The following is a 57,671-nucleotide window of genomic DNA, read 5'->3' as shown; positions in this document are numbered from 1 at the left end:
TAACGACGGCTCGTCGACTATCGGGCGTTCGGCAAGAAGCGACTCGGTCAGCGCCCGGGCGATGTAGTTACCGTCCCCATTGAGGCGGGCGATCGCATCCTCCAACGCGCGCATCGCGTCTTCCGAGGGGCGAGGCATCAGGTGCGCAGTAGCTTTCGATCGGAATTCGTCTCTGGTCATGCGGCCAGCGTAGAAGCGGCCGGGGACGTTGAGGAGACGCAGCCCAATCTGGCGGCGCCTCCTCTAAGCAAGCTCTAGAGTTCGAGCGCGTCTCGAGGCTTTTCGACGTGCGTCGAAGCTGGTCCGAGCTTCGCTTTGATCTCACTACGCATCTTGATCCGATCTGCTTCGAACCGCGTGCGAATCGGCTTCCCTGCAACTGTTGTCCTGTCAAGCCAGCGCTCAAAGAACGGCGGGAGGCTGTCGAGACGCTGATTGTTCAATGCCAAACGATCGCGCTCGGCCGCAGCTTCTTCGCGAGCGCGTTCTGCCTTCAGGTGCGCCTCGCGTGCGCGCAATGATGAGGTTCTCGCCGCCGCAGCTTCATCCACCGCTCTCGCTCGCGCGGCAGCAGCTTCCCGATGGCGCTCGGCGACCTGCGTCTCGCGTTCCGCGAGCTCTATCTCTCGCTGATCCAGCGCGGTGGAGCGCTTGGCGAGGCTCTTGTTTCGCTGCAGGCTCACATCGAGCTCGAACTCGAGCGCTCTCGTTGCATCACGTAGCCGGTCCGCCTTGGCCTGGAACTCGCTGCTGCTGAGGTGCTCTCGTGATCGTTCGGTAACTCGATACTCGACGTCGTAGCCTGCAGCGGCCACGGCGTCCCGTACTTCCCGGTGTTGCCGTTTGAGGTCCGCCGGCCCCTTGAAGAATTCCTTCTGGGCAAGCCTGCCGTCAGGCGTGATGGGGGTGATCATGAGCTGGAGCCCGGGATTCACCTCATCTAGGTGCATCGACATGCCAATGATGTTCTCCTCTCCGAACTCGCCACGCGCCCAGCGGATCGCAGCATGCGTGTACTCGGCTGCTCGACGATTCAACCCCTCCTCGCGCCAGTCGGGGTTGTACTGCTCGAACCACTTCGGATCAAGCTGGAGCACGACGCCTCTAACGAGGATCGCGTCCTTGCGGAGAGGCCTCGTGACCGTACTCAGGCGCCGCTGCAGGTAGTCGTGGAACTCATCGCTCGGCGGCCGACCGTCGATCGACTGAGGACGCCGGTAGCCGCCTTCACCATCGTTCAGAAACGTACTGTTGAGCTTGGTCCGTTCCGGAACGATGTTCCGGTTCGCGTGACGGAACGAGAACCCGGCCGCCTGATCTACGTCCCTCGCGATGTGCCTGAAAAAGGCCCTGGCGTGTCCTCCGCGCCCAACCTTGTGGGACACGTCATAGGTCATCGTAAAACTCATACTTCGCTGCTTTCGACCTCGTTCGTGACCCGCTCTGTCGTCGACGCAACAAGCCACAAAGCCTCTTCTGGCTCTCCCGCGGAGATCTCCTGGCGCTCATACGGACACCAGCCGCGAAGTTGCTGCGGGGTGCATCTTTCTTCTTCGCGCCGGTCAAAAATGTAGGCCCCATACACTTCTGTGTCTGCGTCGCTCGTCAGAAGCTCCTGGCGCCCTGCGGGGCAGTGCGAGAACGCAAACCGTGCGAGCGGCTGCGGACGAGTTGAACGGGGCGCCCGACCGGCTGGTGTTGCGCGGCCAACCTGCTGTGCAGTTCTCGAGTTCATGATCGACCTGCGGTTCACTTGTCATCATCCTTCCCGCCGGCTGCGAGCACTTGGGTCTGGCGAAGGAGCCCTTTGTAGTTCGCCTTCAAAGCGGGTATCGATCGCTTGGCCGGATCGGCTCCTGTGTATGCGGGGTTCATCCAGGCCGTCAGGTTGTACTGGTCGATCAGCAGCTCGGGAGTGGACATGCGGGTCCCGGGGCGTACGGATGTATTCGTGACGCCCCATTCCGATGAGCTGTGCAAGTGATCCTTGAGAGATTCGGTGAACTGACTGAGGCCTTCGACGGTTCCGCTCGGCTCGACGTTGGCATACCACGCCTTGTACGCGTCGTAGAGAAACGCCCACGGCAGGAGGTCCCACACGAAGTCATCCTTGTGTTCCTGCCACCACCCGACGACCTTATTGTTTGCGGCGAACCATCGGTCGAGTGCCTGCTGGGACACGAGTGGAACGTCGAATGACTCGTGAGTCATCTGCAGCGCTCGCTTGAGTACGTATCTGAGTACGGCCGGGTCAGTGAGGTACTTGTCCTTGATGTCCTTGTTCTCGATGCCCTTGAAGTTCTTCACCATCGGCACGAGAAGCATGCGGCGAGCCATAGCCGCAGACTTGTCCTTGACCCTCGGGGTCATCTCGTTGTAGCACTGGACCTCGAACCCAAACCACCGCATCCGGACCGCTTTGACATACTTCTCTTCGATCTTGATGGGGTCTCCTGTGACGCACGCCTTCCAGAGTGCGAGCCGCGTGGCGAATGCACCCACTTCGTTCTCATCGACGAGGTTGACGTTCTTGGTGATGAGATCGGCAAGCCCAAAGGTGTCACCGAACGATGTCAGCGGAATCGACGTGAACGCTGTTGGGCCTAGGAGACTAGCGAGCAACTTTAGGAACGTTCCCTTACCGCCATTGCCCTTTGGCCCGATGAGGAAGGCGGACATGTCCCACCTCACGAACGGTCGGATAGCCGCGCTTACGATTTGCCAGAGGAGTTCGGGCACCCCTTCGTCGTCTGACAAACTTTGGAACCAAGCCTCAATCTCCCATTCGGTGCCATCGGGCTGCGTGATGCGTGGGCTTTGCGCGCTGGCGTCGTACTCAGACTGGATCTTCGAGAGGAACACCCAGTCTTCGCTGAACGGCCGCAGTTCCTGCCTGGCATGGTCGAACACACCGTTTTCCACCGGAATGAGATGAGGCTCCAGCGTGCGTCTCCTCACGGGTGCGTGCGTGTGCATGCGCTTCAGTGTGGATTCGACACCGGCATTGCTGGCGGATGGCTTGAGTTCACTGATCAGTGCCTTCAGCCGCGCTTCGCTGCTGTTGTACACGCCTTCGAGCGCTCCGTCAGTTTCGTAGATCGCCAGGACGCCGTTGTTCTCGCCGCCGTGACCGTTTGTCAGGTCGATCTTGATGATGGGGTACCGTGCCAAGAGGATCTTCACCACGGTGTACTCGTCGAGTGTCTGCCGCTTGGGGATAGGCGGTGCCGCAGTACCCTTGCGAGCCAAGTTCTCAAGGCCGATCTCTGCATTCGCCCGGCTGAGCACGCTGTCGCGTACTTCCTGCAGACTCACGTCTACTCGACTGCGGATCGAATCGAGATAGGCCGCGACCACTCGCTGCAGAAGGGTCTCTACAGACGCCCGAGGTCCCGGCTGTGATTGACCCATGCTCGCGCTGGTCGTCTGTGCCTGATCGTCGATAGAATCGAAAGCGACGCCGCCAAGTGTCTCTTCCGCCTCAGTGTTTTCCGCGCTGGGGCGGATCTCGTTGTTAGTCACTTGCTGCGACCTCCAGAGAACAGGCCCCGTAGACGCAGCGATTGTTGTTGCGACAGCGGGGGAGCGGCAGCTGCTCGATCCCGGGCCCAAACGCGGATGCTGTCCGCATCGTGCATGATCGACGGCCCTTGGATGCGCTCCATCACGCCCGCGCTCATCGGGCGCTCCGTGACGGCGTTACGAGCTTCGAACGGTATGCCTCAAGGTCCGCAGGCAGGATCCGCCAGAGCCCGCCGAACTTGTATGCAGCCAGCTTGCCTGCTCGGATGTCCGCGCGGAGGACGAAGCCGGATCGGCCAGTGATGTCCTCGGCCTGAGCTACGGTAAACGCGCTCAGCAGAGTTTCGTGCGTTGGTGTCGTTGAATCGGTGGATCCCACGGAACACTCCTTGTCATTGTGTGTCCCGAAGAGGCCGCCGCGACGGGACTGAGTGTTCCGGCCACGATGGAAGTTAAATGATGGCTCCGCCGGTTCGTTCTTCTGTTGTGTTCGTTACATTACATCCATTTCCTACCTCCGTCAAGCAGGGGAACCACTACAGTGGTCGTCATGCCGATTACACCGGAGACAGACATCGAGGAACGAGGGTGGAGTATCGACCTCGGCTCAGATAGCTATGTCGTCCACCCGGGGGTGTCCGCCCCCGCGACTGTTCGTGCCTGGGGGCAGTTGACGAACCTGCCCGGCGTACAGGGGAGCGAGAGCGATGGTTGGGACGGTTCGGTCCTCGAGGTAGAAGCGCACCTTGAGGATGCTCGAGGAAGTTACCGCCTGCGCAGGGTGACGGTTACGGCGGCGCACGGGGCTGAGGTCAGCGGAACCCTGTTACGCGCGGTGGCTCCGCTGAGCGTCATGCGCTGGGTGCTTCCGCGAACGTTTCAACTTGATGGCGATGCGCTTTCGGACGCCGTCGTTGCCTTTGTTGCCCCAGAGTTTCGGCAGTACCGGCCACCGCTCGGGGGCGGGAAAGGGAGCAGCGTTGATGTGGCCGATGTGGGAACGGTTTACCGACTTGCGAGCGTTGTCAGGTATCCGCCGGCGAAGGCGGTAGCTGAAACCTTTGGTCTGCATGCGCGGACCGCGACGAACTGGATCGTCCGGGCTCGCGAAGCCAACTTGCTATGAGGGTTGAGGTCGCAGGCGCGCCTATTCATCAGCGCCAGTCGAACGTCACTCGCTCCGGATTCAAACCGCGCCTGCCTACAGCCTCCGCCGGCACTCGGTGCACCCGAGGCACGATCAGTTCGCGGATGACGTGACGTTGACGAACGATGTCGCCCTTATCTGTCCATTCTGCCCACGTATCTCGGACCTGCCGGGATCGGACGAGTTCCACGATGAGAGGGTCAGCGCCTGCAAGTGATTCGAGCCGCTTCTGCGCCGCCTCAATCTTCGGTTCGACGAGGTCCCGCTGTTCAGTGAGCATACGCAGATCCCGACGCTGCTCGGCCTCCACCGCGACTTGTTCGAGCCATTGCTCGTGACCCCGGATCTCGTCGACGATCGACTTCCGCTCGGCGTCCACTTCCTCGTCTTGCCCACCAAGGGTGGCGAGGAAGTCAGGGCGTTCGAGGCGAGCAAGGACTAGCTCGGTAACCAGCAGGTCGAGATGCTCTTCGCGCATCGAGACGTGGAATCCGGGTCGTCCCGGCGTGCCGATGCAGTTGTAGGCGTAGTAGCGAGGCCGGGGGATGACCTTGCCGTCTTCGTCGATCTTCGATGTGCCAGCATTCTGCTTTCCCGCCCGCATCCGGGCGCCGCAGATTCCACAGAGAGCGATCCCGGACAGCAGATGGGTAGCGGGCCAGTTGTTCGACTTGGATCCGCGTGATGTCATCGCAGACTGGAGGCGCTGCCAGTCGTCCGGTTCGATCAGCGCCGGCCAGATGCCGTCGTACGTTGCAGCCTCTCCTTCGCGGGGATTGTGAACTCGCTGCCCCATGTATACAGGCATAGTCAACATTTGCTTCACAGCCGTAGCGGTCCACCCCAGAGACTGTCGGTGCTCCGAGCGCGCGGGGCGTCGCGGCGGGATCTGACGTTCGTTGAACGTCGCAGCGATGTCATAGTAGGAGCGTCCGGCAAGAACCATCGCCGCCGCTTCCTTGACGACCCAGGCTTGGTCCGGATGCTCGATGATCTTGTCCAGCACTTTGGTTCCGTTGGCGGTCACCGAATAGACCCGTTGATACCCATAGACGTTTTTGCCGTGGGGTCGACCTCGCTTTGCCGCTGCACGCATATCGCGACGCAGTCGTTCGCTGGTCTTGTCTGACTCGTACTCGGCGTCGGAAGCATCTTCACGGAGGCTACGGCGGTCTCGAGCGTTAGCCGGGTCATAGACGCGATTGTGTGTCAGGACCCAGATGCTGACGCCGCGTTCGCGGCAAAGGTCTACAAGGTCGATCCACTCGCCGGTGCGGCGAGAGCCACGGCTCGATTCCCAGATAGCGAGTAGGTCGGCGTCGAACGCATAGTCTTCGAGATCTGAGATCAGCTGAGCGAAGCCCTCACGTTGCCGTCGAGCGTAACGGCTGGCGCTTCGGTTGTCATCGCGATAAGGGGAGGGATGAACGGTCCAGCCACGGCCCTGCGCTTCGGCGATTATCTCATCGTGTTGCTGGTCAGGACTCTTACCCGTGCCTGAACGGTCGAGCGACACGCGGAGGTACTCACGAACACGGGCGGTCTCAAGTTGGGGCATCAGCACGACTCTATTGCGTTGTGGGCAGCCGGCGATCCCTCCTGCCGAGAGACAGGGCTTGCTTCTTCGGCAGTATTGGATCGGGCGAGTGCCTCGAGTCGGGACTGACTGCGGCGACTGGACCGCCTAGGCGTTGAGGCATCAGCACGGTGGGTGCCGCAGCGAGGTGCCTTCGCTGCCCGGGAATGTCGTCCACCTTCGATAGCATGTCACCAAGAAGCGCCCCGCCTCCCGGTGGTGCACCGGGTCCCTGGGGGAGTACATGTCGACCGTCGCCAATCGCACCTCGAGCCTCACCGCGGCGAAGGCGGCGAAGAACGACGAGTTCTACACGCAGTGGGCCGACATTGAGCGGGAGATGAACGCGTACCTCGAGTTCGACCCCGACGTCTTCAGGGACCAGGTTGTGCTCCTGCCGTGCGACGACCCGGAGTGGAGCAACTTCGCGAAATTCTTCGCTCTCCACTTCGCCGACTTCGGCTTGAAGAAGCTCATCTCCACCTCCTATGCGCCGGACAGCAATCCAGCCCTTTTCTCCTATGAGCCCACGCTCTTCGAGCTCGACGACCCGAAGTTCGACGCCACCAAGACCCACGCCAACGGGAAGAAGTTCGTCCTCGAGCGCACGGACCTCAACGACGACGGCGTTATCAACATAGACGATCTGCAGTGGGAGTATCTCGAGGGGGACGGCGACTTCCGCAGCGCCGAGGTGACCGCGCTGCGCGACGAGGCCGACATCGTCATCACCAACCCGCCGTTCAGCCTGTTCCGGGAATTCATCGCCTGGCTGATGGAAGGCGACAAGAGGTTCTCCATCATCGGAAACCAAAATGCCGTTACATACAGCCAGGTCTTCCCGCTGATCAAGGCGAACCAAGTGTGGAAGGGCGCGACGGCTAACGCGACCGACATGGTGTTCGGGGTCCCGAAGGGCGCTGTCGTGAAGGAAGCGGACCGGGCCAAGGCCGAGCGGATGGGCTACCCGTCCGACGAGAAGAACGACTACACACGGCTCGGCAACTCGTGCTGGTTCACGAACATAGAGCACGGCCGCCGCCATGAGCCGATGCAACTGATGACCATGGCCGACAACCTCAAGTTCAACAGGAAGCTCATCAAGAGCCTCGGCGGCAGCGTGAGCTATCAGAAGTACGACAACTTCGATGCGATCGAGGTCCCCCACACCGATGCCATCCCGAGCGACTTCGACGGCGTCATGGGCGTCCCGATCACTTTCCTCGACAAGTTCAACCCGGATCAGTTCGAGATCGTGGATCTCAGCAGGTACGCGAAGACTCGAGGCATGTCGAAGGAGTTCGTGGACGACTACTACGCGTCCGGGCAGACAGGGCAGATCAGCGTGGGCCACCCGGACCTCTGCTATTACGACAACGCCGGGCGTCCGGTCGTCCCGTACATGAGAGTGCTGATCCGGAAGAAGGGCGCGTCGCCGTGAAGACCCAGCTGAAGCACTACACGGTCGAGGAGATCCTCGAAGGCTTCGTGTACAACGAGCTCGAGGGCAAGGGGCTGTTCGGGCTCGGCGGCAGGCTCGTCATCCAGCCCGAGTACCAGCGCAACTACATCTACAACGACGGTAAGCGTGACGTCGCGGTCATCGACTCGCTACTCAAGGAGTACCCACTCGGCCTGATCTACTTCAACGACGAAGGCTCCATGCTGGAGGTCCTCGACGGACAGCAGCGCATCACGAGCGTGGGGCGCTTCGTGACCGGCAAGTTCGCCATCAAGCTCAACGGCAAGGAGCAGACGTTCTCGTCGCTGCCCAAGGACCTGCAGGCCAGGATCCTCGAGACCCGGCTCGACATCTACGAGTGCGACGGCAGCGAGGACGAGATCAAGGCCTGGTTCCAGACGATCAACATCGTCGGCGTCCCGTTGAACAAGCAGGAGCTTCTCAACGCGGTCTACTCCGGCCCCTTCATCACCAAGGCCAAGGCAGAGTACAGCAACTCGAACAACACCAACATGCAGAAGTGGCAGTCCTACGTGAACGGCGACCCCAAGCGCCAGGAGGTCCTCGCGGTCGCCCTTGACTGGGTGGCCTCGTCGCAGGGGAAAAGCGTCGACTCGTACCTCGCCCAGTACCGGCACGACGCCGACATCAACGAACTCAAGAATTACTTCACGTCGGTCATCGACTGGGTCAGCAGCGTGTTCACCCGTCCTCCGGACAGGGAGATGCGCGGGCTCGAGTGGGGCCGCTTGTACGAGGAGCACCACGGCACGTCTTACAGTCCCGCAAAGATCGAGGGCCACGTCAATGAGCTGCGCGGCGACACCGCCGTGCGCAACGCCAAGGGCATCTACGAGTACCTGCTCGGCGGCGAGAAGCGGCCTCAGCTGCTGGCGATCCGCCTGTTCGACGACAAGGACAAGCGCGTCGCCTATGAGCAGCAGACCCAGAAGGCTAAGGCCGACGGCGTGTCCAACTGCCCGCTGTGCGCCATCGGCAGCGACAGCAACAAGTCTCGGATCTACAAGCAGAACGAGATGGACGCCGACCACGTGACGGCCTGGTCGAAGGGCGGGGCAACGGACATCTCCAACCTGACGATGCTCTGCCAGACGCACAACCGCGCCAAGGGCAACAAGTAGCTCCCGTCATCGGGTGAGGAGGCGACGATGCCCACGGGAACGGACGCAGGGCTGCTGGACAGCCCGAAGCCCCAGTCGGTTTACAAGCATGGGATCCTCGAGCAGTACGTCATCAGGTTCGCCACGATGACCGCCAGCAGGCTGAGCCCAAAGCGCTGCGTGCTGTTCGACGGTTTTGCCGGCCGTGGACGGTTCGACACCGGTGAGGCCGGCTCTGCCGAGCACATGATGATCGCCGCGCAGAAGGTCAAGTCGACCACGCAGATCGACCTTCTCCTCGTCGAACGAGCCGCGAAGGACTACGAATCCCTTGAATCGGTGGCGGCCGAGTACCGCGCCCGCGGCATTCGCATCGACAGCCACAACGACGACTGCGGAAACCATCTCTCAGGGATGCTTCAACACTCTGCTGGGGCCAGCTTGTTCGTCTTCCTCGATCCCTGCGGGGCAGTACTGCCCATGGATTCGATCAAGGACGTTCTCCGCAAGCGTGGCACGTGGCCGCGCACCGAGATCCTGCTCAACTTCAGCGCAGACCTCATACGCCGTGCCGGAGGGCAGTTGAAGAAGGGCCAGTTCGACCTCGGCGGCGTGGCTCAGGCCGACAGGGTGTGCGGTGGTAACTGGTGGCGGGACGTCGCTTTGCAAGCTCACAAAGAGTCAGGTGAGCAGAACTGGGAGTCCGCGGCGGAGGCTGTTGCCTACGAGTACGCCCGGCGTCTTGCCGCAGGGACCAACTACGGATTCGTCGTCGCCCCGGTCCGGCGCAAGACCCATCACCAGCCTGTCTACTATCTGATCTTCCTCACCCAGGACCCGCATGGCTTCTGGGTATTCGGCGTGGCCGCCGCGAAGGCACGCGAGAAGTGGCTCGAGTTCCTCGGATCGGACTACGCGGCGACCGACGACATGCTGCCGATGGACTGGGACGATCCAGTCGCCGAGCAGATTGAGCAAGAGCACGCCGCGGCAATCGAGCGGATCACCGGCAATCTCCGCGCTCTACTCGCCGACGGCCAGCCAAAACCGGTGGTCAAGAACGTCATCGGCGTCTACGGCGACCTCTATGGCGAGGCCAAGGAGACGGCGTTCACAGCAGCCTTGCGCGCACTCGTGAAGTCGGGCGATGTCGAGTTCGTGGCCAAAGGCAACAAGCCGCACCAACACGTCATCCGCAAAGCTGGCGGCTAAGCCAGGGCGGTGGCCAGCAGAGGCATGTCGTCCCAGGTGCGGCCGCCGAGCTGCCGGCCGTTCGCCTTCGGTGTCCGTCCGCCCCACTGTTTGAAGAAGAAGGACACCCCGGCATCAACGCACTGGTCGCGGATGTCCTCGACCCAGGCCGGGTCCATGGGGCGCGCGCGAGGGCCTGACTCGCCGCCGGCGATCACCCAGTCGATCCCGTCGAGATCGAGCTCGGGCAGCGCGGTGATGAGCGGCTCGCAGGACAGGAACCTAGTGGCCGCCGGGACGGCGCGAAGGTGGTCGATCCGGTCGACGACATCGAAGGACTCGACCGACACGCCCATCCAGAGGTTATCGGGCCATTCCAGCTTCTCCGCGATCCGGCCCATGCGGTGAGCGCGCTTGGTGAGCACTTGGTACGTGTGCTGCGGAGTATCGCGGATGACGTCGAAGATGTCCCGGATGAAGCCGAGCGGGACCTTGGCGTGGAACAGGTCGCTCATCGAGTTGACGAAGACGACCTTCGGCGTGCGCCACCGGTATGGCTGCGCCAGCGACCGGGGATGGGTGGTCACTCCGAATCCCGGGCCCGAGGTCCGAGGGTCGCCATCGCTCTGGTACTTCTCCGCGCCCATGGCCTTGAGGCGCTTTGCGAGCGCGAGGGCGTAGCAGTTGTCGCAACCTGCTGCGACACGATCGCACCCGGTGACGGGGTTCCAGGTGACCTCGGTCCACTCGATCCCGCTGTTCGTGGCCATGGTCAACTCACCCTTTCGTCTCACTGAGCGTAGCCCGATTGACCGAGCTGTGAGGGTGCACCGCCGTAAGGCTCATCCGTCACATCCGTCACGCTAGGTCTGATCGTCTCATCATGCACCGACACAGTCGTCCCGCGTGGACTCAGGCCAGGCTCGTGCGTGCTAGGCGTACTCCTCAATGAACCCGCAGTGCGGCCGTATGGCGAGTCTGCCGGCTGCTCTACACGAGCCAGCAGCCCGCGAACCCCCGAATCCCAGTACCGGTAGCCGACGCCATCGCGCAGGAGTTCGGCGTGAAGGAGATACAACTAAGCCGAGTGCATGGGAACCACGAATCCCTCGAATGAACGGGAGTCCGCGGAGTCGTTTTACAGCCGCATCGCGAGGCACGCCTCCTCGACACTTGCATCGAGTGTCGACTGCCATCGCGGGGGACGCTCCGTGTCCCGATGATAGAGACAACCGATCCTTGCAATGCTGAGGCACGGCCATAACCACCCACCTCCAACCTCAACGTTGTCCGGCGCCAACTGCGCGATCGTCGTCGGGGCTGTGTTCTGGTTGGCATCGCTGTGCGGCGCGGGGCGTGGGCTCCGCATCCTGCTCGCAGCGCTTGCACTGGCGGGGTTCGTGATCCTCGTCACGCCGGAGCCGAGTGTGATCCGAGCCGGTGTGATGGCGGGGGTCGCCATGATCTCTCTCCTTATCGGGCGGCCCAGCGCCGGAGCGGGGATGCTGGCGCTCAGTGCGGCCGGCATCCTCATCGTCGATCCCTGGCTCGCGTCGACGCCGGGCTTCGCGCTCTCCGTGGTCGCGTCCGGTGCGCTGATCTTGCTCGCCCCCATTCTGTCGCGAGGACTCGCCCGGTGGATGCCGGTGCCCCTCGCTCTTGCGATCGCCGTCCCCCTAGCAGCTCAGCTCGCCTGCGGTCCGATCATCGCGTTGTTCGCCGAGAAACAGTCCCTCGTAGGACTCGCGGCGAATCTGCTCGCCGCGCCGGCGGCGCCCGTCGCCACGGTGATCGGTCTGCTCGCCTGCCTTTTCGCTCCGGTGCCGGTGCTCGCGGACATCCTCGCTGCGTCGGCTTGGCTCCCGGCGTCGTGGATCGCTGCGACCGCGGATGCGACGGCGCGACTGCCGTTCGCCGAGCTGGCGGTCCCGCCCGGTGTGATCAGCGCCCTCGTCGTGGCAGGGATGAGCGGTGCGGTCGCAGTCGTCGTCGGCGGGCATGGACACCGTCTCCGAGTGCCTCGCGCCATCGCCGTCTCGGTGCTGTCCGCGGCGTTGGGCCTCGGCGCCTCGCATGTCGTGCTCTCCGGTCCGCTGGCTGTCATGACCACTCCCACAGGGTGGACGATCGCGATGTGCGACGTCGGGCAGGGCGACGCCGTGGTGGTGCGATCGGCGCACGAGGTCGCCCTCATCGATACCGGTCCGGACCCGGCGCTGTTGGACCAGTGCCTTCGCGCGCTGGGCGTCGGCCGTCTCGATCTGCTGGTGCTGACGCACTTCGACCTCGACCATGTCGGCGGTGTCGATGCTGTTCAGGGCCGGGTGGGTTCGGTGGTGCATGGCCCTCCGAGCGAGATCACCGACGAGAAGACGCTCAAGCGGTTGGCCGCAGGCGGCGCGATGGTCGAAGAGGTGCACGCGGGAGTGGGCGGTGATCTGGGTGGTGCTCAGTGGCGTGTGCTGTGGCCTGCGCGAGACGAGAAGGCGTTCCCCCCGGGAAACGATCTCAGCGTTGTGCTCGAGATCGAAGGTGGAGAAGTGCCACGATCGCTCTACCTCGGTGACCTCTCCGCGGAGTCGCAGAGCATGCTGCTGAGGTCTCGTCGGGTGCGTGGCGTCTACCCGGTCGTCAAGGTGTCGCACCATGGGAGCGGTGACCAGGCGCCGGCGTTGTACGAAGAGATCACGGCGACGATTGGGCTGATCGGCGTGGGCGCGGACAACGACTACGGACATCCCCGAGACGAGGCGCTCGCGATGCTCGAGGCAGCGGGCACAACCGTGCTGCGCACAGATCTGGACGGTCGGGTGCTGGTAGGCACCGGAGCGGGAGGATTCGAGATCTGGAGGGAAAGAGGGTCTTCGTGATCGGACATCCGCTTGTTCAGTATCGGCATATCAAGTTCGATTCGAACATAGTTACTAAACTGGGGACATGACCAGTCCCCACCTCGCGCCGCTCTTCGAGGCCGTTCAGTGCCTTGATGAGGCGTGGGCGGATGCGGAGAGCGGTTCGGAGTTATCTCGGGCGCAGCTGGTGGCTGCGCATCGGGCGATCGGTGTGGTGCAGCGCCGGTTGGACGGGTTGCATGCGGAGGTGGCGGCGGGGATCGCGCGGGAGTCGCGGCCGGAGCTGGGTGCGGAGGGTTTGGCGAAGCAGCGGGGGTTCCGCACGCCTGCGACGATGATCGCCGCGACGACGGGAGGGTCGACCGGTGACGCGTCGCGGTTGGTGAAGGTCGGTGAGGCGACCGCGCCGCGGGCGAATCTGTTGGGGGAGGCGTTGCCGCCGCGGTACCCGTTCGTGCAGGCGGCGCTCGGCGCGGGGGAGGTGAGTGCGGCGGGTGCGGCGGTGATCGTTTCGATGCTGGACCGTGCCCGGCTGAAGGTGGATGCCGGGCGAATCGGCGAGGCGGAGCGGTTGCTGGTGGAGCGGGCGGGTGGGCTGTCGCTCGACGAGGTGCGAAAGCTCGTCGCGCGGGCGGAGGCGTGGCTGGATCCGGACGGGGTCGCCCCGCGGGAGGAGCAGGCACGGTCGCAGCGGTCGCTGACGATGTTCGAGCGTGACGGGTCGCTGCACCTGACCCTGCAGACCGATATCGCGTCGGGGGCGCCGATCACGGCGGCGATCCACGCGTTCGTGGGAGCGACGTTCCAGGCGCGCACCCAGGCGCCCGATGCGGAGGCGGGGGATGCGGATCACCGCACCGTCGCGATGATCCAGGCCGATGCGCTCACCGCGATCTGCGAGCACGCGATCGCCTGCGACAACGGGGGGATGCCGGTCACCGGCGCGACCGTCATCGTGCGGGTGGGGCTGGAGGACCTGACCGCCGGCACCGGGGTCGCGACGATCGACGGCACCGACCGGCCCGTGAGCATCAGCACCTGCCGGCGCATCGCCGCCAGCGGGGGAGTGATCCCCGTGGTCCTCGGATCCGACAGCGAGATCCTCGACTGGGGCCGGGAGAAACGACTGTTCACCCGGGCGCAGCGCCTCGCGCTGGTCGAACGCGACGGCGGATGCGTCATGTGCGCACTCCCACCACAGATGACCAAAGCCCACCACCTCCGATGGTGGCAGCGCGATACCGGTCCGACCGACCTGGCCAACGGGGTGCTGCTGTGCGAGTCGTGTCACCATCGCATCCACGACAACGGGTGGGACATCCGCATCGACGGCACCGGCACCACCGGACGGGTCTGGCTCATCCCACCCGCCACCGTCGACCCCACCCGCACACCACGCCTCGGCGGCCGCGCCCGCTACGACATCGCCGCCTGAAACGTCCGACGGCCGTGCCCGTGCGAGGTCCGAGCGCGCGGCACGATCACGCCCGCGTCGGTCGAGCGCGGCGCTCTCTCAGGCCTCATGCGCTGTGCGACCGCACCGCTGTCGCTGTACCGCTCTGCCACCGCACCGTTGTGCCACCGGGCTGTGATGCGAGGGTGGCTGTGCAACCGCCCCCCGGCGCCGGGTCTCATGTCGGTGGCCCCCGGTAGGCTGAATCCATGGCTGCTGCGCGTACTCCTTCCCGAGGGGCGGCGTCGTCGGCCAAGATCCCGCAGGTCTCCTGGCGCGATCCGCGACCCGCTCCGATCGTGCTTGTCTCCGGCCCCGAAGAGGTCTGCGCGGAGCGCGCGATCGCGGGTGTGCGCGACTACCTGCGGGCCGAAGATCCCGCCCTCGAAGTCACCGACGTCCGCGCCGACGACTATGCGCCGGGAACTCTCCTCTCGCTCACCTCCCCGTCGCTGTTCGGCGAACCCCGGGTGGTGCGCATCGCCGGTGTGGAGAAGTGCACCGACGCCTTCATCCAGGAGGCGGTGTCGTACCTCGAGCACCCGCAGGAGGGCGCGACGGTCATCCTGCGCCACACCGGCGCGAGTGTGCGTGGCAAGAAGCTGCTCGACGCCGTCAGAGCGGGCACCGGGGAGGGCATCGAGATAGCCTGCCCCGCGATCAAGCGCGACGGTGACCGGGTTGACTTCGCGGCCGGCGAGTTCAAGGCCGCGAAGAAGCGCATCGCCCCGCCAGCGCTCCGGGCACTCGTCTCGGCGTTCGCCGACGATCTCACCGAGCTCGCCGCCGCCTGCCAGCAGCTGATCGGCGACGTCGAGGGCGACATCACAGAAGAGGTCGTCACGAAGTACTACGGCGGCCGAGTCGAGGTCTCGGCCTTCGTCGTCGCCGACACCGCGATCGCCGGACGATATGGCGAGGCTCTCGTCGCGCTGCGGCACGCACTGGCGTCGGGCGCCGACCCGGTGCCCATGGTCGCCGCATTCGCCATGAAGCTGCGCACCATGGCGCGCGTCGCAGGCAACCGCGAGCCGAGCCGTCAGCTCGCCCAGCGACTCGGCATGAAGGACTGGCAGGTCGACCGCGCCCGTCGCGACCTCGCGGGGTGGAACGAGTACTCGCTCGGGCTCGCCATCCAGGCGACGGCGCGGGCGGATGCCGATGTCAAGGGTGCTGCGCGCGACCCGATCTTCGCCCTGGAACGAATGCTGACCGTCATCGCCACGCGACGTCCCTTCGGAGAGGAATCATGAGACTGCTGCTCATCCGCCACGGACAGACGCCGAGCAACGTGATCGGCGCGCTCGACACCGGGCGTCCGGGGCCCGGCCTCACCCCGCTCGGTCATGCTCAGGCATCGGCGATCCCGGCGGCTCTGGCCGGCGAGCGCGTCGACGCGATCTACGCCTCGCCGCTCGTCCGCACACAGCTCACCGCCACTCCGCTCGCCGAAGATCGCAGGCTGGCCATCGAGGTCGTCGAAGGGCTCGAAGAGATTTCCGCCGGCCGCTGGGAGATGCACAGCGACCGAGAGGCGATCGAGGGCTATGTCAATGCCGCGCGGCGCTGGCTCACCGGCGAACTCGACTTCGCGATCGAGGGCGGCGAGAGCGGCACGGAGTTCCTCGCGCGCTACGACGCCGCGATCGCCCACGTCGCATCCCGCAACGTCGACGGAGCGGCCGTCGTCGTCAGTCATGGCGCCGCGATCCGCGTGTGGGCCGCCGCAAGACTCGACGGCATCGATCTCGACGACGCCGTGCACTGGCGCCTCTACAACACGGGCATGTGTGTCATCGACGGCACCCCCGAGGACGGGTGGCGCCTCGTCGGGTGGCAGCAGGAGCCGCTCGGCGGCCTCGACCTGGAAGACCCGTCCGCCCTGGATGTCCCGGCCGAGCCGGTGGGGGAGCCGGGCGAGCCGGTGGAGACCCCCGCCGGCTGACCGACGTCGCGCCCGCGCTGACTCCGCGCGCACGAGAAAGGGCCCGTCTCATCGAGACGGGCCCTTTCTCAGTGGTCGATGCTCAGAGAGCGGAGACCTGCTTGGCGATCGCCGACTTGCGGTTCGCAGCCTGGTTCTGGTGGATGACACCCTTGCTGACGGCCTTGTCGAGCTTGCGGGACGCGTTCTTCACGGCAGCTTCGGCAGCGGCCTTGTCGCCCGAGGCGATAGCGGTGCGGGCGGCCCGGATGTGCGTCTTGAGCTCGCTCTTGACGGCCTTGTTGCGCTCGCGCGCCTTCTCGTTGGTCTTGTTGCGCTTGATCTGCGACTTGATGTTTGCCACGTGTGGACGCTTTCTGTACGGAGGTTGTTCGGAGTGCCGGCAGAAGAAGAGGGCTTCCGCGCGGCGGTCGTGAGGGAAGAACCCACACGCAAGCCAAGAGTCGAGTCTACCAGCAGTCGAGGCGTTCCCCCTAAACGGGCGGACGCGGGTGCACAATCGACCTTATGACCGACAGCGCTCGTGTGGGAGCCCGCTGGATCACGCTGTTCACAGTCGCCTGGTTGGCCATCTGGATGGTGCAGCTCACCCCGGTGCAGCTCCTGCTCCCGCTTCAGCTCGACACGCCCGAGGATGACTGGATCCGCGGGGTGGTCTCGTCGGGATTCGTCCTGGGCATCGGCGGGCTGGCGGGCGTCGTCGCGGGTCCGGTCGCCGGTGCGCTCTCCGACCGCGCCGGCGCCGGCCGGCGCCGGCGTCGACCGTGGGCGCTCGGGGGAGCGCTGCTGACGGCCGCGGCCCTCGTGGTCACGGGCTTCGCCGAAGGCCCATGGGCTGTCGGTCTGGCATGGGTCGGCGTCTCCGTCGGTATCGCGGTCTCCTCGGCCGCCTTCACCGCGCTGATCGCCGACCAGCTCCCCGAGACGCAGCGGGGCTCGGCATCCGCCGCCGTCGGGTCCAGCCAGGCGGTCGGTATCGTGCTCGGCGTCGGGGTGGTCGTGCTCCTGGGGCTCGGCACCCGCGACGGCTACCTGCTGCTGGCCGTGATCATCGCCGTCGCCGGCACCGCAGCCGCCCTGCTCCTCCCTGATCCTCCCGCTGCCGCGCGGGTCGTGGCGGTGCAGCGACGCGGCCCGCTCCTCGCCTCGCTCCGCGACCGAGACTTCGCCTGGATGCTGTCGGGTCGGTTGGTGACGAACATCGGCAACGCGCTCGGCACCGCACTCTTCCTCTTCTTCCTGCTCCACGGCCTGCATCAGGACACGGTGACGGCGCAGGACAACCTGCTGCTGCTCATCGTCGTCTACACGGTGTTCGTCGTGCTGGCGGCGGTGTTCACCGGCATCCTCTCCGACCGCTCCGGGGACCGGCGCACTCTCACCGTCGCCGCGACGCTCGTGCAGGCGACCTCCGGCGTTCTGATCGTCATCGTCCCGACGTTCGAGGCGACGATGGTGGCTGCCGCACTCATGGGCATCGGCTATGGCGCCTTCTCGACGGTCGGACTCGCGTTCGCCGCCGACCTGCTGCCAGACGAGAAGGATCACGCTCGCGATCTCGGCATCGTCACGGTGACTGCGGCGCTCGGTCAGCTGATCGGACCGGTGCTCGGCGCAGGGCTCGTGGCGCTGGTCGGCGGTTTCTGGCTCGTGTTCGCGGCGGCGGCGGTCTTCTCGCTGGCGGGCGGCGTGCTCACTGCTCGGGCGAGACGTGCGCAGTCGAATCCGCCTGCTCGGCGTCGACCGTCGCGATCGCCAGACGCAGCACCGCATTGAACACCGCGGGACGCATCGCGGTCACGAGGTGCGTCGTGCGCGGGACGACGATCAGCTCCGCGTGCGGAGCCAGCCGCTGGAAGAGGGCCTCGTTGATGCGCAGCTGGTCGTACTGGCCGTTCACGAACCACAGCGGCACACGGATCCGCTCGACCGCGGTCGCGAGATCGAGCGCGGCCAGGTTGCTCAGCGCGATGTCCTGCGTGTCGAGGGCGTAGCCGCCGGCGGCGAAATCGGCCCGGGTGTCGAGGGGGATCGTCGCATCGAGGATGCGCTTCGTGATCCACATGCCCCGGTCGGGAAGCCGGTCGACCGCGCGCGCGATCATCCGGTACGCGCGCAGTCCCGCGCCCCGGGGGAGCGCGGTGCATGATGCCGCGACCAGCGCGGCAACCGGCGGTTTCTCGGCACCGCCGACGTAGGCGAGGCAGAGCAGGCCGCCCATCGAATGCCCGACAAGCAGCACCGGTCCGCGTGCGGCGGCATCGCGCACAGCCGCATCGATCGTGTGCAGCGCTTCGTGCAGCGTGAAGTCCTCCGCCATCCGGGTGCCATGTCCGGGCAGATCCACCGCGACCGCCGGGATCCCGGCCTCCTCGAGATACGCGAGCTGTGAGCGCCACATCGTCGCGGACGTGCGGATGCCGTGCACGAGAACGATCTGCACGGTCACTGTCTCAGCATAGAGAAAGCGGGGCCGGTGGATACCCACCGGCCCCGCTCAGGTCGAGCCAATCCATTACCGCTTGACGCAGTACTTGATGCACTTGATCGGCCAGCCACCCACGCTGCCGTTGTAGCCTCCGCCCCCGTTCTCCGGTGGTGCGATTCCGACTACAGCACTCGCGGAGACGGCGGGCCCGAACGCAAGCGCGACCGCCAGAGCCAATCCACAGATGGCTTGCCGTGCTGCGGAGTTTCGTCGTTGATTCACCGTCATCACCCTCCAGTGACTCGTTCTTCAGATGTCCCGTAAACGTAACGGCGGACCACCACGACGGCAAGAACGTGCGCGGGAAGAATATCGCCAGTCACTGACATGAAAGCGGGGCCGGTGGATACCCACCGGCCCCGCTCAGCAGCACCGATTGCGTCAGTGCTTGTAGGAGTTACTTCTCGTAGCCCACGTTCTCCACCGGCGTGATGCCGAAGAGGTCGAGACCCACGTAGGGCTCGGGCGTGAGGTTCGCAAGGCCTTCCTTGACGGTCCAGATCTCCGGGCCGTTGAGGACCGGGATGATGCCCCAGGTCTTCGCGAAGATCTCGGCCTCCATCTCCATGGCCTTCTTGGTCTGCTCCTCGGGGTCGGAGATCGTCTCCAGCTCCTCGTGGATCATCTTGTCGATCTCCTCGGTGCCGGTGCCCGACAGGTTCAGGCCGCTGTCCGAGCAGTACAGCTGGCAGAACCAGGCAGCACCGAACGGGTCGGACGACGTGAAGTTGAGGAAGAAGATGTCACCGTTCTGCGTGGTGTAGTCCTCGGCGAAGTCCGCCGACGGGCGGGTGTCGATCGTGACCTCCACGCCGACCTCCTTCAGCTGAGCCTGCACGGCCAGCGAACGAGCGCGCGCGGTCTCCGTGTCGGAGTGCACCGGGAAGACGAGCGACAGGCGCACGCCGTCCTTCTCGCGGATGCCGTCGGCACCCGGAACCCAGCCGGCCTCGTCGAGCAGCTTGTTCGCACCCTCGGTGTCACCGTCCTTGCGGCCGGCCTCCTCCAGCGCGTTCACGTAGTTCGGCTGGAACGAGAACAGCGTGAGAGAGCCGGCGGGCTCCTCGGTGTAGTTCAGGCCGTTGAAGACGATGTCCTTGACCTGCTCGATGCTGATCGCCTCGAAGACGGCCTTGCGGACCTCGAGCTCCGACAGCGCCGGGTTCGTGGAGTTCAGCGTGAAGATCGCGTTCGCTGTCGCCTGACCCTTATACGTCTTGACGCCGTCGAGGCCCTCGACCTGGGCGAGCAGCTCGGCGCTGCCGGTCTCGGCCATGTCGACCTCGCCGTTGCGCAGGGCGTTGACCGCCGCGGTCGGCTCCATCTGGATGAAGGTCACCTTGTCGAGCAGCGGAGCGTTGCCCCACCACTTCTCGTTCGGAACGAGGGTGACGACGCCACCGGTCTTGTCGTAGTCCTCGACGGTGTAGGGGCCGGCTGCCCACTCCGGGTGCCAGTCACCGAGGAAGGCGGTGTTGAAGAGCTCCGGGGTGTTGACCGCGGGGTGCAGGAGCTGCGAGTAGACCATCTCGGGCCAAGCGAACTCGCCCTTGAAGGTGACGATGACGTCGCGGTCGTTCTCGCCGGCCTCGACGGACTCGATCTCCTTCCAGCCGTCGGTCGCGTTCGGCTGGTACTCCTCGTTCTCGCCGCTCTGAGCCATCCAGGTGGCCTTGAACGCCGTCACGTCGATCGGAGTGCCATCGTTCCAGACGGCCTTCTCGTTGACCTTGAAGTGGAGGACGGTCTTGCCGTCTTCGACACCGAAGGAGTAGTCGTCGAGGTACGCGTCGTTCTTCTTGACCGTGCCGTCCGGATCCATGAGAAGGATCTGCGGGCGGAACCACGTGCCGATCTGCGTGACGCGTGCGTCACCGTCGCTGTGGAAGTAGTTCAGCTGCTCGGCGATGTTCGAGACGGGGATGCGCAGCTCGCCGCCCTCAGCGAGGTTCTCGCGAGGCTGCGGGTTGTAGTCCGCGCCCTCGACCGTCTGGGGGCTGTCGCCCTCGCCGCCGTTGCCGCCGCCGTTGCCTGCCGGCGCACAACCGCTCATGACGAGTGCGAAGGCGGCGCCGAGAGCAGCGATGCCCATCAGCTTCTGATGCCGTTTCATGGTACTCCTTAGTGCCTGTCGGCCTATCTTGGGGATGAGGGCAGAATAACTCTGCGTCTCACGGGCGAAACCGTCTGCGCGCCGTTCGTTATCGGACTGTGCACAACGGTTCGTTGCTCAGCTGGCGGCGGCCGTCTCCGCGTCGAAGCCGTCCACGGGGAGGATGATCCGCTCGCGAGTGCGCTCGATGTCGGGGTCGGGGATCGGGATCGCCGACAGCAGTGCCTTGGTGTACGGATGCTGCGGTGCGTCGAAGACCTGGTCGACATCGCCGTGCTCGACGAACTCGCCCTTGTACATGACCGCGACGCGATCGGCGATGTGCCGGACCACCGCGAGGTCGTGCGCAACGAACAGGTACGACAGACCCATCTTCGCCTTGAGCTCGTCGAGCAGGTTGATGACGCCGGCCTGGATCGACACGTCCAGCGCCGACACGGGCTCGTCGAGCACGACGACCTTCGGATTCGTGGACAGCGCCCGCGCGATGCCGATGCGCTGACGTTGGCCACCCGAGAACGCCTGCGGGAACCGATCGCTGTGCGCAGGGTCGAGACCGACGAGCCCCATCAGCTCCTCGACGCGGTCGAAGACCTCATCACGACTCATCCCGATGGCGAACATCGGCTCGGCGATGATGTCCCACACCGTCATGCGCGGGTCGAGCGCGCCCATCGGATCCTGGAACACGATCTGCAGGTCGCGACGGAGCCGGCGCTCCTCGGCGCGGTTCTTGATGTCCGCGACGCTCGTCCCGCCGATGCGGATATCGCCGTCCTCCTGCTTCACGAGGTCCATGATCTGCAGGAGTGTCGTGGTCTTGCCCGAGCCGGACTCGCCGACGATCGCGAGGGTCTCGCCCTGGCGCACGTCGAAGCTGATGCCCTTCACGGCGTGCACCTCGCCGACCTTGCGCTTGAACAGCGCGCCCTTCATGAGCGGGAAGGTCTTGGTGAGGTTGATCGCCTGCAGCGTGATCGGTCGCTCCTCGCGCGGCACCTTCGTCAGGCTGCCCTCGGGGATCTCCGGCGCGGGGAACACCGGGAGTCCGCCGATGGTGGCGTCGTCGTCGATGTCGTCGGCCCGGATGCAGGCGACCGAGTGGCTCGCGTGTCCGTCGGTGGAGACGGGCAGCAGGTCGGGCTCGCGCTCCCGGCAGGCATCGATCGCGATCGGGCAGCGAGCTGCGAAGGGGCAGGCGTCGGGCAGATCGATGAGCAGGGGCGGGTTGCCCTTGATCGGGATCAGCGGGACCTTCTCGGTCTTGTCGACGCGCGGGATGGCGCCGAGCAGGCCGATCGAGTAGGGCATCCGCGTGCGGTAGAAGAGCTCGCGTACGGGGGCGTGCTCCACGGGCTTGCCCGCGTACATCACCAGCACGTCGTCGGCCGTCTTCGCCACGACCCCCATGTCGTGGGTGATCATGATCATCGCGGCGCCGGTCTCCTGCTGGGCGGTCGCCATGAGCTCCAGGATCTGTGCCTGGATGGTGACGTCGAGCGCCGTGGTCGGCTCGTCGGCGATGATCAGCTTCGGATCATTGGCCATCGCGATGGCGATCACGACGCGCTGACGCATACCGCCCGAGAACTCGTGCGGGAACGACTTCATCCGACGTTCGGGCTCGGGGATGCCGACGAGCGTCAGCAGCTCGACCGATCGCTCCCAGGCCGCCTTCTTCGAGAGGCTGCGGTGCACCGTGAGAGCCTCGATCAGCTGGTCGCCGACCGTGAACACCGGGGTGAGCGAGGTCAGCGGGTCCTGGAACACCATCGCCATGCCGTTGCCCCGGATCACCGAGAGCTGCTTGTCGGTCTTCCCCAGCAGCTCCTGACCGTCGTACACGATGGAGCCGGTGATCTTGGCGTTCTCGTCGAGAAGGCCCATGATCGCGAGCGAGGTGACGGACTTGCCGGAACCGGATTCGCCGACGATGCCGAGCGTCTTGCCCGCCTCCAGGTCGAACGAGACGCCCCGGACGGCATCCACCCGCCCGGCCTCGGAGGGGAAGCTGACCTTGAGGTCGCGAACGGAGAGGACGGTACTCATGCGCGACCTCCAGCCGCCGAGGTGGGATCGAGGGCGTCGCGGAGGCCGTCGGCGATGAGCGCCATCGAGACGGTGAGCAGCGTCAGCGCCGCGGCGGGGAAGTAGAACAGCCAGGGAGCGCTGACGAGCGTGCTCGAGCCGTAGCCGATCAGGGCGCCGAGGGACACGTCCGGCAGCTTCACTCCGAAGCCGAGAAACGACAGCGCCGTCTCGGTCAGCACGGCCGAGACCACGCCGAGCGTGAAGTTGATGACCAGCAGCGAGCCGATGTTCGGCAGCATGTGGCGGAGCACCACGCGCATGCCGGACAGCCCCGCGTAGCGTGCCGCGTGCACGTACTCGCGCTCGCGGATCGAGAGCGACAGCGTCCAGATGATGCGGGCGGGGAAGAACCACCCGACGATGAAGACCATCACGAGCGAGATGACGAGCCAGTTGCCGCCCGCGTCGTTGGAGATCATCGCGAGGATGAGGAAGTTCGGCACGACCATCATGAAGTGGATGACCGCGAGCATGATGCGCTCGTACGCCCCGCCGAAGTATGCGGCAGTCGTGCCGACGATCGCCGAGACGACGGTCGTGCCGACGGCGACGAGCGCGGCGATCATCATCGAGCGCTGGAGCCCGACGGCGACCTGCGCGAAGTTGTCGTTGCCCGAGCCGTTCGTCCCGAACCAGTGATCGGCTGACGGACCCTTGCGCAGCGCCAGGAAGTCGAGGTCGGTGTGGCTATATGGCGCGATGAGCGGTCCCACGATGGCGAACAGGATGAGCACCGCGAGGATGACTACGCCGATCACGGCGCCGCGGTTGCGCAGGAAGCGTCGCGTGTAGAGCGACAGCATCGTGGTGCGCCTACGGCTCCTCGGCTTCTGCGGCTGCTCGGTGATCTCGGGGGAGACCCCGATGGCTTCCAGGGACATCAGCTCACCCGCACTCTCGGATCGAGGACGACGACGGTCACGTCGGCGAGGATCGCGCCGATGGCCGTCATCAGGGCGCCGAAGGCCGCGACCGCGACGACGCCGTGAATGTCGTTGTTGTTGAGGGTCGTGATGAAGTACCGACCCATTCCGTTCCAGTTGAAGATCGTCTCCGTCAGCACCGCGCCGGTGAACACGGCGGGGATGGTGAAGGCAACCTGCGTCGTGACCGGGATGAGGGACGTGCGCAGGGCGTGCTTGCGGATCGCCTGCTGCTTCGTGAGGCCCTTGGCCCGCGCGGTGCGCACGTAGTCGGCCTTGATGTTGTCGAGCAGGAGCGAGCGCTGCAGGAAGTGGATCTGCGCGTAGCCCGTGATGACGAGGCCCAACGTGGGCAGCGTGAGATGCTGCAGCACGTCGATGAGGACGGGGAAGAACCCTTGCACCCCGGGACTGGACGACCCTGTGACGTAGAACACGGTCGTACCCACGGCGTTGTTGAAGGCGATCGCCAGCAGCACCAGCGCGAAGCCGGCGACGACGGTCGGGATGTTCATCGTGATGATGCTGGTGCCCTGGCCGATGCGATCGGCGAGCTTGTACTGGCGGGATGCGGTGTAGACGCCGAGTGCGATACCGAGCACCGTCGTGATGATCGTGGCGCCGAGCACCAGTTCCGCACTGACCCACACGCGGTAGGCGACCTGCTCGTTGACCGACTCGCCGGTCGGGCCGAGACCCCAGTCCCACCGCAGGATGATGCCGGAGAACCAGGTCCACCACCGCTCGATGAGCGGCACCGACTCGCTGAGGTTGCGGGGCCGAAGGAGGTTGTCGATCTGCTCAGGGGAGAGCGGCGGGCGCCGACCGACGTAGTTGTTCTCCGGATCGAGGTACAGCCACGCGAGGAAGTAGGTGATGTTCGTCGCGATGACGATCATCAGCAACCAGCCCAGCAGGCGGCGCACGAGATACTTGATCAAGGTGTTGATTCTTTCTCTTCTACAGACGCGCGCGGGATCTGCCGACGCAACGCTGGGCCGGAGGACAGTCAATCACCATCTGCCGATCTGCGCGACACGACACCTGCACTCGAATGTGACGGAGTCTCGTCGCTCACGGGATCCGGTTTCGGGGTCGGCTCCCGGGCAACCTGGGCAGAATATCACCGGATCCGGCGAATCGAGCATCGACGGCGGGTCACCGTAGAATCGTCAGGACATGTCACCACGCGCCCTCACTCCGCTTCAGCCTGCCGCGACGCCTGCGACGCAGATCCGCAACTTCTGCATCATCGCGCACATCGACCACGGCAAGTCGACGCTCGCCGACCGGATGCTCCAGATCACCGGAGTCGTCTCCGACCGCGACATGAGGGCGCAGTACCTCGACCGCATGGACATCGAGCGCGAGCGCGGTATCACCATCAAGAGCCAGGCCGTGCGGATGCCGTGGGAGCTCGACGGTCAGACCTTCGCGCTGAACATGATCGACACCCCGGGGCACGTGGACTTCACCTACGAGGTCTCGCGCTCGCTGGCCGCGTGCGAGGGCGCGATCCTGCTCGTCGACGCCGCGCAGGGCATCGAGGCTCAGACGCTCGCCAACCTGTACCTCGCTCTCGAGAACGACCTGCACATCATCCCCGTGCTGAACAAGATCGACCTGCCGGCCGCCGACCCCGAGAAGTACGCCAAGGAGCTCGCGGCGTTGATCGGCGGCAAGCCCGAGGACGTGCTGCGCGTCTCCGGCAAGACCGGCGTGGGCGTCGAGGAGCTGCTCGACCGTCTTGTCCAGGAGATCCCCGCGCCCGTGGGTGACGCCGAGGCTCCGGCGCGGGCAATGATCTTCGACTCCGTCTACGACGCCTACCGCGGCGTCGTCACCTACGTGCGCATGGTCGACGGCAGCCTCTCGCCGCGCGAGCGCATCCAGATGATGTCGACCGGCGCCAACCATGAGGCGCTCGAGGTCGGCGTGTCGAGCCCAGAGCCCACTCCCACCAAGGGTCTCGGCGTCGGCGAGGTGGGTTACCTCATCACGGGCGTGAAGGATGTGCGCCAGTCGAAGGTCGGCGACACGATCACGAACGCCAGGAAGCCGGCATCCGAACCGCTCTCGGGGTACACCGACCCGAAGCCGATGGTGTTCTCGGGCATCTACCCGATCGACGGCAGCGACTACGCCGAACTCCGCGAGGCGCTCGACAAGCTGAAGCTCTCGGACGCGTCTTTGCAGTACGAGCCGGAGACGTCTGTCGCGCTCGGGTTCGGATTCCGCTGTGGCTTCCTCGGCCTCCTCCACCTCGAGATCATCACCGAGCGTCTCGCCCGCGAGTTCGGGCTCGACCTCATCACGACCGCGCCGAGCGTGATCTACGAGGTCGTGACGTCGGACACGGGGGAGACCGTCACGGTCACGAACCCCAGCGAGTATCCCGACGGCCGCATCGGCTCCGTGTCCGAGCCCATGGTGAACACCGCCATCCTGCTGCCCAAGGACTACGTGGGCACGGTGATGGAGCTGTGCCAGTCGCGCCGAGGCACGCTCCTCGGGATGGAGTACTTCTCGGAGGAGCGTGTCGAGCTGCGGTACACGATGCCCCTCGGCGAGATCGTCTTCGACTTCTTCGACCAGCTGAAGTCGAAGACCCAGGGCTACGCGTCGCTCGACTACGAGCCGGCGGGCCAGCAGGAGGCCGACCTCGTGAAGGTCGACATCCTCCTACAGGGCGACAAGGTCGACGCGTTCAGCTCGATCGTGCACCGCGACAAAGCCTATGCCTACGGCACCCTCATGACCGAGCGACTGCGCAAGCTCATCCCTCGCCAGAACTTCGAGGTGCCGATCCAGGCCGCAATCGGTGCGCGGATCATCGCCCGCGAGACGATCCGCGCGCTCCGGAAGGACGTGCTCGCGAAGTGCTACGGCGGTGACATCAGTCGGAAGCGCAAGCTCCTCGAGAAGCAGAAGGAGGGCAAGAAGCGCATGAAGATGGTGGGCCGCGTGGAGGTTCCGCAGGAGGCGTTCATCGCCGCGCTCTCCGGCGACGTCGAAGGCAAGGACAAGAAGTAGATCGGGTCTCCGGGTGCTCGTCCAGGACACCCGGGTAGGCTGGTCGGCATGCGGCGCGGGACTTTCCGAGACGACACGGTCGACTATGCGGCGGTGGGTGCGACCCATGCGCCCGATCTGATGCAGTATCCGCCGGAGCGCAGCATCCCCGCCGAGAACTCCTGGCGCATCGGCAGCGGTGAGGAGCGTTTCCAGACCGCCGGCGAAGCCCTTCTGTCGTGGACGGCGCAGCGCGCGTCGGGACTCCGCGTGGAGGACGTGCGCCCCGCTCCCGGCCCTGCCTACGCCGGCGTGAGCTTCGATGCCGAGGGCACCCCGATCGCCCCCAGCAAGAACGAGGTCGAGCAGCGGTTCGACGCGGAGGGCACCCCCTTCGTCGGTCCTGGCATGACCCTTCGCCTGCGCGGACGCGTCGCGAACATGCACGCCGACGCCGAACTCCGTGTCATCTCCGTGACCGAGGAGAAGCGCCGCATCGGCTTCGTGCTCGGCACCGTCGGCGGATCGGTCGTCCGCGGCGAGGAGTCGTTCGACATCGAGTGGCGCGACGACGACGAGGTGTGGTTCACCGTCCGCGCGTTCGATGCCCCGAACTCGCTGCTGTACCGCCTGGTCCCGGCGCTCGTGAAGCGGCGACGTCGCGAGCTGTTCGCCCGCTACCTGCGGGCCATCTCGCCGTTGTACGCGACCCCCGTCTGATGGCCGGTCCGCTTCCCCTCGGAGATCCCGCCCCCGCTGACGGACGCCTTCCCGCCGACCTGCCGATCGACACGACCGTACCGTTCTCGGCCTACCTTCACATCCCGTTCTGCACCGTGCGGTGCGGGTACTGCGACTTCAACACCTACACGTCGACCGAGTTGCGCGGTGCCAAGCAGGAGGACTACGCCTCGACGCTGATCGGCGAGATCGCGCTCGCCCAGCGTGTACTGTCCGAAGCCGGCGCGCTGCGCCCGATGGACACGGTCTTCTTCGGCGGAGGGACGCCGACCCTTCTTCCCGCCGGAGACCTGGCGCGGATGCTGGGAGCAGCGACCTCGGCCTTCGGCCTCGCCGACGGCGCCGAGGTGACTGTCGAAGCCAACCCCGACACCGTCACCCCGGAGGTCGCCCGCACGCTCGCGGAGGCCGGGGTGACGAGACTCTCGATCGGGATGCAGTCGGCGGTGCCGCACGTGCTCGCCGCTCTCGACCGCACTCACCGACCCGAGAACGTGCGCACGGCGGTGGCGGCAGCCAAGGACGCCGGGCTCGCTGTGAGCGTCGACCTGATCTACGGCGCTCCGGGTGAGGCTCTCCGAGACTGGCAGACCTCTCTCGACGCAGCCCTGGAGCTCGAGTCCGATCACATCTCGGCATATGCGCTCATCGTCGAGGACGGCACGAAGCTCGCCCGGCAGATCCGCCGCGGCGAGGTCCCGATGCCCGACGACGACCTGCAGGCCGACATGTACGAGCTCGCCGACCGGCGCCTCGCCGAGGCAGGGTTCGACTGGTACGAGGTGAGCAACTGGGCGCGAACTCCCGAGCAGCGCTCTCGGCACAACCTCGCCTACTGGCGGGGGAGCGACTGGTGGGGCTTCGGGCCGGGAGCCCACAGTCACGTCGCCGGGCTGCGTTGGTGGAACGTGAAGCACCCCGCGGCGTACGCGCAGCGGCTTGCGGCATCCGAATCGCCAGCGGCGGGCACAGAGCGGCCCGACGAGAAGTCCCGGATGCTGGAGCGAGTCCTGCTCCTCAGTCGGATCCGCGAGGGCATCGCCGTCGACGAGCTGCAGGCGGACAAGCGCGCGCGTGTCGCCGGACTCATCGCCGATGGCCTGGTGGATCCGGCCGCCGCCGTGCGTGGACGCGTGCAGCTCACGCTCCGCGGTCGACTGCTCGCCGACGCGGTCGTGCGAGAACTCACGGACTGAACCGTTCGCCGCTGTCGCCCCATCACCCGTAGGTGCGTTCAGCGCATATCGTCGCGCGGCGAGTAGAATTGGCACTCGTAACCGGTGAGTGCCAGACGAGGGGAGTCGTGATGGTCAGCGAAAGAGGCCTCCAGGTGCTCCGCGCCATCGTGCAGGACTACGTCGAGACGCACGAACCGGTCGGCAGCCGGTCGATCGTCGACCGCTACTCGTTCGGCGTGTCGGCCGCCACCATCCGCAACGACATGGCCCTCCTCGAAGACGAGGAGCTCATCGCGGCGCCGCACACCTCCTCCGGTCGCGTTCCGACCGACAAGGGATACCGCGTCTTCGTCGACCACCTCGCCCAGCTGCGTCCGCTCTCGGGAGCGCAGCGCACCGCGATCGAGTCGTTCCTGACCGACCCTGCCGACCTCGACGACCTCATGGCGCGCACGGTGCGGGTGCTCACCCAGCTCACCGGACAGGTCGCCCTCGCGCAGTACCCGTCCTTCGCGCGGGCGCAGCTCACCCACATCGAGCTGGTCGCCCTCGCTCCCAACCGTCTCCTCGTGGTGCTCGTGACGGATGCGGGCGGCGTCTCCCAGCGCATCGCGCCGCTCCCCGCCGATGTCGACGAGTCCGACATGGCCCTCCTGCGGGCGCGTCTCTCGGCGCTCCTGACCGGGCGCGCGGTCAGCGACGCCGCCGAACGCCTCCAGAGTCTGCTCGACGCCGAGGAGCACGCGAAGAACGCCGTGCTCCGCGCGCTCGCGACGGTGATCGTCGAGGAGCTAGGCACGTTCCGGCAGGAGCGGCTCGTGATGGCCGGCGCCGCGACGCTCGCGCGGCGGGAACACGACTTCCGCGGCAGCATCCACCCCCTTCTCGAGGCGATCGAGGAGCAGGTGACTCTCATCCGGCTGATGAGCGAGATGGAAGCCGATGCGCAGGGGCTCGCCGCGAGCATCGGCACCGAGAACGCGTCGTTCGGCCTCGACGAGGCGTCGATCGTCGCGAGCAACTACGCGGCGCGCTCCGGCACCGCACGCGTCGGAGTGATGGGACCGACGCGGATGGACTATCCGAGCAATCTCGCGGCAGCACGGGCGGTCGCCCGCTATCTGTCGCGACTGCTCGACGAAGACGAGGCCGCCCGCTGACGCGGACGACCAGGACAACACGCAGAAGGGCCATTGTGGCGGACCACTACGAGGTACTCGGCGTCTCGCGCGACGCATCGACAGACGAGATCAAGAAGGCGTACCGGCGTCTCGCGCGCCAGCTCCACCCGGACGTGAACCCGGGCGAGGAGGCGGCCGAGAAGTTCAAGCTCGTCACGCATGCGTACGACGTGTTGAGCGACGACGAGTCCCGTCGTCGCTACGACATGGGCGGGGGAGACGGAGCCGCAGGCAACTTCGGGGGCTTCGGCGGCTTCGGCGACATCTTCGAGACGTTCTTCGGCGCAGCGCAGGGCGGCGGACGCGGTGCCCGGCCCCGGTCCCGCCGCGAGCGGGGTCAGGACGCGCTCGTGCGCGTCTCACTCGACCTCGGGGACGTCGTGTTCGGCGCCCACCGGGACATCGAGGTCGACACCGCCGTGCTCTGCGAGACCTGCAAGGGGTCGTGCTGCCAGGAGGGCACATCGCCCGTCACGTGCGACATCTGCGGCGGCACCGGCCACGTGCAGCGCCAGGTGCGCAGCCTGCTCGGCAACGTCGTCACCTCGCAGCCGTGCGGCACGTGCGAGGGATACGGCACGACCATCCCGTACCCGTGCGGCACCTGTGGCGGCCAGGGGCGGGTGCGTTCGCGTCGGACCGTGTCGCTCGACATTCCCGCCGGCGTCGAGACGGGGCTGCGCCTGCAGCTGCCCGGCTCCGGCGAGGTCGGCAAGGCGGGCGGCCCGAACGGCGATCTGTACGTCGAGGTGACGGTGAATCCGCACCCTGCGTTCAGCCGGGACGGCGACGACCTGCTCGCCACTCTCGAGGTCGCGATGACCGACGCCATCCTCGGTACCGAGACGACCATCAAGGGTCTGGACGGCGAGGTCGACCTCGAGATCCGGCCGGGCGTGCAGTCGGGTGATGTCCTCACGATCAAGGGTCGGGGTATCACTCCATTGCGCGGCACCCAGCGCGGAGACCTGAGGGTCGGAGTCCAGGTACTGACGCCGACCAAGATCGACTCGGCCCAGCGCGCGCTCATCGAGGACTTCGCGAAGAAGACGAAGGCTCCTGCCCCGCAGCTCGCCCAGTTCCAGCAGGGGCTGTTCTCGAAGCTGCGCGACCGCTTCCGCTCGCACTGATCCGGGGAACGCGATGGCACTCCATTTCCTCGTCGAATCATCGTCGGATGCCGCGGTCGGCGACCTCGTGGCGCTCACCGGCGCGGAGGCCAAGCACGCAGCCGTGGTCCGGCGACTGCGTGTGGGCGAGCAGGTGACGGTCGGCGACGGCCGCGGAGTGTGGCTCTCGGGGGAGGCCGAACAGGTCTCCCCGGCGCTGGTCGAGGTGCGCGTGAGCGCGCGTCGGGTGAGCCAAGCCCCGAGCCCGCGGCTGATCCTCGTGCAGGCCCTCGCCAAGGGCGACCGCGATGAACTCGCCGTGCAGGCGGGGTGCGAGCTCGGGATCGACGAGATCGTGCCGTGGCAGGCGAGTCGCAGCGTATCGCGCTGGGAGGGGCCGAAGGCGGCGAAGGGCCGAGAGCGCTGGGCGACGATCGTGCGCGAGGCCGCCAAGCAGGCGCATCGCGCCTGGGTGCCCGAGGTCACGTCGCCCGTGACGACGAGGGATCTCGTCGCCCGCGCCGCCACGCAGCGGGTGGTGCTGCTCGATCCGAGCGCCTCGACGCGGCTTTCCGCGCTGGAGCCCGACGGGCGCGACCTCGTGCTCGTCGTCGGACCCGAGGGCGGCATCTCCGACGACGAGATCACGGCCCTCGTAGCCGCGGGCGCCGAGCGGGCGCTGCTCGGCGACACGGTGCTCCGCACCTCCACCGCCGGACCCGCGGCGATCGCCGTCCTGTCGGTGGCCCTCGGCCGCTGGTGATCCCCGTCCGGCCGCACGTCGGCCCCGGTCAGTAGACTGGCAGAATGTCCGAACCCTCGATCTTCACGCGCATCCTCAACGGCGATATCCCGGGTGAGATCCTGCTGGACACCGAGCGGGTCTTCGCCATCCGCGACATCGATCCGCAGGCGCCGCTGCACGTCCTCGTCATCCCCAAGACCGAGGAGTACCGCGACGTCACCGAACTCGCCGCCGGCGATCCGACGCTCCTCGCCGAGATGGTCGCCGCCGCGAAGCAGCTCGCCGACGAGCACGCCAACGGCGAATACCGCCTCATCTTCAACAACGGCGCGAGCGCCGCCCAGTCCGTCTTCCACGTGCACGCCCATGTGCTCGGCAACTTCGAGGAGAACAAGCTCGTTGGCTTCTGACGACGACAACACCACCGACCGCAGCGTCACCGAGCGCATCTACGCCGACGGCGTCGCCATGGTGCAGCTGCTCGGTCCGCAGGACCGCCTGCTCCGCATGCTCGAGAGGGAGCACCGCGATGTGCAGGTGCTCGTGCGCGGCAACGAGATCACCCTGTCGGGCACTCCGGATGCCGTGGCGAGCGCCAAGAGCCTGGTCGACGAGCTGCTGACCATGACGAGGGCTGGGCACGACCTCGCGCCCAGCGACGTCTCCAGCTCGGCGCGCATGCTGCGCTCCGACGGCGGGCCCCGCCCGAGCGAGGTGCTGGGCGAGGCGATCCTCTCCACGCGCGGCAAGGTCATCCGTCCCAAGACGCTCGGCCAGAAGGAGTACGTCGACGCGATCGACGAGAACACGATCGTCTTCGGCATCGGGCCCGCCGGAACGGGAAAGACCTACCTCGCGATGGCGAAGGCCGTCCAGGCGCTGCAGCGCAAGGAGGTCACGCGCATCATCCTGACGCGTCCGGCGGTCGAGGCGGGGGAGCGGCTCGGGTTCCTTCCCGGCACGCTCACCGACAAGATCGATCCGTATCTGCGCCCGCTGTACGACGCGCTCAACGAGATGATGGACCCGGAGATCGTCCCCCGTCTCATGGCGACGGGCACGATCGAGGTCGCGCCGCTCGCCTACATGCGCGGCCGGACGCTCAACGACTCGTTCGTGGTGCTCGACGAGGCGCAGAACACGACGCCCGAGCAGATGAAGATGTTCCTCACCCGGCTGGGGTTCGGCACGCGGATAGTCGTCACCGGCGACATCACCCAGGTCGACCTGCCGCAGGGCGCCTCGGGTCTCCGGCTGGTCACGCGTGTGCTCGACGGGATCGACGACATCCACTTCGCCCGCCTCACCAGCGACGACGTCGTGCGTCACTCCCTCGTCGGCCGCATCGTCGACGCGTACAGCGAGTACGACGAGCGTCGCACCGCGCAGCGGCACGAGCGCGAGCAGGCTGCGGAGTTCGCCAACCGCGCGGAGCGCCGCGGCGCCCAGCGCCCCGGACCCCGTGATCGGATGCCGAAACGAGGCCTCTCCTGATGAGACGAGCACAGCTCCTGATGAAACGAGCAGAGGCATGATCGAGATCAACAACGAGTCGGCGATCGACGTCGACGAAACGGTGCTGCAGCGCCTCACCGACCACAACCTCGCGCAGCTGCACGTCAGCCCCGACGCCGAGGTCGCCATCGTCCTCGTCGACGAGGGCGCCATGGAGGCACTTCACGTGCAGTGGATGGACGAGCCGGGTCCGACCGACGTGCTCAGCTTCCCGATGGACGAGCTGCGCCCCGGCACCGAGGATCGACCGACGGCGCCTGGCCTGCTGGGCGACATCGTGCTGTGCCCGCAGGTCGCCGAGACGCAGGCGCAGGCCGCCGGCCACTCGCTGATGGACGAGCTGATCCTGCTCACCACTCACGGCCTGCTGCACCTGCTCGGCTTCGATCACGCCGAGCCCGACGAGGAGCGTGAGATGTTCGGTCTGCAGAAGGAGCTCATCCAGAGCTTCGCCGCGGCCGAGCGCCGCCGATGACCGCAGTCCTCCTGCTGGCGGGCGCCGTCCTGCTCGTCGCTTTCGGTGGTCTCATGGCCGCGATCGACGCCGCGTTCGGGGTCACCTCGCGCACCGATCTCGAGGAGATGGCCGCCGAGGGGCGCAATACGAAGCAGCTCGCGCGCATCGCGGGCGATCCTGACGCGCACGTCAACTCCGTCGCCTTCATCCGCGTGCTCGCAGAGGTGACGGCCGCCGTCCTCGTCACCGTCGCGTTCACGATCCTGATCGAGAACAACTGGCTCGCGATGCTGGCCGCGGCCGTGCTGATGACCGGCATCACCTTCGTGCTCGTCGGTGCCAGTCCGCGCTCCTTCGGACGCCAGCACGCAGAGGGGATGCTGCGCGCCAACGCTCCGATCGTGCGCGGTCTGCGCATCATCCTGGGACCGCTCGCGCACGGCCTCGTGGTTCTCGGCAATCGCGTCACACCGGGCCGCGGGCGCAGCTCGTTCACCTCGGAGGAGCAGCTGCTCAGCATGGTCGACGAGGCCGCCTCGAACGACTTGATCGAGGAGGACGACCGCGACCTCATCCACTCCGTCTTCGACTTCACCGACCAGTTCGTGCGCGCCGTCATGGTGCCGCGCACCGAGATGGTCACAGTCGACGCCGCGGCCACCACCGACGAGGCGATGACGCTCTTCCTGCAGCGCGGGGTGTCGCGTATGCCGGTGGTCGACGATGAGGCCGACGACGTCGTCGGAGTGCTTTACCTCAAGGACCTCGTCCAGTTCGCCTATCGCGATGAGAACGCCTGGCGCGCAGCATCCATCCGTCCCATCTCGCGCCCGGCGACCTTCGTCCCCGAGTCGATGCGCGCCGAGACCCTGCTGCAGCAGATGAAGCGGGATGCCGTGCACGTCTGCCTCGTGATCGACGAGCACGGCGGGATCTCGGGTCTCATCACCCTCGAGGACCTGATCGAGGAACTCGTCGGTGAGATCTCCGACGAGTACGATCAGGTGTCGGCGGAGGTCGTCGAACTCGGCGAGGGACGATATCGCGTCAGCTCCCGGCTCTCACTGGAGGACGTCGGCGACCTGTTCGGCCTCGAGCTCGAGGACGAGGACGTGGATTCCATCGGCGGACTGCTCGGCAAGACGCTCGGACAGGTGCCCCAGCCGGGGGCGACCGCCACGGTCGACGGGCTCGTGCTGACCGGCGGCGCCTCTCGTGGGCGCGGACGCGGCATCGCGACGGTGTTCGTCGAGAGGGCCGCTCCGACGACGGAGACATCAGACCCTGAGGGAGAGCGAAACGATGAGTGACAAGACGCGGAGCGGGTTCGTGACGTTCGTCGGGCGTCCGAACGTCGGCAAGTCGACGCTCACCAACGCCCTCGTCGGCGAGAAGATCGCCATCACGAGCGAGAAGCCGCAGACCACTCGTCGAGCGATCCGCGGCATCGTCAACCGGCCGGACGGGCAGCTGGTGATCGTCGACACCCCCGGCATCCACAAGCCGCGCACGCTGCTGGGTGAGCGGCTGAACGACCTCGTCGAGCAGGTGCTGGGCGACGTCGACGTGATCGGCTTCTGCGTCCCCGCCACCGAGAAGGTCGGCCCCGGTGACCGCCGTATCGCCGCGTCGCTCGACGGCTATCCGCGGGCGAAGAAGATCGCGATCGTCACCAAGACCGACGCGGCGTCCCGCGACGAGATCACCGAGCGGCTGATGGAGGCCGACGCCCTCCGCGAGGACTGGCACGCCGTGATCCCGCTCTCGGCGCTCACGCGCGACCAGCTCGGCGTGCTCTCCGACGAGATCCTCTCGCTCATGCCGAAGGGGCCCGCCCTCTATCCCGACGACATCACCACCGACGAATCCGACGAGGATCGCATCGCGGAGATCATCCGCGAGGCGGCGCTGGAAGGGGTGCGCGACGAGCTGCCCCACTCCATCGCGGTCGTGATCGACGACGTCGCGCCTCGGGAGGACAGCGACCTCACCGATGTGCACGCCTCGATCGTGGTCGAGCGCGACAGCCAGAAGGCCATCATCATCGGCCGCAAGGGCGCGCGTCTGCGCGATGTCGGCGCCCGCGCCCGCGCCGGCATCGAGGAGCTCCTCGGCCGCCGCGTCTTCCTCGGCCTTCACGTCAAGGTCGCCAAGGAATGGCAGCGGGACCCGAAGCAGCTCGGACGCCTCGGGTTCTGAGACACGTCGATCGTCGGAGGACACCATGTCGGAGGCTGCATCGTGACTCGCGCACACCACTGGATGGCGACCGCACCGGGTGAGCCGGATGAGTGGCAGTTCGTCGAGTACGAGGTGCCCGACCCTCGCGAGGGCGAGATCACGGTGCGTGTGCGCGCGGCCGGCGTCAATCCCGCCGACGCCAAACACGTCGCCTCTCCGCGGTCGGGCGCGGAGTTCCCGGTGCCGATCGGCTACGAGATCTCCGGCGAGATCGTCGCGATGGGTCCGGACACACGTATCGGTTCCGGCGAGGCACGGGTCGGAGACGAGGTGGTGGCGTTCCGCGTGCGCGGCGGATACGCGGAGACGGTCACGATCCCGGCAGAGAAGGCCTTCAGCAAGCCCACGACGCTGAGCCACGCGGAGGCCGCCAATCTGCTGCTCGCAGGCACGACTGCTGCGGAGATGCTCGGGGTGACGGGCGTCGCACCGGGTGAGACCATCCTGCTGCACGGCGCATCCGGCGCGGTCGGTGTGAGCGTGCTGCAGCAGGCCGCGCTGCGCGGCGTCCGGATGATCGGCACGGCGAGTGCCGCGCGGGCTGGTGTCGTGCGGGAGCTCGGAGGAGTGCCTGTCGAGTACGGCCCTGGGCTCGCCGATCGCGTCCGTGGCCTCGCGGGCGGCGCCGTCGCCGCGGCGCTCGACGCCGTCGGCACGGACGAGGCCGTCGACGTCTCCCTCCAGCTCGTGCGCGATCGCACGCGCATCGTGACCATCGCGGCGTTCGGGCGCGCGGAGAGCGAGGGCATCATCGCCATCGCCGGCTCGATGCCCGAGAGCGCTCGATTCCGCGACGAGGTGCGTCCGGATCTCATCGCCCTCGCGCAGAGCGGCGACCTCGTCGTGCCCGTCGCGAAGACCTTCCCGCTCGCGGAGGCGCCGGCAGCGCTGACGTTCCTCGCGGGGGGACACCCGGGCGGGAAGCTCGCGCTCATCCCCTGAGCGGGTGCGGGTACGGCATTCCGGCGCAGCACCCGGTCGAACCGTCGGCGGTGCCCTGCTAGCATGGCCGCATGCCTTTCGGCGGTCTGCTTCTTCTTAGCTGCCGCGACGAGTCCTGAGAGCTAGGGCCTTCCTCGTCGCGGCGCTCGTGTTGGCCCGAACACAATCCTGACGAGAGAAGAAGCCCCTCATGAAGAACACTCAGCGCCCGTCGTCGATGCCGATCCACAAGTACCGGCCGTTCCACGAGCAGATCGCGGTGCACCTGCCCGACCGGACCTGGCCCGATGCCCGCATCACCGAGGCGCCCCGTTGGTGCGCGGTCGACCTCCGCGACGGCAACCAGGCCCTCATCGACCCCATGTCGCCCGAGCGCAAGCGGGTCATGTTCGAGCTGCTCGTCAGCATGGGGTACAAGGAGATCGAGGTCGGGTTCCCGTCGGCGAGCCAGACCGATTTCGACTTCGTCCGCCAGCTGATCGAAGAGAACCTGATCCCTGACGATGTGACCATCCAGGTGCTGACGCAGGCGCGCGAGCACCTGATCGAGCGCACGTACGAGGCCATCGCGGGTGCCAAGCAGGCGATCGTGCACCTGTACAACTCCACCAGCGTGCTGCAGCGCGAGGTCGTGTTCCGAACCGACAAGCAGGGCATCATCGACATCGCGCTCGAGGGCGCACGGCTGTGCCGGAAGTTCGAGAAGACGATCCCTGACACGAAGGTCTACTACGAGTACTCGCCCGAGAGCTACACCGGCACCGAGCTCGAGTTCGCGGTCGACGTGTGCAACCAGGTCATCGAGATCTTCGAGCCGACCCCGGACCGCAAGGTCATCATCAACCTGCCGGCCACCGTCGAGATGGCGACGCCGAACGTCTACGCCGACTCGATCGAGTGGATGAGCCGTCACCTGGCCCACCGCGAGAACGTCATCCTCTCGCTGCACCCGCACAACGACCGCGGCACGGCGATCGCGGCCGCAGAGCTCGGCTACATGGCCGGCGCCGACCGCATCGAGGGATGCCTGTTCGGCAACGGCGAGCGCACCGGGAACGTCGACCTCGTCGCCCTGGGCATCAACATGTTCACGCAGGGGATCGACCCGCAGATCGACTTCAGCGACATCGACCAGGTCAAGCGCACGGTGGAGTACTGCAACCAGCTGCCCGTGCCGGAGCGCAGCCCCTGGGCCGGCGATCTCGTCTTCACCGCGTTCAGCGGATCTCACCAGGATGCGATCAAGAAGGGCTTCGAGGCCATGGCCGCCGAGGCGGAGGCGAAGGGCGTCTCGGTCGACGAGATCGAGTGGGCGGTGCCGTATCTGCCCGTCGACCCGAAGGATCTGGGCCGCTCGTACGAAGCGGTCATCCGCGTGAACTCGCAGTCCGGAAAGGGCGGCGTCGCCTACCTGCTCAAGGCGGATCACGCGATCGACCTGCCCCGCAAGCTGCAGATCGAGTTCTCGGGCGTCGTGCAGGCGAAGACGGATGCCGAGGGCGGCGAGGTCACGAGCGAGCAGATCTGGTCGGTCTTCACCGACGAGTACCTGCCGGCCGACGACGAGACCGCCAAGTGGGGTCGTTTCGAGCTGCTGGCGACGCAGACCCGCAGCGACATGTCGGGCGAGGTCGTCCTCGACGTGGAACTGCGCGATGACGACGAGCGCATCTCGGTCACCGGATCGGGCAACGGGCCGGTCGCGGCATTCGTCGAGGTGCTGCGCGACCAGGGCTTCGACATCACGGTGTACGACTACGTCGAGCACGCTCTCAGCGCCGGCGGTGACGCCCAGGCCGCCGCTTACGTCGAGCTGCAGGTCGGCGACCAGCGCCTGTGGGGCGTCGGCATCGACGGCGACATCTCGACGGCATCCCTCAAGGCGATCGTGTCGGGCGTGAACCGCTCGATCCGCAGCCGTCAGCACGAGCTGGCCGCGGTCTGACGCGTCCCTCGGTTGGCACCTGCTGTCGGAATCCGCGAGGAACACCCGCAGCGGGTGCCAACCGAAGGAGCCGGGGATCAGTCGCCGGACCTGACGATCGGGATGACGCCCGTCTCGGCTGCGACCTTGCGGCGGTAGAGACGGCGCTGCTCGGGGAGAGACACGTCGAAGCTCACCGCCAGCACCCGGATCACCGCCGTGACGGCGATCCCGATCACGGCGGCGAGCGGGATCGACATCCCGAGGGCGTGGGCGAGCACGATGAACGCCGAGCCTCCGCCCGCCGCGACCGCGTAGAGCGAGCCGACGTGCATGATCGCGGTCGGCAGACCCATGAGCATGTCGCGCAGCACGCTGCCGCCGACGGCGGCGCACACGCCGATGAACACGGCGGGCACCTCGGGGATGCCGAGGGCGAGGGCCTTGCTCGTGCCGAACGCTCCGAACATCCCGATCACGACGGCATCCAGGCCGACGATGACCTTGTTGAGGCGCGTGAAGAGACCGGCGAGCAGCATCCCGAAGAGCGCGGCACCCGTCGCCGTGACGAGATACCACTGGTTCTGCAGTGTCGCGGGGGTCTGTCCCAGCAGGATGTCTCGGATGAGACCGCCGCCCATGCCGATCATGATGCCGATGATCGCGACCCCGAGCCAGTCGAGCCGTCGCTGACCCTGGAAGCCGGAAGCGAAGAGCGCTCCCTGCACCCCGCCGAGCCCGACGCCGAGCAGATCCGCCCAGAACGGAATGATGAAGAGCGGTTCGGTCACCCGTCCATTGTCGCGCACGGAGGATAATCGAGGGGTGCCCACGTACCGAGACGAAGCAGTGATCCTGCGCACCCACAAGCTGGGTGAGGCGGACCGCATCGTCACCATGCTGTCGCGCCGCCACGGCAAGGTGCGCGCCGTCGCGAAGGGTGTGCGGCGGACGTCGTCGAAGTTCGGCTCCCGCTTGGAGCCGTTCATGGTCGCCGACGTGCAGCTGTATGAAGGCCGCTCGCTCGACATCGTGCAGCAGGCCGAGTCGCTCGGCTCCTACGGTGCCGACATCGCCGCGCACTATGACCGGTTCACCTCGGCGAACGCCATGGTCGAGACCGCCGATCGCCTGAGCGAGTCCGAGGCGACCCCCGAGCAGTATCTGCTGCTCGTCGGAGGGCTGCGGGCCCTCTCGCGCGGAGAGCACTCGCCCCGCAGCATCCTCGACTCGTATCTGCTGCGCGTCATGGCGCTGTCGGGGTGGGCCCCGTCGCTCACCGACTGCGCCCGCTGCGGCATGCCCGGTCCGCACACGACGTTCGTGGCTCAGCTCGGCGGAGTGGTGTGCCGCAACGATGCGCCCGCCGGGAGCCCGCGCGTCGCCGAGAGCACACTGAGTCTGCTCCGGTCGCTCATGGCGGGGGAGTGGGACGTCATCGACGCGGCATCCGGGCAGGAGACGTCGGCCGCCTCCGGGCTCATCGCCGCCTACGCCCAGTGGCATCTCGAGCGCGGCATCCGCTCGCTCGCCCACGTGACCGACGATTCCCGAGAAGGAGCACGGTGAGTCCCAAGCCCTACACGCACAAGGATGCCGTGGCCTACCGTCCGCTCGATTGGACGGGGCTCTACCCGCCGCAGTTCCCCGCGGTGCCGGAGCACGTCGCGATCGTCATGGACGGCAACGGCCGCTGGGCGAACCGCCGGGGCCTCAACCGCATCGAGGGCCACAAGGCGGGCGAGGAGGTGCTGCTCGACGTGGTCGCCGGCGCCATCCAGGCGGGGGTGAAGCACCTGTCGGTGTACGCCTTCTCGACCGAGAACTGGGCGCGCTCGCCCGAGGAGGTGCGCTTCCTCATGGGGTACAACCGCGACGTGCTGCATCGCCGGCGCGACCAGCTCAACGAGTGGAACGTGCGCATCCGCTGGGCCGGACGCAAGCCGCGCCTGTGGGGCAGCGTCATCACGGAGCTGCAGCGCGCGGAGGAGCTCACGAAGGCGAACACGGGGCTGACGCTCACGATGTGCGTGAACTACGGCGGACGCGTGGAGCTCGTCGACGCCATGCGGTCGATCGCCGCCGACGTCGCCGCCGGTCGGATCAAGCCGAACGCGATCAGCGAGAAGATGATCCGTCGGCACCTGTATGTGCCGGACATGCCCGACGTCGATCTGTTCCTGCGCAGTTCGGGCGAGCAGCGCACCTCGAACTTCCTCCTGTGGGAGTCTGCCTACGCCGAGATGGTGTTCCTCGACACGCTCTGGCCGGACTTCTCCCGCGAGGAGCTGTGGCGCGCGATCGGCATCTACCTGTCGCGCGACCGACGCTTCGGCGGGGCCGTCGACACGCCGGATGCTCCTGCCTGAGCCCGCATCCACCGCTCTGTCTCGCGGGGATGGCGCAGGCGCACGATGGTCAGGTGAGGGAACTCGTCCTCGGCCTCCGGCATCCGCTCGGCCCACTTGTGCAGCGTCTTCGTCTGCCAGGCGATGATGTTCTCCTCCGGGTCGCCGCTGAACATGCGCCAGATCGGGTTCTCGACGTTGCCGTTCCACATCTTCGTCCGGAGGATGCTGCGACTCACTGTGCGTCGCAGCAGTCGCGCTCGAACGACGCGGAACGGATAGTCCAGCCAGATTACGAGGTCGGCGCGCGGCGCGAGGATCGCATCCGTGCCCTTGCTCGTGTACTGCCATTCGGTGACCCAGAGCTCCTCGGACGCGAAGGCGCGGACGTCGTCGAGGAAGCTCGGCCGCGGCGTCCAGTTCGCGCCGTGGAACAGGCCGTCGATCTCGGTGTGGCGGAGGTTCCAGAGCGACGCGATGCGACGGGAGAGGGTCGTCTTCCCCGATCCGGTGACGCCGGCGACCAGCACGCGGCGCGGCGGCCGGGGGAGCGGATCGTCGGCGGAGAGCATCCGAGAATCCTACCGACCGGCGAGAGCCGTCGTGCCTCGCGGTTCCTGAGCGAGCGCAGCGAGACGAAGGATGTCAGCCTCCGTCTCGTCGCTCCTTGTGCCGCTTGCTCCACCCGGGCAGCTCGTCGTATCGCCCCTCGATCAAGAGCAGCTTCTTCGCTCGGACCATCCGTGAATACGTCGCTCCCATTCGAAGGCCTCGTCCACCCGGGAGAACTCGCTACTCCACACGAGTTGCAGCGGTCGCCGCCTCCGCGTGTAATCCCCGCCCTCACCGAACTGGTGTTGGGCGAGACGCAGTTCCAGATCGACAGTGCTCCCTGTGTAGAAGCTCCCGTCGCGGCACCGAAGGATATATATAGACGAACGCCATGACGCGACCGTAGCAACGACCGACTCATCAGAGGGGTTCTCCACAGGGCCAGCTCGAACCCCCTCAGACGCACAGACGCGTCCTTCGTCTCGCTCCGCTCGCTCAGGAACCGAAGTGCTGCGGCATGGAACGGAATAGCGCCGCGGAGGATGCGGTTGGATGGGAGTGTGACTGAACCCATCTCGATCGACATCTGGTCCGACATCGCGTGCCCGTGGTGCTACATCGGCAAGCGCAATCTCGAGAAGGGACTCGAGGCCACGGCGGGCGACGACGACGCCCCGCAGGTGAACATCACGTTCCACTCGTTCGAGCTCTCGCCCGACACCCCCGTCGACTTCGACGGCGATGAAATCGACTTCCTCTCCGGACACAAGGGCATGCCTCGGGAGCAGGTCGAGCAGATGCTCTCGCACGTCACCGGTGTCGCGGAGAACGCAGGTCTGCAGTACCGCTTCGACCTGCTGCAGCACACCAACACCGTCAAGGCCCACGAGCTGCTCCACTTCGCGAAGGCGAACGACCTGCAGCACGAGATGGAGGAGCGGCTCATGTCCGCGTACTTCACCGAGGGCAAGCACGTCGGCCGTATCGACGACCTCGTCGAGCTCGCGGTCGAGGTCGGCCTCGACGCTGACCAGGCGCGCGAGGCGCTGGAGAGCTCCCGCCACCTGCAGGACGTGCGTCAGGACCAGGCTCAGGCCCAGGCCTACGGCATCCAGGGCGTCCCGTTCTTCGTGATCGACGGCCAGTACGGCATCAGCGGCGCCCAGCCGCCCGCCGCCTTCGAGAACGTGCTGCGCGACCTCTGGGCCAAGCGCGGCGAGGCCGAGGAAGAGACGGCGGCCGTCCAGGCCTGAGGCGCGCAGCCTTCGGTCGTCGAGGGGTCGGAAGCTCAGCTCCTGACCCCTCGAACCTTTCACGAGCGTCAGAGGCGCTGCTGCGCCGGCGCCAGAGCGAGTGGTTCCATCGGCTGGTCGTTCGCGGTGAGGTCGATGCCGAGATCGCGGGCGTAGACGACGCGCGTCGCGATCGACACCTCCTCGCCCGTTTCGGTGAGTTCGAACACACGGCCACCGCGCATGCGGTTGCGGTCGGCGCCGTCGAGACCGTAGGCGCCGAAGCCGGTGCCCGGCGCGTAGCCGAGTTTCACGCCGTAATAGTCACCGACGTAGTCGTTGATGTGGTCGTGTCCGACGAAGACGCCCTTGACGTCTCCGCGTTCAAGGATCGCGTTGAACATCCCCGAGTTGAAGGGCCCAGGGCACTCGTCCTCGTTCCGTTCGCCGACGATGTTGTGGCGCACCCGGCCGCGCGCCGCGTCGGCCTCCGTCCGCGTGTCCACGCCGCCCCACCACATGAAGCGGTGCTCCCACAGGGCGATGTGCAGGAACATGAGGCCGGGCACTTTCGCGCCTCGGCGCTTCTCGAGCTCCTGCGACTGCTGGCGGTACCACGCGACCTGGTCCATGCGCACCCAGTCCCACGTGGGGTACCCGGCGAAGTCCTGTCCGTTCAGCGCCTCGGGGGCGTAGCGACCGGAGTCCATGAGCCACAGCGCGAAGGCTTCTCGGTTCTTCTTCCGCGACGACGCGATCGTCGCGATCGTGTTGCTCGTGCCCGTCACGCCCTGGGTGTTGTCGGCGTTGAGGTTGTAGTCGTACGAGCGGTAGATCGCCAACATTCCCGCTTCGTCGACGCCCGATTGCGGCAGGGAGTCCTCGTCGTGATTGCCGAACGTGACCGCCCAGGGGATCTGCCGGGACTCCATCGGCCAGACGACGTTGTTGATCGCCTGCTTGACGGCGAGCCGGGTCTCGCATCCGCCCGTGATGACGTCGCCGTTGATGACCACGAAGTCCGGCATCTCCTGATCCAGGACCTTCTCGATCAACTCCACCGTCCGGCGGTCGGTGAGCTCGTCGTCCTGCGTGTCGTTGAACTGCACGACTTTGAACCTGCCGTCGGCTCGGAACTGCAGACGCGGGATCTTGCCGGGTTTCGTCGGTCGCGATGACGACGTCGCTTCTGCGGATGAGGCGTGCGCCGAGGCGGCACCGAGCGGGAGGGCGCTGGTGAGCGCGCCGAGCGCCCCCGCGGTGAGGACGGTGCGCCGGCTGATCGGCACGTGGTCGGGCATGGTCGGTCTCCTTCGTCTCGAGCGAACTTCGCCGCGGCGAGACTAGGGACGATGGATGGCGGCGAGCCGACCAGCAGGTGAACGGAGAGCGCCCGACAGGCCTGCGCAGGGCGGATGCGCGGGTGACGCGCGGGTGAACTCTGCGGGGCGCGCGGGAAGGATCAGCGAGTGAGTGCGGCTTCGATCGCACCGACGATCGCGGGGTCGTCCGGCTTCTGCTTCGGGCGGAAGCGGATGACCTCGCCGTCGGGGAGCACGAGGAACTTCTCGAAGTTCCACTCCACGCGGCCGGCCTTGCCCGCGGCATCCTCGGTCTGCTTCAGCGTCTTGTAGAGGTCGGCGGCGTTCTTGCCGTTGACCTTGACCTTGTCGTTGATCGGGAAGGTGACCCCGTACGTGGTCGAGCAGAAGTCGAGGATCTGTTCCATCGACCCGGGTTCCTGGCCGAAGAACTGGTTGCAGGGGAAGCCCACGACGCTGAATCCGCGGTCGCCGTAGAGCCGCTGCAGCTCCTCCAGCTGCTCGTACTGCGGGGTGAGTCCGCACTTCGATGCGACGTTGACGACGAGCACCACCTCGCCCAGATCGTCGAGGGTCTTCTCGTTGCCGTCGGCGTCGCGGAAGGGGATGGAACGGACTGCGGGATCGCTCATGTTCACAGCTTAGGTCGATGCGCCGCGACCGGCCCCGTGTCTGGGAGAATGGAGAGGTCATGACTGTCGCAACCGCCCCCGTTCCCACCCTCCGCATCGGCCCGATCGCACTCGACGTGCCCGTCGTGCTCGCGCCCATGGCGGGGATCACGAACACGGCCTTCCGTCGGCTGTGCCGCGAGTACGGCGCCGGGCTCTACGTCAGCGAGATGATCACGTCCCGCGCCCTCGTGGAACGCAACGAGACGACGATGCGCCTCATCCGCCATCACGAGTCGGAGACGCCGCGCTCGATCCAGCTGTACGGCGTCGACCCGAAGACCATCGCGGATGCCGTGCGCATCATCGTCGCCGAGGACCACGCCGACCACATCGACCTCAACTTCGGCTGCCCTGTGCCCAAGGTCACCCGCAAGGGCGGCGGTGCCGCGCTGCCGTGGAAGTCGTCGCTCTTCGCCGACATCGTCACCCAGGCCGTCAAGGCCGCCGGCGACATCCCGCTCACAGTCAAGATGCGCAAGGGCATCGACCCCGACCACCTCACGTTCCTCGACGCGGGGCGTGCAGCGGAGGATGCCGGGGCGGCCGCCGTCGCGCTGCACGCGCGCACGGCGAGCGAGTTCTACTCCGGCTTCGCCGATTGGAACGCCATCGGCGAGCTGAAGCAGGCTGTCACGAGCATCCCGGTACTCGGCAACGGCGACATCTGGTCGGCCGACGACGCCGTGCGCATGATGGAGCAGACCGACTGCGACGGCGTCGTCGTCGGCCGCGGCTGCCTCGGACGCCCGTGGCTGTTCGGCGAACTCGCCAACGCGTTCGGCGGCGAGGGCAAGACCGTCGACGCGAACCTCGGCTTCGTCGCGAACGCCTTCAAGCGCCACGCGGAGCTGCTCGTCGAGTTCTTCGAAGACGAGGACCGCGGCTGCCGCGACGTCCGCAAGCACGTCGCCTGGTACTTCAAGGGCTATCCGGTCGGCGGCGACATCCGCACCGGACTCGCCACGGCATCCAGCCTCCAGGAGATCGACGATCTGCTCGGCCAGCTCGATCACTCGGCGCCGTATCCCGGCGCGGATGCCGAGGGGCAGCGCGGCCGTTCCGGTCGGCCGAAGCGCCCGGCGCTGCCCGACAAGTGGCTGGAGTCGCGCGAGCTCGCGGCGACGGCCTCCGAGATGATGCGAGGTGCGGAGATCGAGAACAGTGGCGGATGAGGTCGTGGCGTCGGCTCGAGCGGATGGCTACGACCCCCGCGACGCCGAGCGGTTCTTCGCCGAGACCCATCGCTCGGAGCGCGACGATTTCGCGCGCGACCGCGCCCGTGTGCTCCACTCGGCGGCACTGCGGCGCCTCGCAGCCAAGACCCAGGTGCTGAGTCCGGCCAGCACCGCGGACTTCGCCCGCAACCGACTCACCCACTCGCTTGAGGTCGCACAGGTCGGCCGCGAACTTGCCTCGGCGCTCGGCGTCTCGGCCGACGTCGTGGACACCGCCTGTCTCAGCCACGACCTCGGTCACCCACCCTTCGGGCACAACGGCGAACGCGCGCTCAACGAGTGGGCGGAGCCGATCGGCGGTTTCGAGGGCAACGCGCAGTCGCTGCGCATCCTCACCCGGCTCGAGGCCAAGGTCATCGACGACGAGGGTCACTCGGTCGGGCTGAACCTCACCCGCGCGAGTCTCGACGCGACCTGCAAGTACCCGTGGACGGTCGACAGCCCCGTGCCGGATCCCGGCGGACGGCTCAAGTTCGGCGTCTACCCCGAGGACGAAGCGGTGTTCCGCTGGATGCGCGAGGGTGCCACGGGCCGACTGCGCTGCATCGAGGCCGAGATCATGGACCTGTCCGACGACATCGGGTACTCGGTGCACGACTTCGAAGACGCGATCGTCAACGGCTACGTCGACGTCGCCCAGCTCTCCGACCCCCTGGCGCACGACGCGCTGATCGATCGCATCCAGCAGTGGGTCGGCTACGACTTCACGCGCGACGAGCTGGCCGACGCGCTCTACCGGCTCTCGTCGCAGTCGATGTGGCTGTCGTCCTTCGACCGCTCCCGGCGCGACCTCGCACGGCTCAAGAACCTCACCAGCGACCTCATCGGACGGTTCGCGAGGGCAGCGGTGTCGGCGACGCGCGAGGCGTACGCGGGATCCGTGCTCGTGCGCTACAATGCGCACGTCGTCGTGCCCCGCGTGGTCGAGGCCGAGATCGCGGTGCTCAAGGGGATCATGGGTCAGGCCATCGTCACGATCGAGGCGCGCAAGGGCGTCTACAAAGAGCAGCGGCGCGTGCTGAAGCGCCTCGCAGACGCCCTCTGGTCGACCGACGCGCTGTGGTCGGCCGGCGCCGACGTGCTGGAGCCGGCGTTCTCGGCCGATTTCCTCGCCGCCACCGACGACGCGGAGCGCGCCAGGGTCGTCGTCGACCAGATCGCGAGTCTCACCGACCAGAGCGCGATCGACTGGCACAACCGGCTCGTGGGTGAGATCGACCCGGCAGAGGTCGGCATCTGGACGCCGCGGCACGCGCGGCCGGGCGGACGGATGCACACTCCGCCCGCGGCGGTGATCGAAGGGGTGCGCTGATGCCCCGCATCCGCCAGGCCGACGTCGACGAGGTCAAGGCCCGCACCAACATCGCCGACATCGTCGGTGAGCGCGTGGCGCTCAAGTCCGCGGGTGTCGGCTCGCTCAAGGGACTCTGCCCGTTCCACGACGAGAAGAGCCCGAGCTTCCACGTGCGCCCGCAGGTGGGCTATTACCACTGCTTCGGCTGCGGCGAGTCCGGCGACGTGTACTCGTTCCTCCGCGAGATGGACCATGTGAGCTTCACGGAGGCGGTCGAGCGCCTCGCCGGCCGCATCGGCTACACCCTGCACCACGAAGACGGGGGAGCAGCGCCCGAGACGAGTGGGCGCAGTCGTCTGTACGCCGCGAACACGGCGGCGGCGGAATTTTTCCGCTCGCAGCTGTTGACGGCGGATGCCGAGACGGGACGTCGTTTCCTCGGCGAGCGGGGCTTCGATGCCGGAGCGGCCGCGCACTTCGGCGTGGGCTTCGCGCCGCGCGGCTGGGATGGGATGCTGAAGGCGTTGAGCGCTCAGGGGTTCACCCGCGAAGAGCTCCTGACGGCAGGGCTCGTGTCGCAGGGACAGCGCGGCGTCTACGACCGCTTTCGAGGACGGCTGGTGTGGCCGATCCGCGACGTGTCGGGGCAGACGATCGGCTTCGGCGCGCGCAAGCTCTTCGACGACGATCCCGGACCGAAGTACCTCAACACCCCCGAGACGCCGATCTACAAGAAGGCGCAGGTGCTGTACGGACTCGACCTCGCCAAACGCGACATCTCGCGGGGCGACCCGCGTCGTGTCGTGGTCGTCGAGGGGTACACCGACGTCATGGCCTGCCACCTCGCCGGGCTGACCACAGCGATCGCGACGTGCGGCACGGCGTTCGGCACCGAGCACATCAAGGTGCTGCGTCGCGTGATGGGCGATGACAACGCGTCGGGCGAAGTCGTGTTCACATTCGACGGCGATGAGGCCGGGCAGAAGGCTGCGCTCCGCGCCTTCACTGAGGACGACCGCTTCAACGCGCAGACGTTCGTCGCTGTGGCGCCGGACGGTCTCGACCCCTGCGACCTCCGCCTGCAGCGCGGGGATGCTGCCGTGCGCTCGCTCATGGACTCCAAGCAGCCGATGTTCGAGTTCGCCATCGATCGCAAGCTCGGCGGCTTCGACCTCTCCACCGTCGAGGGGCGGGTGGGCGCGCTGCGAGCGGCGGCCCCGATCGTCGCGGAGATCAGGGACCAGCTCCTGCGGCCGGGGTACGAGCGCGTCCTGGCGCGGCGACTCGGCATGGACCCCACCGAGGTGCACAGCGAGGTCGAGCGGGTGGCCCGTCGGGGTGGTTCGTCGACCCGGCCGGAGGCCCAGCGCCGCGATGAGGCGCCGTCCGGGGATGCCGCATCCGGTCAGGGGTTCACTCCGGTGACACTCGCGAGCTTGCCGCGCACCGCCGACGTCGCGGTCGAGCGGGACGCGCTGATGGGCGTTCTGCAGTACGGGCATCGGCTCGACCAGGCGCTGCTCACGCGCGCGCTCGAGGGACCGTTCCGCACGCCCGGTCTCGAGGCCGTGCGCGAGGCCGTGGCAGCGGCGCCCGATCGCACCAGGGCCGGCTGGGTCACCGAGGCCGTCAACGCGGTGCGCGAACCGTATCGCTCCCTGGCGGGCGAGTTGCTGATGACGCCGTTCCCCGCGCGCGATGAAGAGGGTGCGGTGGCTTCGGCGACCGACCTCGGCCGCCGCCTCATCATGCGCGGCCTCGAGCACGAGAAGCAGGAGCTGCTGGGCGCGGTACAGCGAGTGCCCGCCGACTCCGACGGCGGCCGGGCGCTGCGGATGCGCCTTCGAGACATCGACGCGGAACGCCAGCGCTTCGCCGAGTCGTAGAGGGGCTCGCACCCGTCGGCACGGCAGGATGGAGTCATGTCCTCTCGGCCCGAATCGACCAACGCGATCGACTGCTCTGATCTGGTGATCGATCGCATCGGGCACAGCGCTCCGACTCGCGCTGTCGACGGCGTGAGTTTCACGCTGCGGCCGGGAGAGCTCATCTGCGTCGCGGGGCCCACCGGTTCGGGCAAGTCGACCCTCGTCGCCGCCCTCGCCGGCTCGACCGATCCCTCGGTGCGCGTCGTCGGCGGCAGCGCCGAGGTGTGCGGCGTCGACGTGCGTCGGCCAGGGCGCAAGCACCGGCTGCTGACCTACCGGACCGGGTTCGTGCCGCAGGGTGCGGGCGCCGACCTGCCGCCGCGACTCACGGTGAACGAGGTGATCGCCGAGCCGATCCTCATCCGCGAGAAGCGCGTCAACGCGAAGGCCCTGTCGATTCGGGTCGCCACGCTGCTCGACGAGCTTCACCTGCCGCTCGGCACCGCCGCGAAGTTCCCCTATGAGCTCAGCGCCGGGATGCGGCAGCGCGTGGCGATCGCCCGCTCGTTCGTGCTCGAGCCCCGGGTGTTGATAGCCGACGAGATCCTCGCCAACCTCGATCTTGAGGTGCGCCCGGTCGTGTTCGACGCGATCACCCGCCGCCGGAAGGAGGAGGGCATGGGCGCTCTGCTGGTGACGAATGACGCAGCCTTCATCCGCGAGCTCAACGCCGAGACCCTCATGCTCCGGAGTGGACACGTCGTCGCCAGAGGAGTGGGCAGGGACCTGCTCTGGGTGCCCAACGCGGAGGCGGATTCGCAGCGATGAGACCGCCCGGTGTCGACACGCCCGATGTGCGGCCCGTGTCACGAGCACGCGCGGGAGTTTGCTAGGATTGACGAGTTGCCCGCGCAGCGGAGCACATTCCTCGGTAGCTCAATTGGCAGAGCAGCCGGCTGTTAACCGGCAGGTTCTTGGTTCGAGTCCAAGCCGGGGAGCCAAGACCCCTGGCCTTCATCGAAGGCCAGGGGTTCTCCTTTTCACGGACGATGCGGTCGCGGTCCGGAGACGCAGGAAGGGCCCCGCCGGTCGGCGAGGCCCTTCCTGCGTCTGAGCGCGCCTGATCAGCGAGCGGCGCCCTTCAGCGAACCCGTCGTCTGGCCGGCGGGGTCGGAGATGACGCACTGCACGACACGGTCGTTCAGCTCATCCCAGGTCTGCTGCGTCGGCGTGATCGGGTAGACCTCGAGGGTCGACTCCTGGAACGCGATGCCGACGAAGTTCGTGTATGCGTCGCCGATGCACTCCTGCGAAGCCGTGTCGATGGCGTCCTCCGAGAACTCGCCGTCGTCCATCGTGATCTCGTAGTAGACCTCTTCATCGTGCGGCTGGTCGCACGGCACGACATCCGCGTCTTCGATGAGGCCGGTGGCGCTGGCCATCTTGCAGTCGCCCAGCTTGAGCGAGAAGATGTCGATGTTCGCGCTCTCGGTGACCTGGCCGGTCTCCTCGTCGCGGTCGGCGTCGCCGGATCCCCCGCCGAGGATCCCGTTCAGTGCGCTACAACCCGTCAGCGCGACGGACAGCGCTACGGCCGAACCGGCGAGCGCGAGTGCGCGTCGTGTGCGCAGTTTCATCATGACTACCCCTCCCAGAGCCTCTTCGTGCACGGGAATATCGGTATCCCGCCCCGAAGAACGCTATAGGGGTCGGAGTCTGTGATGCAACTCCACGAAGCCTATGAACAGGCTGAAATCGGAGGTCAGCCCTCCAGGTCGTCCACTCCCGGCATCCACGCGGCACCAGGGCGGCCCCAGCCGCGCTTCTTGGCGATCTTCTGCACTGTCTTCCAGTCGCGGTCGGAGAGGCGGTCGATGTAGAGGATGCCGTCGAGGTGGTCGAACTCGTGCTGCATGATTCGGGCGCGCCATCCGTCGACCGAGATCTCCACCGCGGCTCCCTCAAGATCGGTCCCCGTGACCCGCACCCGCTCCGACCGACGCAGCGCGAATCGCTCGCCGGGGAACGAGAGGCATCCCTCCGACTCGAGCTCCTCGTCCGGCTCGCCGGGTTCGAGCGGTACCATCCACAGCTCGGGGTTGATGATGACGCCGCGCCAGGGCTGATCGTCGTCGTCGACGTAGGTGTAGGTGTAGATGCGCAGCGGCACTCCGACCTGGGGAGCCGCGAGGCCCACTCCCGGCGCAGCATCCATCGTTTCGAACATGTCGGCGACGAGGGTTCGCACCTCGTCGGTGATCTCCTCGACGGGCGAGGCGGGGGAGTGCAGGACGGGATCGCCCATGATGCGAATCGGAAGTACAGCCACGCCATAACCCTATCCGGCGAGGATCGGCGGGTAGGGTCGTAGTGTGAGCATCTCCGTATGGATGGCTGGGGCGGACGACGTCACCGAGCAGCTGGTGGGCGCCTTCCAGAACCCCGGACTGCTCCTCGGCATCCCCCTCGCCCTCGCCGGAGCCGTCTTCATGTCGCTCGGCGCGCAGTATCAGCACCGCGGGGTGGAGAAGGTCGAGCGGCTCAGCGGCGCGACCGGCACGAGCGGACTCAGTCTCGCCCAGGTGCGTGGCCTGCTCACCCGGCCGTCGTGGATAGCCGGGACGCTCATGCTCGGACTGGCGATCGTGTGCCAGCTCGCCGCTCTGGTGCAGGCACCGCTGATCGTGGTGCAGCCGCTCGGCGCGATCGCGCTCGTGATGACGACGCTGCTGAACGCCCGGATCTCGGGTCACTCGCCGACGAGGCAGTCGATCACGGCGATCGTCGCCTGCGTGGGCGGTATCTTCCTCTTCGTCTTCTTCGCGGCGATCTTCGCCACGGAGAAGGACGTCACCGACACCGAGCTGTTCACGATCCTCGCGATCCTGCTCGTCGTCATCATCGTGCTGGGCGCCTGCTGGCTCATCCTCCGCCACCGCATGCGCGCTCTCTTCTACGTGATCGGCGCCGGGATCCTCTACGGATTCGTCGCGACCCTGGCGAAGGTCGTCATCAAGCGCGTGCAGGCGGGCGACTTCGAGTGGATCACGATCGTCTGCGTGATCGCGCTGATCGCGGCAGCTGCCGTGGGCGCCTACTTCGTGCAGACCGCGTACAGCTCCGGTCCTCCGGACCTCGTGATCGCCGGACTCACGGTCGTCGACCCGCTCATCGCGGTGCTCATCGGCATGATCGTGCTCGGTGAGGCTGCTGCAGCTCCGCCATGGGTGCTCGTGATCTTCGGCGTTGCCGGCGCGATCGCGGTCTGGGGTGTCGTGGGTCTCGCGCGCTACCACCCGCAGGTGATCAGCGATAGCCAGGAGCTGGGGATCACGCGCGGCAGCGACGGCTCCGGCGCACCGCACCAGCCCGGCACTCAGGCCTCCGGGTCGGCGAGCGACCCGGAGGCCTGACGAACAGGATCGTCAGTACGCGGGATCGATGAGGTCGGGGGAGACCTCGGACGCCGCGGCGTCGTCGACGAAGAACACCGTGCGCTTGCGACCCTTGGCGCCGGCGGCGGGAACGCTCGTGTAGCTGGCACCGGCGAGGGCGAGACCGAGGGCCGACGCCTTGTCCGCGCCGGTCAGCACGAGCCAGACGCGCTTCGAAGCGTTCAGAACCGGACGGGTGAGGGTGATGCGCTCGGGCGGCGGCTTGGGCGAGTTGCGCACCGGCAGCACGGCTGCATCCGTCACGGTCACCTCGGGGCGATCCGGGAACAGCGATGCGATGTGACCGTCGGGGCCCACTCCGAGGAAGCACACGGCGAACGACGGCCACGGGTTATCGTCGGTGCCGAACTGTGCGAGTTCGGCGGCGTAGGCCTCGGCGGCCTCGTCGAGGGTCAGACCCTCGCCGGCGGCAGCCGTCTCATGGATGTTCTCCGATGGGACCGGGATGTGGTCGAGGAGCGCGGCTCGGGACTGCACCGCGTTCCGGTCGGCGTCGCCACGGGCGACCCACCGCTCGTCGCCCCACCAGAAGTGCACGAGCGACCAGTCGATGCTCGCGGCACGCGGGTGCTCGAGTGTCGCGCGCAGCACCGCACCGCCCATCGATCCGCCCGTGAGGGCGACATGGGCGATGCGACCGTTGCGGGTCCGAGCCCGGAGTCGCGTGAGGAACCGGTCGGCGACGCGCTCGGCGACAGCCCCCGGAGTGGTCTCGACCACGACCCGCTTCTCCGCGGGCGTTGTCTGCATCGACATCATGCTCCTGTCTCGGGCGGACCCAGCTTCTCCCAGCCCTCGGTGATGACTCGACCGTACAGGAGGTCGGGGTCGAGGCGACGCAGTTCCTCGGCGAGGCACTCACGCAGCGTGCGGCGCGGGAGGTGCAGGTCGTGATCCGGCTGACCGGGCTGCGTGAGCACGGCGTCGCCGGGGTTCGGACGCTCGAGCAGGATGTCGCCCGATGCGCGGGTGAGACGCACCGACTTGATGCCCTCCTGCCACGCGTCGGGGCTCTCGTACGACCACTTCACCGGCACGTCGAGAGCCATCTGCAGCCACGCGGCCAGCAGGGCGGTCGAGGGAGAGGCCGAGGCCCCGCGGACCTCCACGCCCGTCACCTCTTCGAACGGCGGCTGGTCGAGCACGGCGGCGAGCTGCTCGCGCCAGTGCGTGAGACGCGTCCAGGCGAGGTCGGTGTCGCCGGGTTCGTGCGTCTTGCTCAGCAGTGCGAGGCGGTCGCGCACGTCGGGGGAGGTCGCGGCATCCGTGATCCGGCGTGCAGCGATCTTGCCGAGGGGAGACGTCGCGGGCGAAGTCGGTGCCTCCTCGGGCCACCAGGCCACTACGGGCGCGTCGGGCAGCAGCAGACCGGTGACGAGGCTCTCCTGGTTGCTGGCTGCGGCGCCGTAGGCGCGCAGCACCACGACCTCGCTGGCTCCCGCGTCACCGCCGACGCGGATCTGCGCGTCGAGGTGCGCCTCGCCCTCGCCGGTGGTGAGCACGATCACCCGCATGGGGTGCTCGCGGGAGGCGTCGTTCGCCGCGTCGATCGCGGCCTCGGCGATGCCGTTGCGGGCCGAGATCACCAGCGTCAGCACACGACCCAGGGCGACGGCGCCGCCCTCCTCGCGCACCTTGACGAGCTGCTTGGCGACCTGGCTGACGGTCGTGTCGGGAAGGTCGATGATCACGGTCGTCTCCAGACTCGTCCGTCGCGGGCAAGAAGATCGTCGGCCGACTTCGGGCCCCACGATCCGGGTGCGTACTGATCCACGGGCCCGCCGGTGGCGGCCCAGTACTTCTCCACGGGGTCGAGGATCTTCCAGGAGAGCTCGACCTCTTCGTGGCGGGGGAACAGGGGCGGATCGCCGAGCAGCACGTCGAGGATGAGACGCTCGTAGGCCTCGGGACTCGCCTCGGTGAACGCGTGGCCGTAGCCGAAGTCCATCGTGACGTCGCGGACGTTGGTGCCGTTGCCCGGAACCTTCGACCCGAAGCGGATCGTCACTCCCTCGTCCGGCTGCACGCGGATCACGAGCGCGTTCTGGCCGAGCTCCGAGGCGTTGGAGCGGCCGAACAGGTGCTCGGGAGCACGCTTGAACACGACGGCCACCTCGGTCACTCGGCGTCCGAGACGCTTGCCGGTCCGCAGGTAGAACGGCACACCCGCCCACCGGCGCGTGTCGATCTCGAGCTTGATCGCGGCATAGGTCTCGGTGGCCGACTTCGGGTCCATGCCCTCCTCATCGAGGAAGCCGGTGACCTGCTCGCCGCCCTGCCATCCTCCCGCATACTGACCGCGCGCCGTGGCGAGGGAGAGATCGTCGGGCACGTGGACCGCTGCGAGCACCTTCTCCTTCTCGGCACGGAGGTGCTCGGCCGACAGGCTGATCGGCTCTTCCATCGCGGTGAGCGCGAGCAGCTGCAGGAGGTGGTTCTGGATGACGTCACGCGCCGCACCGACACCGTCGTAGTAGCCGGCCCGGCCTCCCACTCCGATGTCCTCGGCCATCGTGATCTGCACATGGTCGACGTAGTTACGGTTCCAGATCGGCTCGTACAGCTCGTTGGCGAAGCGCAGCGCCAGGATGTTCTGCACCGTCTCCTTGCCGAGATAGTGGTCGATCCGGAAGATCGAGTCGGGCGCGAACGCCACCTCGAGAGCCTCGTTCAGCTCGCGAGCGGACTCCAGGTCGTGCCCGAACGGCTTCTCGATCACCACGCGGCGCCAGTGCTCGGCGTCGTCGGCGTCGGCTCCGACCAGGCCCGAGTCCTTGAGCTGCTTCGCGACGAGCGGAAAGTCCTTCGGCGGGATCGACAGGTAGTAGGCGTGGTTGCCCATCGTGCCACGCTCGACGTCGAGCTTCTCGACCGTCTCGCGCAATTTGCGGAACGACTCGGGGTTGTCGAACTCACCCGACACGAAGCGGATGCCCTGCAGCAGCTGCGTCCACGTCTCCTCGCGGAACGGCGTGCGCGCGTGCTGCTTGACGGCGTCGTAGACGACCTGGGCGAAGTCCTGGTCCTCCCAGTCGCGTCGCGCGAACCCGACGAGAGCGAAGCCGGGGGGCAGCAGACCGCGGTTGGCCAGGTCGTACACGGCCGGCATGAGCTTCTTGCGGGACAGGTCGCCCGTGACGCCGAAGATCACGAGAGCGCTGGGCCCGGCGATCCGGTTGAGGCGGCGGTCGTCGGGGTCGCGCAGCGGATTGTGTGCGCGCGAGATGGGAACGGACATCGGTGGGAGATTCTCCAGGCTGTTACTTCTGAGCTGCTTCGAAGAGGGTGAGCACGTCGGCCGACGAATCGGTGATCGTCAGCGTGACGACCGGACGACCGTGCTCGGCGAGGACACCGGCGTCGCCGGCGGCCTGCGCCTCGATGAGCTGACCGAACGTGAACGGTCGACCGGGGATCTCGAGGTCGACGTCGGTGCGCTCCAGGATCTGCAGGTACACGCCCTGCGCCGGGCCGCCCTTGTGGTATTGGCCGGTGGAATGCAGGAAGCGCGGGCCCCAGCCGAACGTGGTCGGGCGACCGGAGTCGGCGGCCACGAGCTCACGGAGACCCTGCAGCTGAGGCAGGTAGAGGCGGTTCACGTAGGCCTGGATCGCAACGTATCCGTCCTCGGGGAGCCGCGCCCAGAGCGCGTCGAGCACTCCCTCGACGGTGCCGGAGGTCGCGAGTGCCGGGTCTGACACGCGCACCTCGACGCCGTCTTGGACGAACACCGGAGCGGTCGCCTCGGGGCGGGCGTCGAGCAGACCGCGGGCGGCCACCTTCGCGGACTCGACGTCGGGCTGGTCGAACGGGTTGATTCCGAGCAGGTGACCGGCGATCGCCGTCGCGTACTCCCACACGATGAACTGCGCGCCCAGCGTGCCGCTCACCAGGATCTCGCCCTGATGGCGCTCACGCAGGTGGAACTCGGCGGCGTCGTCGACGAGCCGCGCGATCTGCAGGTCGACGGGCTGCGTCTCGAGCTCGGGCGAGACCGGCAGCAGCACGACGGGAAGGATGCCGGTGGCGTCCTTGCCGGTCGATTCGGCGATCAACTGCTCGATCCAGTCCGGCAGACCGTTGATGTGGGTGCCGTCGGTGATGAGGCCGAGCTTGTCGCGGCGGGGCGACGTCGCGGCGATCGCGGCGCCGAGGCGTAGCGCGGGGTTCTCGGCGGAGTCCACCGCGACCTCGAGCAGCGACGCCTCGGCCTCGTTCAGCAGTTCGTCGATGTCGACACCGGCGAGACCGGAGGGCACGAGTCCGAACGCGGTGAGCGCCGAGTAGCGTCCGCCGACGTTCGGGTCGGCGTTGAACACGCGGTAGCCCGCCTCGCGCGCCGAGGAGTCGAGCGGCGAGCCCGGGTCGGTGACGACGACGATGCGGTCGGTGGGATCGATGCCGAGGTCGCGGTACGCCGCTTCGAAAGTGCGACGCTGCGAGTCGGTCTCGACGGTCGACCCGGACTTCGAGGAGACGACGAGGGCCGTCTGCTCCAGGCCGTCGTCTAGGGCGGCGAGCACCTGGCCCGGCGCCGTCGAGTCGAGGATGGTCAGCGGAACGCCGGCGGTCTGCGCGATGACCTCGGGGGCCAGCGACGATCCGCCCATTCCGGCGAGGACCACGCGGGTCACGCCCTTCCCCTGCAGCTCGTCGCGCAGCGCGACGATCTCGGCGACCAGGGGCCGCGAGATCGACACCGCCTCCACCCACCCGAGGCGCACCGAGGCCTCCGCCTCGGCAGCAGGACCCCAGAGGGTGG

General features: G+C 67.2%; 52 protein-coding genes and 1 tRNA gene (2 of these 53 cut by a window edge). 31 read left to right on the top strand and 22 right to left on the bottom strand.

From position 1 onward, the window contains the following. The 3 genes from M3195_RS13105 to M3195_RS13095 form a co-directional block, all read right to left on the bottom strand. A protein-coding gene (locus M3195_RS13105) for a hypothetical protein (protein ID WP_251588168.1) crosses the window boundary here: on the bottom strand, nt 1-180 show its beginning. Its footprint begins 474 nt before the window's first position; the window shows 180 of its 654 coding nt (coding positions 1-180); the start codon lies at nt 178-180; its stop codon lies beyond the left edge, outside the window. Nucleotides 181-254: 74 nt separating this feature from the next. Further along, a complete protein-coding gene (locus M3195_RS13100; RefSeq protein WP_251588167.1) occupies nt 255-1,397 on the bottom strand; it encodes a plasmid recombination protein in 1,143 nt (380 codons plus the stop codon). A 352-nt stretch (nt 1,398-1,749) separates the two neighbouring features. Then, complete coding sequence (locus M3195_RS13095) at nt 1,750-3,522, bottom strand: DNA primase family protein (protein ID WP_251588166.1); 1,773 nt, start codon at nt 3,520-3,522, stop codon at nt 1,750-1,752. A gap of 550 nt (nt 3,523-4,072) precedes the next feature. On the opposite strand from M3195_RS13095, the gene M3195_RS13090 reads away from it, so the two are divergent. Continuing rightward, complete coding sequence (locus M3195_RS13090) at nt 4,073-4,648, top strand: hypothetical protein (protein ID WP_251588165.1); 576 nt, start codon at nt 4,073-4,075, stop codon at nt 4,646-4,648. A 28-nt stretch (nt 4,649-4,676) separates the two neighbouring features. On the opposite strand, the gene M3195_RS13085 is transcribed toward M3195_RS13090, so the two are convergent. Beyond that, complete coding sequence (locus M3195_RS13085; protein ID WP_251588164.1) at nt 4,677-6,227, bottom strand: recombinase family protein; 1,551 nt, start codon at nt 6,225-6,227, stop codon at nt 4,677-4,679. Nucleotides 6,228-6,489: 262 nt separating this feature from the next. Between M3195_RS13085 and M3195_RS13080 the strand changes: the two genes are divergently transcribed. The 3 genes from M3195_RS13080 to tcmP are packed head-to-tail and all read left to right on the top strand — an operon-like array spanning nt 6,490 to nt 10,040. Further along, complete coding sequence (locus M3195_RS13080) at nt 6,490-7,686, top strand: adenine-specific methyltransferase EcoRI family protein (protein ID WP_251588163.1); 1,197 nt, start codon at nt 6,490-6,492, stop codon at nt 7,684-7,686. After that, nucleotides 7,683-8,849 carry a GmrSD restriction endonuclease domain-containing protein gene (locus tag M3195_RS13075; RefSeq protein ID WP_251588162.1) on the top strand — a complete coding sequence of 389 codons (1,167 nt, stop codon included), beginning with the start codon at nt 7,683-7,685 and terminating at the stop codon, nt 8,847-8,849. The genes M3195_RS13080 and M3195_RS13075 overlap by 4 nt, the downstream gene beginning before the upstream one ends. Before the next feature lie 27 nt (nt 8,850-8,876). Continuing rightward, nucleotides 8,877-10,040 (top strand): three-Cys-motif partner protein TcmP, encoded by a 1,164-nt coding sequence (gene tcmP / locus M3195_RS13070; protein ID WP_251588160.1) that lies wholly within the window; start codon nt 8,877-8,879, stop codon nt 10,038-10,040. Here tcmP and M3195_RS13065 read toward each other — a convergent pair. After that, complete coding sequence (locus M3195_RS13065; RefSeq protein ID WP_251588159.1) at nt 10,037-10,789, bottom strand: DUF5131 family protein; 753 nt, start codon at nt 10,787-10,789, stop codon at nt 10,037-10,039. The two genes, tcmP and M3195_RS13065, sit on opposite strands and share 4 nt — an antisense overlap. Before the next feature lie 516 nt (nt 10,790-11,305). On the opposite strand from M3195_RS13065, the gene M3195_RS13060 reads away from it, so the two are divergent. The 4 genes from M3195_RS13060 to M3195_RS13045 all read left to right on the top strand — a co-directional run bounded on the left by M3195_RS13060 (nt 11,306) and on the right by M3195_RS13045 (nt 16,269). Continuing rightward, nucleotides 11,306-12,889 carry a ComEC/Rec2 family competence protein gene (locus M3195_RS13060; RefSeq protein WP_251588157.1) on the top strand — a complete coding sequence of 528 codons (1,584 nt, stop codon included), beginning with the start codon at nt 11,306-11,308 and terminating at the stop codon, nt 12,887-12,889. A 67-nt stretch (nt 12,890-12,956) separates the two neighbouring features. Next, on the top strand, nt 12,957-14,306 hold the full coding sequence (locus tag M3195_RS13055; protein WP_251588155.1) for an HNH endonuclease: 1,350 nt from the start codon (nt 12,957-12,959) through the stop codon (nt 14,304-14,306). Nucleotides 14,307-14,533: 227 nt separating this feature from the next. Continuing rightward, nucleotides 14,534-15,577: a DNA polymerase III subunit delta gene (gene holA, locus M3195_RS13050; RefSeq protein WP_251588154.1), complete on the top strand. Its 1,044-nt coding sequence runs from the start codon at nt 14,534-14,536 to the stop codon at nt 15,575-15,577. Then, complete coding sequence (locus M3195_RS13045) at nt 15,574-16,269, top strand: histidine phosphatase family protein (RefSeq protein WP_251588153.1); 696 nt, start codon at nt 15,574-15,576, stop codon at nt 16,267-16,269. The genes holA and M3195_RS13045 overlap by 4 nt, the downstream gene beginning before the upstream one ends. A gap of 82 nt (nt 16,270-16,351) precedes the next feature. Here M3195_RS13045 and rpsT read toward each other — a convergent pair whose 3' ends face one another. Further along, on the bottom strand, nt 16,352-16,612 hold the full coding sequence (gene rpsT / locus M3195_RS13040) for a 30S ribosomal protein S20 (protein WP_251588152.1): 261 nt from the start codon (nt 16,610-16,612) through the stop codon (nt 16,352-16,354). 164 nt (nt 16,613-16,776) lie between these two features. Here rpsT and M3195_RS13035 point away from each other — a divergent pair, with 164 nt between their 5' ends. Further along, entirely contained in the window at nt 16,777-18,045 is a 1,269-nt protein-coding gene (locus M3195_RS13035; protein ID WP_251588151.1) for an MFS transporter, read from the top strand. Here M3195_RS13035 and M3195_RS13030 read toward each other — a convergent pair. The 5 genes from M3195_RS13030 to M3195_RS13010 form a co-directional block, all read right to left on the bottom strand. Beyond that, nucleotides 17,963-18,718 carry an alpha/beta fold hydrolase gene (locus M3195_RS13030; protein WP_251588150.1) on the bottom strand — a complete coding sequence of 252 codons (756 nt, stop codon included), beginning with the start codon at nt 18,716-18,718 and terminating at the stop codon, nt 17,963-17,965. The two genes, M3195_RS13035 and M3195_RS13030, sit on opposite strands and share 83 nt — an antisense overlap. Nucleotides 18,719-19,154: 436 nt before the next feature. Next, nucleotides 19,155-20,870 (bottom strand): ABC transporter family substrate-binding protein, encoded by a 1,716-nt coding sequence (locus tag M3195_RS13025; protein ID WP_251588149.1) that lies wholly within the window; start codon nt 20,868-20,870, stop codon nt 19,155-19,157. A 117-nt stretch (nt 20,871-20,987) separates the two neighbouring features. Next, on the bottom strand, nt 20,988-22,919 hold the full coding sequence (locus M3195_RS13020; RefSeq protein ID WP_251588148.1) for an ABC transporter ATP-binding protein: 1,932 nt from the start codon (nt 22,917-22,919) through the stop codon (nt 20,988-20,990). Then, the gene (locus tag M3195_RS13015) at nt 22,916-23,842 is read right to left on the bottom strand and encodes an ABC transporter permease (RefSeq protein WP_251588146.1); all 927 of its coding nucleotides are present in this window, start codon (nt 23,840-23,842) and stop codon (nt 22,916-22,918) included. Before M3195_RS13015 ends, M3195_RS13020 begins: the two co-directional genes overlap by 4 nt. After that, nucleotides 23,842-24,825 carry an ABC transporter permease gene (locus tag M3195_RS13010; protein WP_251588145.1) on the bottom strand — a complete coding sequence of 328 codons (984 nt, stop codon included), beginning with the start codon at nt 24,823-24,825 and terminating at the stop codon, nt 23,842-23,844. Before M3195_RS13010 ends, M3195_RS13015 begins: the two co-directional genes overlap by 1 nt. A 238-nt stretch (nt 24,826-25,063) precedes the next feature. Here M3195_RS13010 and lepA point away from each other — a divergent pair, with 238 nt between their 5' ends. The 13 genes from lepA (at nt 25,064) to leuA (ending at nt 38,950) form a co-directional block, all read left to right on the top strand. Further along, nucleotides 25,064-26,917 (top strand): translation elongation factor 4, encoded by a 1,854-nt coding sequence (gene lepA, locus M3195_RS13005; protein WP_096715546.1) that lies wholly within the window; start codon nt 25,064-25,066, stop codon nt 26,915-26,917. A gap of 48 nt (nt 26,918-26,965) precedes the next feature. After that, nucleotides 26,966-27,616, top strand: a complete 651-nt coding sequence (locus tag M3195_RS13000; RefSeq protein ID WP_251588144.1) for a DUF1990 family protein — start codon at nt 26,966-26,968, stop codon at nt 27,614-27,616. Further along, entirely contained in the window at nt 27,616-28,833 is a 1,218-nt protein-coding gene (hemW, locus tag M3195_RS12995) for a radical SAM family heme chaperone HemW (protein ID WP_251588142.1), read from the top strand. The genes M3195_RS13000 and hemW overlap by 1 nt, the downstream gene beginning before the upstream one ends. Nucleotides 28,834-28,943: 110 nt before the next feature. Continuing rightward, nucleotides 28,944-29,975: a heat-inducible transcriptional repressor HrcA gene (hrcA, locus tag M3195_RS12990; RefSeq protein WP_251588140.1), complete on the top strand. Its 1,032-nt coding sequence runs from the start codon at nt 28,944-28,946 to the stop codon at nt 29,973-29,975. A gap of 35 nt (nt 29,976-30,010) precedes the next feature. Further along, the gene (dnaJ, locus tag M3195_RS12985) at nt 30,011-31,126 is read left to right on the top strand and encodes a molecular chaperone DnaJ (RefSeq protein ID WP_251588139.1); all 1,116 of its coding nucleotides are present in this window, start codon (nt 30,011-30,013) and stop codon (nt 31,124-31,126) included. A 13-nt stretch (nt 31,127-31,139) separates the two neighbouring features. Then, entirely contained in the window at nt 31,140-31,868 is a 729-nt protein-coding gene (locus M3195_RS12980) for a 16S rRNA (uracil(1498)-N(3))-methyltransferase (protein WP_251588138.1), read from the top strand. A gap of 44 nt (nt 31,869-31,912) precedes the next feature. Then, a complete protein-coding gene (locus M3195_RS12975; protein WP_251588136.1) occupies nt 31,913-32,260 on the top strand; it encodes an HIT domain-containing protein in 348 nt (115 codons plus the stop codon). Nucleotides 32,261-32,318: 58 nt separating this feature from the next. Further along, nucleotides 32,319-33,344, top strand: coding sequence for a PhoH family protein (locus M3195_RS12970; protein WP_251588278.1), 1,026 nt, complete (start codon nt 32,319-32,321; stop codon nt 33,342-33,344). 37 nt (nt 33,345-33,381) lie between these two features. Then, entirely contained in the window at nt 33,382-33,840 is a 459-nt protein-coding gene (gene ybeY / locus M3195_RS12965) for an rRNA maturation RNase YbeY (RefSeq protein ID WP_096715539.1), read from the top strand. Then, nucleotides 33,837-35,132, top strand: a complete 1,296-nt coding sequence (locus M3195_RS12960; protein WP_251588135.1) for a hemolysin family protein — start codon at nt 33,837-33,839, stop codon at nt 35,130-35,132. The genes ybeY and M3195_RS12960 overlap by 4 nt, the downstream gene beginning before the upstream one ends. After that, nucleotides 35,125-36,021, top strand: a complete 897-nt coding sequence (era, locus tag M3195_RS12955; protein ID WP_251588134.1) for a GTPase Era — start codon at nt 35,125-35,127, stop codon at nt 36,019-36,021. Before M3195_RS12960 ends, era begins: the two co-directional genes overlap by 8 nt. A gap of 63 nt (nt 36,022-36,084) precedes the next feature. Further along, nucleotides 36,085-37,005 (top strand): quinone oxidoreductase family protein, encoded by a 921-nt coding sequence (locus M3195_RS12950; protein ID WP_251588277.1) that lies wholly within the window; start codon nt 36,085-36,087, stop codon nt 37,003-37,005. A 190-nt stretch (nt 37,006-37,195) separates the two neighbouring features. Beyond that, nucleotides 37,196-38,950: a 2-isopropylmalate synthase gene (leuA, locus tag M3195_RS12945; protein ID WP_251588133.1), complete on the top strand. Its 1,755-nt coding sequence runs from the start codon at nt 37,196-37,198 to the stop codon at nt 38,948-38,950. Between the two features lie 77 nt (nt 38,951-39,027). Here the strand turns inward: leuA and M3195_RS12940 are convergent, their stop codons facing one another. After that, nucleotides 39,028-39,720 carry a trimeric intracellular cation channel family protein gene (locus M3195_RS12940; RefSeq protein WP_251588130.1) on the bottom strand — a complete coding sequence of 231 codons (693 nt, stop codon included), beginning with the start codon at nt 39,718-39,720 and terminating at the stop codon, nt 39,028-39,030. Nucleotides 39,721-39,754: 34 nt separating this feature from the next. On the opposite strand from M3195_RS12940, the gene recO reads away from it, so the two are divergent. Further along, nucleotides 39,755-40,498, top strand: a complete 744-nt coding sequence (recO, locus tag M3195_RS12935; protein WP_096715531.1) for a DNA repair protein RecO — start codon at nt 39,755-39,757, stop codon at nt 40,496-40,498. Beyond that, nucleotides 40,495-41,298 (top strand): isoprenyl transferase, encoded by an 804-nt coding sequence (locus M3195_RS12930; RefSeq protein ID WP_251588128.1) that lies wholly within the window; start codon nt 40,495-40,497, stop codon nt 41,296-41,298. The genes recO and M3195_RS12930 overlap by 4 nt, the downstream gene beginning before the upstream one ends. Here the strand turns inward: M3195_RS12930 and M3195_RS12925 are convergent. Both M3195_RS12925 and M3195_RS17135 read right to left on the bottom strand, forming a co-directional pair. After that, nucleotides 41,238-41,849 (bottom strand): AAA family ATPase, encoded by a 612-nt coding sequence (locus M3195_RS12925; protein WP_251588127.1) that lies wholly within the window; start codon nt 41,847-41,849, stop codon nt 41,238-41,240. The two genes, M3195_RS12930 and M3195_RS12925, sit on opposite strands and share 61 nt — an antisense overlap. A gap of 141 nt (nt 41,850-41,990) precedes the next feature. Further along, a complete protein-coding gene (locus tag M3195_RS17135; protein WP_251588126.1) occupies nt 41,991-42,266 on the bottom strand; it encodes a GIY-YIG nuclease family protein in 276 nt (91 codons plus the stop codon). Nucleotides 42,267-42,389: 123 nt separating this feature from the next. Here M3195_RS17135 and M3195_RS12915 point away from each other — a divergent pair, with 123 nt between their 5' ends. Beyond that, a complete protein-coding gene (locus M3195_RS12915; protein ID WP_251588125.1) occupies nt 42,390-43,082 on the top strand; it encodes a DsbA family oxidoreductase in 693 nt (230 codons plus the stop codon). Nucleotides 43,083-43,150: 68 nt separating this feature from the next. Here the strand turns inward: M3195_RS12915 and M3195_RS12910 are convergent, their stop codons facing one another. Continuing rightward, on the bottom strand, nt 43,151-44,362 hold the full coding sequence (locus tag M3195_RS12910; protein WP_251588123.1) for a metallophosphoesterase family protein: 1,212 nt from the start codon (nt 44,360-44,362) through the stop codon (nt 43,151-43,153). 161 nt (nt 44,363-44,523) lie between these two features. Then, the gene (locus tag M3195_RS12905) at nt 44,524-45,015 is read right to left on the bottom strand and encodes a glutathione peroxidase (RefSeq protein ID WP_096715750.1); all 492 of its coding nucleotides are present in this window, start codon (nt 45,013-45,015) and stop codon (nt 44,524-44,526) included. Nucleotides 45,016-45,074: 59 nt separating this feature from the next. On the opposite strand from M3195_RS12905, the gene dusB reads away from it, so the two are divergent. The 5 genes from dusB to M3195_RS12880 all read left to right on the top strand — a co-directional run bounded on the left by dusB (nt 45,075) and on the right by M3195_RS12880 (nt 50,455). After that, nucleotides 45,075-46,229, top strand: a complete 1,155-nt coding sequence (gene dusB / locus M3195_RS12900; protein ID WP_251588121.1) for a tRNA dihydrouridine synthase DusB — start codon at nt 45,075-45,077, stop codon at nt 46,227-46,229. Between the two features lie 4 nt (nt 46,230-46,233). Continuing rightward, entirely contained in the window at nt 46,234-47,604 is a 1,371-nt protein-coding gene (locus M3195_RS12895; protein ID WP_251588119.1) for a deoxyguanosinetriphosphate triphosphohydrolase, read from the top strand. Continuing rightward, the gene (gene dnaG, locus M3195_RS12890; protein WP_251588117.1) at nt 47,604-49,472 is read left to right on the top strand and encodes a DNA primase; all 1,869 of its coding nucleotides are present in this window, start codon (nt 47,604-47,606) and stop codon (nt 49,470-49,472) included. Before M3195_RS12895 ends, dnaG begins: the two co-directional genes overlap by 1 nt. A gap of 36 nt (nt 49,473-49,508) precedes the next feature. Further along, nucleotides 49,509-50,282, top strand: a complete 774-nt coding sequence (locus M3195_RS12885) for an ATP-binding cassette domain-containing protein (RefSeq protein WP_251588115.1) — start codon at nt 49,509-49,511, stop codon at nt 50,280-50,282. Between the two features lie 97 nt (nt 50,283-50,379). Further along, nucleotides 50,380-50,455: transfer RNA gene (locus tag M3195_RS12880), tRNA-Asn, on the top strand. 123 nt (nt 50,456-50,578) lie between these two features. Here the strand turns inward: M3195_RS12880 and M3195_RS12875 are convergent. Beyond that, complete coding sequence (locus M3195_RS12875) at nt 50,579-51,094, bottom strand: septum formation family protein (protein WP_096715523.1); 516 nt, start codon at nt 51,092-51,094, stop codon at nt 50,579-50,581. A 122-nt stretch (nt 51,095-51,216) separates the two neighbouring features. Next, entirely contained in the window at nt 51,217-51,783 is a 567-nt protein-coding gene (def, locus tag M3195_RS12870; protein ID WP_251588108.1) for a peptide deformylase, read from the bottom strand. Nucleotides 51,784-51,844: 61 nt separating this feature from the next. Here def and M3195_RS12865 point away from each other — a divergent pair, with 61 nt between their 5' ends. Then, a complete protein-coding gene (locus M3195_RS12865) occupies nt 51,845-52,867 on the top strand; it encodes a DMT family transporter (RefSeq protein WP_251588276.1) in 1,023 nt (340 codons plus the stop codon). A 12-nt stretch (nt 52,868-52,879) separates the two neighbouring features. Here the strand turns inward: M3195_RS12865 and pgl are convergent, their stop codons facing one another. The 4 genes in view from pgl to M3195_RS12845 are tightly spaced (at most 22 nt apart) and all read right to left on the bottom strand, a layout consistent with a single transcriptional unit that may run on beyond the window. Then, a complete protein-coding gene (pgl, locus tag M3195_RS12860) occupies nt 52,880-53,659 on the bottom strand; it encodes a 6-phosphogluconolactonase (RefSeq protein WP_374209325.1) in 780 nt (259 codons plus the stop codon). Nucleotides 53,660-53,664: 5 nt separating this feature from the next. Continuing rightward, on the bottom strand, nt 53,665-54,600 hold the full coding sequence (locus tag M3195_RS12855) for a glucose-6-phosphate dehydrogenase assembly protein OpcA (RefSeq protein WP_251588103.1): 936 nt from the start codon (nt 54,598-54,600) through the stop codon (nt 53,665-53,667). Further along, nucleotides 54,597-56,147, bottom strand: a complete 1,551-nt coding sequence (gene zwf / locus M3195_RS12850) for a glucose-6-phosphate dehydrogenase (protein ID WP_251588102.1) — start codon at nt 56,145-56,147, stop codon at nt 54,597-54,599. Before zwf ends, M3195_RS12855 begins: the two co-directional genes overlap by 4 nt. 22 nt (nt 56,148-56,169) lie before the next feature. Continuing rightward, nucleotides 56,170-57,671, bottom strand: the 3' portion of a protein-coding gene (locus M3195_RS12845) for a glucose-6-phosphate isomerase (RefSeq protein ID WP_251588100.1). It continues 106 nt past the right edge of the window; only the last 1,502 of its 1,608 coding nucleotides appear in the window; the start codon falls outside the window, past its right edge — the gene reads right to left on this strand; the stop codon is at nt 56,170-56,172.

Source organism: Microbacterium hydrocarbonoxydans, assembly GCF_023715885.1.
GTDB classification, from domain to species: Bacteria; Actinomycetota; Actinomycetes; order Actinomycetales; family Microbacteriaceae; genus Microbacterium; species Microbacterium hydrocarbonoxydans_C.
The sequence above is the reverse complement of the archived record's forward strand: the minus strand, read 5'-3'. Positions and strand labels throughout refer to the sequence as shown.

Bases quoted from the DNA above. Each gene is read 5' to 3' on its own strand.
- M3195_RS13100 (WP_251588167.1), bottom strand. From the start codon at position 1,397: ATGACCTATGACGTGTCCCACAAGGTTGGGCGCGGAGGACACGCCAGG.
- M3195_RS13090 (WP_251588165.1), top strand. From the start codon at position 4,073: ATGCCGATTACACCGGAGACAGACATCGAGGAACGAGGGTGGAGTATC.
- M3195_RS13085 (WP_251588164.1), bottom strand. From the start codon at position 6,227: ATGCCCCAACTTGAGACCGCCCGTGTTCGTGAGTACCTCCGCGTGTCG.
- M3195_RS13080 (WP_251588163.1), top strand. From the start codon at position 6,490: ATGTCGACCGTCGCCAATCGCACCTCGAGCCTCACCGCGGCGAAGGCG.
- tcmP (WP_251588160.1), top strand. From the start codon at position 8,877: ATGCCCACGGGAACGGACGCAGGGCTGCTGGACAGCCCGAAGCCCCAG.
- M3195_RS13065 (WP_251588159.1), bottom strand. From the start codon at position 10,789: ATGGCCACGAACAGCGGGATCGAGTGGACCGAGGTCACCTGGAACCCC.
- M3195_RS13055 (WP_251588155.1), top strand. From the start codon at position 12,957: ATGACCAGTCCCCACCTCGCGCCGCTCTTCGAGGCCGTTCAGTGCCTT.
- holA (WP_251588154.1), top strand. From the start codon at position 14,534: ATGGCTGCTGCGCGTACTCCTTCCCGAGGGGCGGCGTCGTCGGCCAAG.
- M3195_RS13045 (WP_251588153.1), top strand. From the start codon at position 15,574: ATGAGACTGCTGCTCATCCGCCACGGACAGACGCCGAGCAACGTGATC.
- M3195_RS13035 (WP_251588151.1), top strand. From the start codon at position 16,777: ATGACCGACAGCGCTCGTGTGGGAGCCCGCTGGATCACGCTGTTCACA.
- M3195_RS13025 (WP_251588149.1), bottom strand. From the start codon at position 20,870: ATGAAACGGCATCAGAAGCTGATGGGCATCGCTGCTCTCGGCGCCGCC.
- M3195_RS13020 (WP_251588148.1), bottom strand. From the start codon at position 22,919: ATGAGTACCGTCCTCTCCGTTCGCGACCTCAAGGTCAGCTTCCCCTCC.
- M3195_RS13015 (WP_251588146.1), bottom strand. From the start codon at position 23,842: ATGTCCCTGGAAGCCATCGGGGTCTCCCCCGAGATCACCGAGCAGCCG.
- lepA (WP_096715546.1), top strand. From the start codon at position 25,064: ATGTCACCACGCGCCCTCACTCCGCTTCAGCCTGCCGCGACGCCTGCG.
- M3195_RS13000 (WP_251588144.1), top strand. From the start codon at position 26,966: ATGCGGCGCGGGACTTTCCGAGACGACACGGTCGACTATGCGGCGGTG.
- hemW (WP_251588142.1), top strand. From the start codon at position 27,616: ATGGCCGGTCCGCTTCCCCTCGGAGATCCCGCCCCCGCTGACGGACGC.
- hrcA (WP_251588140.1), top strand. From the start codon at position 28,944: ATGGTCAGCGAAAGAGGCCTCCAGGTGCTCCGCGCCATCGTGCAGGAC.
- M3195_RS12980 (WP_251588138.1), top strand. From the start codon at position 31,140: ATGGCACTCCATTTCCTCGTCGAATCATCGTCGGATGCCGCGGTCGGC.
- M3195_RS12975 (WP_251588136.1), top strand. From the start codon at position 31,913: ATGTCCGAACCCTCGATCTTCACGCGCATCCTCAACGGCGATATCCCG.
- M3195_RS12970 (WP_251588278.1), top strand. From the start codon at position 32,319: ATGGTGCAGCTGCTCGGTCCGCAGGACCGCCTGCTCCGCATGCTCGAG.
- ybeY (WP_096715539.1), top strand. From the start codon at position 33,382: ATGATCGAGATCAACAACGAGTCGGCGATCGACGTCGACGAAACGGTG.
- M3195_RS12960 (WP_251588135.1), top strand. From the start codon at position 33,837: ATGACCGCAGTCCTCCTGCTGGCGGGCGCCGTCCTGCTCGTCGCTTTC.
- era (WP_251588134.1), top strand. From the start codon at position 35,125: ATGAGTGACAAGACGCGGAGCGGGTTCGTGACGTTCGTCGGGCGTCCG.
- M3195_RS12950 (WP_251588277.1), top strand. From the start codon at position 36,085: ATGGCGACCGCACCGGGTGAGCCGGATGAGTGGCAGTTCGTCGAGTAC.
- leuA (WP_251588133.1), top strand. From the start codon at position 37,196: ATGAAGAACACTCAGCGCCCGTCGTCGATGCCGATCCACAAGTACCGG.
- M3195_RS12925 (WP_251588127.1), bottom strand. From the start codon at position 41,849: ATGCTCTCCGCCGACGATCCGCTCCCCCGGCCGCCGCGCCGCGTGCTG.
- M3195_RS12910 (WP_251588123.1), bottom strand. From the start codon at position 44,362: ATGCCCGACCACGTGCCGATCAGCCGGCGCACCGTCCTCACCGCGGGG.
- M3195_RS12905 (WP_096715750.1), bottom strand. From the start codon at position 45,015: ATGAGCGATCCCGCAGTCCGTTCCATCCCCTTCCGCGACGCCGACGGC.
- dusB (WP_251588121.1), top strand. From the start codon at position 45,075: ATGACTGTCGCAACCGCCCCCGTTCCCACCCTCCGCATCGGCCCGATC.
- dnaG (WP_251588117.1), top strand. From the start codon at position 47,604: ATGCCCCGCATCCGCCAGGCCGACGTCGACGAGGTCAAGGCCCGCACC.
- M3195_RS12885 (WP_251588115.1), top strand. From the start codon at position 49,509: ATGTCCTCTCGGCCCGAATCGACCAACGCGATCGACTGCTCTGATCTG.
- M3195_RS12875 (WP_096715523.1), bottom strand. From the start codon at position 51,094: ATGATGAAACTGCGCACACGACGCGCACTCGCGCTCGCCGGTTCGGCC.
- M3195_RS12865 (WP_251588276.1), top strand. From the start codon at position 51,845: ATGGCTGGGGCGGACGACGTCACCGAGCAGCTGGTGGGCGCCTTCCAG.
- pgl (WP_374209325.1), bottom strand. From the start codon at position 53,659: ATGCAGACAACGCCCGCGGAGAAGCGGGTCGTGGTCGAGACCACTCCG.
- zwf (WP_251588102.1), bottom strand. From the start codon at position 56,147: ATGTCCGTTCCCATCTCGCGCGCACACAATCCGCTGCGCGACCCCGAC.